Raw genomic sequence first — 57671 nt, 5'->3', positions numbered from 1 at the left:
TCTGGTGCCGATGGCCATTTTCGGCAGCCGCACCACCGGCTCATGGAAGGGGGAACGGAGAAAAAACAGATCCGTGGGTTCGGCCCGACTGCCGGTCATCACGCCGACGTCAATGTCATGCAGACGCCGGGTAAAGCCGGCGGCCAGGTCCCAGCGCAGACCGGGGGACTGCAGCAGCATGCGCAGCATGGCGGGCCGGAGAAAAACCTCCTGCAGCAGCACCAGATCCTTGCCCAGGGTGAGCCGTGGGAAATCAGTGGCCCAGCCGGTCTTCTTGGCCTTGTGGATATTCCACACCAGCACGCTGAAGGCGCGGTTGATGGCCGGTTCCGCGGGCGCCCCGAAGGATGTCAGGACATCGGCGTGGTCCGGTATGAGATGGGTGAGTCCTTTCATGCGATTAGAATACCGGAGTCAGGGGCCGGGAGCCAGAATAAAAAGATGTGCGTTGTCTCCATTTCGTATCTTTTCAACGATTTAAAAAGATGGGATTGACAATGTTGTCTAAAATGATAACCTTTAATTATGAAATGGAAAGTATCATTTTGCGACCGAAAGGTCGAAGCCGCAACATTGGCATTTCCCAAGGGGATTTTGGCTGATTTTTTACATATTGCTGAAATAATACAAGAATTTGGCCCTGCTTTAGGTGCGCCATATACAAAGTCCCTTGGTGAAGGACTCTTTGAAATCAGGGCCAAGGGGCAGGAGGGACTTTTGTACTGTGAAGGGGAAAGAGGTTGTTATTCTCCACTCCTTTATTAAGAAATCGCAGAAAATCCCGAAGAAAGAAATGGGTATGGCTCGCAAAAGGCTGAAAGAGGTGAAGCAATGAGACCATCACTGAAAGAATTCAAAAAGAAAGCACTTTCCGATCCCGAAGTCAAGAAAGAGTATGTAAGGCTTTCCGCTGCCTATGAACTCAGAAAACAACTCATTAAAATCCGCAAGGAAGCCGGGTTGACTCAGGAAGAACTTGCCGCGATTTTACACACGAATAAAAGCAATATTTCAAGGCTTGAAAATGTAAATTCAAAAATTTCTCCAAAACTATCTACCATTGAGGAGTATGCCAAGGCAGCAGGGTACAGGCTTGAAATTAATTTTGTCCCGCAATCCCATTAAAAATCCACCTTGCAATAGCGTACGCCATGCTGTACGCTCTCCTGACAGGAGGAACCGACCATGACCATTCTTAATGCCACTGAGGCGCGATCCCGGCTGTACAGTCTGATCGATGAAGCCGCAAATACCCATCAACCAATTGTCATTACCGGAAAAAGAGGAAATGCTGTCCTGGTGTCCGAAGAAGATTGGAACGCCATCTCGGAAACACTCTCTTTGCTGTCAGTACCGGGAATGCGTGAATCAATCAAGGCAGGCATGAATCAGCCGGTCGCTGAATGCTCGCGGGAGCTTGATTGGTGAGCTGGCTGCTCGTTTACACCGGACAAGCGCAAAAGGACGCAAGGAAACTCGCCGCATCAGGGTTGAAGAAGAAGGCGCGGGCGTTGCTGGCTGTTCTGCGGGAAAATCCGTTTCAAAACCCTCTGCCCTGCGAAAAACTGATTGGCGACCTGGGAGGGGCGTACTCACGAAGAATAAACATCCAGCATCGCCTTGTTTATCAAGTCCTGGAAGAAGAGAATGTGGTGAAGGTGTTGCGGCTGTGGACGCATTATGAGTAAGCCGGAGGTGGAAACAGGCTCATATGGCAGTGCAAAATATTTTTGATGAAATAAAAGCATCGGCCCAGAGAAAAATTCTCTATCTTCCTCATGCGATCCGGCAAATGTCACGGCCTGATCGCATGATTTCACCGATGGATGTGCGAGAAGTAATTGAGAATGGTGAGATCATCGAAGATTACCCGGCAGATCCGAGAGGGCATAGCTGCCTGATGTTTCTCCACAAAAATAAAGAATATCCGATACATGTTGTTTGCTCACCCAAGGAGGATTATTTGGCCATAATAACAGCGTATATCCCCAGCCGGGATGAATGGGATGCGAATTTTACGAAGAGGGAAAAAACATGAAATGTATTCATTGCCGGGGAGTCTTGAAAAAAGGATCAGCACCGCTGCATATTGACAGAAAAGGGTGCCATCTGACTTTGGATAATGTTCCCGCATGGATTTGCAGCCAATGCGGTGAGGCGTACTTTGAGGAAGCGGAAGTGGCGGCAGTGCAGGAACTTATTGTCGTTATTGATCAGAAATCACAGCCTTTGGTTGTTAACGCTTGATCGGAAAAAATGAGATCATCGCCAAACGGTAATGTTATGACTCTCATCAGGGAGAAACTCCCGTCCCTCTCCCTCGGCAAGGGTCTCCAATTGAGAGTCTCCCTCTCCCCTCGGGCACGGGCCCTCCCTCGAAATTCTCCCTCTCCCTCGGGCACGGGCCTTCCCTCGAAATTCTCCCTCTCCCTCGGGCACGGGCCCTCCCTCAAAATCTCCCTCTCCCTCGGGCACGGGCCCTCCCTCAAAATCTCCCTCTCCCTCAGGGAGAGGGCCGGGGTGAGGGGAATTTTCCCCACCCCAAAAAAAATTCTTGACAAAAAATCCAAAAAAAAAGCCTAATAAAATAGGCGTATCTGCCGATAGTATGCAATTTTTTCTTGCCAAGAGGTATTTCTTCGGGGTAAAAGAGAAATTGTTATTGTCAGCGGAGGACTGATTCGGCGGCGGGAGCGGGGGAAAATGCTTCCGCCCGAAAAGGATCACCGGCCGCGCGGACAATAAAAACAAGGGTTCCATGGGGGAATCCGCTTCATTCATCTTAACTTGAGAAAAGGAGATTCAAGATGAAAAAAATTATTTCCACCGTTGCCGCCCTCGGCCTTGTTGCCGGTTTCGCGGCCACCGCATCCGCCATGGATTTTTCCATGACCGGCAAGTACGTACTCGAAGGCTACATGCTGAACAATGCCGACGGCTTAGGCTTCAACCCCTACAGTGACGAAGCCGGCACGGACTCCGCCTGGGTGCAGACCTTCCTGGTCAAACCGACCCTGAAGGTCAACGACAAGATCACCATGTTCTCCGAGATCCGTTTCGCCAAGGACTCCGACTGGGGTGATGATGCAGCGGACGGTGGCCCCGGTATGGGGGATCATCGCGGCGTGGATATCTACCACATCTACATGGAATACATGTCGCCGGTCGGTAAACTGCGCATGGGCCGCACCCCGGCCGGTTCCTGGGGCAGCGACTTCATGAGCACCTCCACCACCGCCAACCGTTTCATGTGGTGGCCGAGCTTTGTGGCCGAGCCCTTCAGCCTCTGCCTCTTCACCCAGAAGACCGTTGAGAACGACTGGGATAACAACAACGATGACAATGATTCCGATATGTATGAAATCGACCTGACCTACAAGGTCGACAACATGAACCTGCGCGCCGCCTATGACTTCATCAACGACAAAACGCAGAGCGATGTCGAAACTGCATTAGGATCTCTTTACGACAGACAGCACAATCGTTTGAAACTCAATGCCGACATGCAGTTCGGCCCGGTTTCCGTGCTCAGTGAGTATGGCTGGCAGTTCGGTGACTTCCGGGATTATGATACTGAAGTCGCTGGTTTAGAAGAAGACCGCGACGTGGACGCCATGGCCTTCATGCTCGACGTTTCCACCAAGATGGATAAGCTTGACATCGGCCTGCTGTACTTCTGGGCCGAGGGCCAGGATGAACTTGACGATGCCGACGACGACATGACCGCCGCCATGAACGGCGCCCTGGATAACGGTATCGGCGACGACTTCAACCCCTACTACATCCTCACCGGCGACCACACCGGCATGCTGAACAGCGACGAGTACGACGCTGATCCTTTCATGGTACAGGGTGGTGTGCATGCCATCGGCATTCATACCGACTTTGCCGTTTCCGATCAGTTGTCCCTGCATGGCGCTGTTGCCTACGCCTTGGTTGACGAGGAAAGTGGTGTTGAGCAGATGTTGTTGCAGCAGGGGCTTGGCGCCGTTAGCGTTGACGATGAGTACGGCTGGGAGATCGACCTCGGCGCCAAGTACAAACTGCTTGACAACCTGACCTACGAACTGCGCGGTGCATACTTCAACACCGGCGACTTCTTCGAGGATATCGCTGAAGCAGCCGGCCAGGATGCTGATGATCTGTATCTTGTCAGCCATCACCTGACCATGACCTTCTGATTTTTTCTCATTAGTTGGTTGTTTGTAGAAAGCCCTGCCTCGCGCAGGGCTTTTTTTTTGCCTGGTGTCGATGTCGGCAAGGGATTGCCGACCTAATCTCTGTCTTCCCGCGGGTGTGGGGTAGGGCGGGAATCCTTTCCCGCCGAAATGGATGTCGGCATAGGAATGCCGACCTACTCTCCGTCTTCCCGGCGGTTGTAGATGGTAGGGCGGGAATCCTTTCCCTCCGAAATTGATGTCGGCATAGGAATGCCGACCTACTCTCCGTCTTCCCGGCGGTTGTGGGGTAGGGCGGGAATCCTTTCCCGCCGAAATGGCTGTCGGCAAGGGATTGCCGACCTACGTCATTCACGATTTTAACGCCAGCACGCGAAGCCGCAAAGGAAACTTGCCGTTTTACAATGAAAATATCTTTGTGTCTTTCGGCCTTCCTGTTACTTTTTTCTCCTGACTCCTGACTCCTGACTCCTGACTCCTGACTCCCGACTCCTGACTCCTGACTCCCGACTCCCGACTCCCGACTCCCGACTCCTGACTCCTGACTCCCGACTCCTGCCCCCCTTCTTTCCCCTCTTGCCTCTCTCATCACTTAATGGTACTTTGCAGCGATTCAAGCAACCATCACCTAACCACAGAATGTAATTGCGAGACGCCCATGAACCGAAAATTCCTTTTGCTCCTTTCCCTGACCGTGCCCCTCGCCCTTTCCGCCTGCGGCAAAAGACTCACCATGAACGACGCCCTGGAGCAGGGGGCCCAGCCGCTCTCCGGCGCGGACGTCGCCTCCATGGTGACCGACAAGGTGCTGCATATCTCGAGCTGGGATAAGTCCATCGAGGCGGATGTGATTCTGCACGACAGCGGCAAACTCTCCGGCAAGAACAGCGTCGGCGACAAAACCGGCGGCCGCTGGAAGGTAACACCCGACAATACCCTCTGCCTCGCATACGACGACTGGGGCCTGAAGGAGATGCGCTGCTTTATCGTCTTTAAAAAGGATGACGGCTTCACCATGTTCCGCTCCGACGGCTCGCTGGATTCGACCTTTACCGTTGACGGTCTTGCCGCAAGCGACCTTTCCTTCAGCGGGGTGGGCATGGGCCGGTCCATGCCGGGCAGCGACAGCTCGGCTAAAACCGAAATCATCCCGGATCAGGCAAGCAGCCGCACCCTGGTCATCCCCGATGAAGAGAAAAAAAAGGACAGCTGGTGGAAGCTGGGGCTTTTCAGCGATAACCTGGACGAGGAAGCAGCCCCGGCCGACCTCGGCGCGCCCCCTCCGGCTCCGGCTTCCCGGGAGAAGCGCCATCTGCTGGATGACCGGGAATGCGCCCACTGCGACCTGACCGGCGAAAACCTGCGGAACGCCGAACTGAAAAAAGCTGATCTGGAAGGGGCAAAGCTCGCCAAGGCCGATCTGTCCGGCGCCGTGCTGCGGGGAGCCAATCTTAAAAAAGCGACGCTCGGCGGAGCCACGCTTGCTGGAGCGGATCTCACCGCCGCCGATCTGGCAGGGGCTGACCTGACCGGAGCCAATCTGGAAGGGGCAAAGCTTGAAAGCGCAAATCTCAGCGGGGCCGTTCTCGTCAATGCCCGCATGGTGGATGCCGTTCTGGAAGACGCGGTGCTGACCAACGCCGACATGGAAGAGGCCAATCTGCACTGGGCTGATCTGACCGAGGCTGACCTGAAGGGGGCCAACCTGAAAAAAAGCTACCTGATCAAAGCCAATTTCACCAAGGCCGACCTGACCGGCGCCGATCTCACCGAGGCCTTGACCCAGCGGGGAATTTTCGATTCCGCCATCGGCTATGAAGCGCCGGTCGTTGACAAGCCGGAAGGAGAAAACAAGCCGGCTGAAGCGGAAAAAGAGAAAAAATCCTTTTTTAATATTTTTTGACAAAATAAAGGAGTCAAGAGTCAGGAGTCAGGAGTCAGGAGTCGGGAGTCGGGAGTTGATTGTAAGGCCAAGGGGCAAAAACACAAGATTTTTCCAACCAAGACACTTAAAAACGTAGGTCGGCAATCCCTTGCCGACAACCATTTCGGCGGGAAAGGATTCCCGCCCTACCATCTGACAAAACAAGGACGCCGGAAGATAAGAAAACGATTGCCTTTATTCTGACTTCTGACTCCTGACTCCTGGCTCCTGCCCCTTCCACAGCACCGTGTTCTTCCGCCAGTTGACATCATCCCGCCGCGGGTAATCAAGCAGGTAATGAAGCCCCCTGGACTCCTTCCTCTTCATGGCGCAACAAACGATGAGTTCCGCCACCAGGGCCAGGTTGCGCAGTTCAATGAGGTCCGGGGTCAGCAGATAGTCGCGGAAATGCTGGGCCACTTCGTCAAGGATGGGCCGCATCCGCTTCTTCACCAGGCTCAGCCGTTTTTCCGAGCGGACAATACCGACGTAATTCCACATCAGCCGACGGAGCTGGTCCCAGTTGTGGCTGATCAGCACGCACTCCTCGATCCGTTCCGCCTTGCCGGCATACCAGCCGGACACTTGGGGGAAGGGGCGTTTGCTCACTTCCGGCCATTCCTTTTCACACTGCAGCCAGGCCTGATGCGCAAAAACCACCGCCTCGAGCAGTGAGTTGCTGGCCAGTCGATTGCCGCCGTGCAGCCCGGTGCAGGCGGTTTCGCCGAAGGCATAGAGGTTCTCGATGGAGGTACGGCCCATGATGTCGGTCAACACCCCGCCGCACATGTAATGGGCGGCCGGCACCACCGGGATCGGCTCGCGGGTGATGTCGATGCCGTAGGACAGGCAGGTCGCGTAAATGTTGGGGAACCGTTTCCTGACAAAATCCGCCGGTTTATGGGTGATGTCGAGAAAGACATTGTCGTCGCCGCTGGCCTTCATCTCGGAATCGATGGCCCGGGCCACCGCATCCCGGGTGGCCAGATCGCCGCGCGAATCGTATTTTTCCATAAAGGCTGTGCCGTGCCTGTCCACCAGGCGACCGCCTTCGCCGCGCACCGCCTCGGATATGAGAAAATTTTTGGCCTGGGGATGATACAGACAGGTGGGGTGAAACTGGACGAATTCCAGATTGGCCACCTTGGCTCCGGCCCGGTAGGCCATGGCAATGCCGTCGCCGGTGGCGATGTCGGGATTGGTGGTATAAAGATAGACCTTTCCCGCCCCGCCGGTGCAAAGCACCGTGGTCCGGGCCAGATAGGGCTTGATGGAGTTGTCTTGCCGGTCGAGGATATAGGCGCCCAGGCAGCGGTCCGGAAAAGGCCCGCTCACCGGGATCCCGGCCCTGGAGGCAATCAGCAGGTCAACCGACAGATGATCCTCCAGCACGGTGATATTGTCGTTGCGGGCAACCTGGTTCAGCAGCCCGCGCTCGATCTCCCGGCCGGTGAGATCCCGGGCATGGGCAATGCGCCGGGCCGAGTGGCCGCCTTCACGTCCCAGGTCAAGACGGGCATCATTCCGCTCATCCCTGGTAAAGGAAACGCCGAGATCAATCAGCTCCCGGACGCGCTCAGGCCCGCTTTCCACCACCAGTCGCACCACCTCTTCATCGCACAGGCCGTCGCCCGCCTTGAGGGTATCCTCGATATGCATGGCAAAGGAATCATGCTCCGAGAGCACCGCGGCGATGCCGCCCTGGGCAAGATTTGTCGCCGTGTCAACCCGGTTTTTCTTGGTCACCAGGATGACGTGGCCCAGCCGGGCCGCCTTCAGGGCAAAGGATAATCCGGAAATTCCGGAGCCGATAACGAGAAAATCTGTTGCCAAGGTCATATTTAACGAATACCTTTCTTCGGAGAAGTCAGAAGTCAGAAGTCAGAAGTCAGAAGTCAGAAGTCAGAAGCCAGAAGTCAGAAGCCAGAAGTCAGAAGCCAGAAGTCAGAAGCCAGAAGTCAGAAGCCAGAAGTCAGAAGCCAGGAGTCAGGAGCCGGGAGCCGGGAGCCGGGAGCCGGGAGCCGGGAGCCGGGAGCCGGGAGCCGGGAGCCGGAATAACTGACTTCTTCCTCAATTAAAATCCATTGTAACTATCCAGGTAGATAGGCTGTAGACTGAAGGAAAAGCGCCTAAAATATGTAATACGACAGTACCGGCAGCCCTATAGCCTTCAGTCTACAGTCTAAACAGCTGGATAGTTACAATCCATTCATAAAAAAAAATGTCCGAAATAAAACTTGTCATCTTTGATTGCGACGGCGTCATGTTCGACTCAAAAAACGCCAACCGAATGTATTACGACCATATCCTCGCAGTCCTCGGCCACCCGCCCATGGACGCAGAGGAGCTTGAATACGTTCATATCCATAACGTGATGGATTCGGTGCGCCATATCCTGCGTCATTATCCGGCGGACATAGAAAAAGCGGAACAATACCGGGCCGATCTCGACTACCAGCCGTTTTTGCAGTACATGCACATGGAGCCGGATCTGATTGAATTCCTGCAGTTCCTCACCCCCCGCTGCGATCGGGCGATCAGCACCAACCGGACCAACACCATGCGCAATATCCTGGACATCTTCGGCCTTTCCCCCTATTTCGGCAAGGTGGTAACCGCCTTTGACGTGGAGAGGCCCAAGCCGCATCCCGACGCCCTGCTGGCCATCCTCGACCATTTCGGCCGCCGGGTGGATGAATCCATCTACATCGGCGACTCCATCATCGACCGGCAGCACGCAAGCAGCGTCGGCATGCGGCTGATCGCCTTCAAGAACCGCGCGCTTGACGCGGAATACCATGTGGACAGCTTCATGGAGATTGCCGGGCTGCCGCTTTTTTGAGGCGCACGCATCAAAAAAGATAAACCCGTAAAAAGTCTTTTTTTTACCCCTGAGAGCACAGAGGGCGCAGAGAAAATATTTTAAATTACAGCATGTTACCTCTGCGTGCTCCGTGTGCTCCGTGTGCTCCGTGGCGAAAAACCGTCATTTACGGAATGTCTCTAATGATGGTGGTCGTGGTGGTGATGCCCCTCCGCCGCACCGCCCAGACTCTCCAGCGCCTTTTGCAGATATTTGTCCGTTTTGGCCATTTTTTCCATTGCCTTGCCGATGGCCTCGGCTGTTTCAGCGGCCCCTTCTTTTTTCGCCACGTCCAGCCATTTGGCAAATTCATGCTGATGGCTGCGGCTGTGTTCGATCCAGTGAGGAATCAGCACCCGCAGTTTTTCCAGTTCGGTCAGTTCCTTGTGCTCAGCCATTTTTTTCTTCTCCGACAGGGGCAAGGGTGACCACCCCGCCCATGAAATCTATTTTTTTGACATAAGAGGCGGCAATAACCCGCGGTTCGGCAAACAGGGTGCTGACCCGCACGCCGGCTGCATCAACCTCAAGAAAGGTGACGTTTTCCATGACAATTTCCCGTTCCCCGTTTTTTTCATAGACCACGCTCATCTGGCACATGATAGCCCCCTCCACCGCAAGAGTTGTCAATCCGAACAAAAAAGTTGTCGGCACTATTGCAAAATTCAGAAAAAACCGCCAGAAAATAATATGAGGGGCACGCCGGAAGTCACACGACAAAAGATAGACGAGGAGAGACAATCAATGCTGACCAACCTGAAGGAAATCGAATTCATTCTGAAAAACAGCCACACCATCGCCGTGGTCGGACTGTCGCCCAAGGAGAACCGGCCCAGCAATCAGGTGGCCCGCTACCTGCAGGACGTGGGCTATCGGATCATCCCGGTCAATCCCGGTCAATCCGAAATCCTCGGCGAAATCTGCTACCCGAGCCTGCTGGACATCCCGGGTCCGGTCGACGTGGTTGATATCTTCCGCCGTCCCGAAGAGGTGCCGGCCGTGGTGGAACAGGCCGTGCGGATCAAGGCAAAGGCCGTTTGGATGCAGGAAGGAATTGTCAACGACGAAGCGGCCCGGCTGGCCCGGGAACATGGCCTGCGGGTGGTGATGGATCGCTGCATGAAAATCGATCACGCCTCGATGGTGTAACAATGGTTTTTTCGCCGAACAACGCCGCACCGGCCGCAATAAGCCTCACATCGGTGCTCGATAATCTCGACTTATGAGCAGTACGGTTTCCGTGCCGTCATCCCCAAACCGTACACCGTTGCCAATTTTGCCGATGTCTGTAAAAAAGTCCTGAGAGGATCATAATTCCCTTGATTCCCATATAAAAATTACCCCATACTCTTCTATATTCAAAGGAATACCACCCTCTCCCCATCCAGGGGGGAAGGGTGTCTTTCGCTTTGCCTTCGCCACCACAACAACAAAGGAGTGCCTGAATGGGTCTATCCCTGAAAAACATGAAAATCCGCTGGCAGTTGATTGTTTCCAACAACCTGGTTCTTTTCCTGGCCATGCTTGTTGTCATCATGACCATCTATCTCACCATGTCCGGGAATCGCGATCAGGAAATGCAGGCATTCCGGCAGGCGGAGATGGCTGCCGTGCAGGATAACCTGAAAAGCTATGTCAACATTGCCCATGAAATCCTCCAGGCAAATTACGAAAACGCCACGGACCGGGCCTACCTGGAGAAACGCTATGGAAACGAGCTGAAAAACATCATCGATATCGCGGAAAATATCGTCCGCACGGCCAGGGAGGAAACGGCGGCAGGCGCCCTGACCGTCGAAGAGGCCAAGGAGCGGGCCCTGCGGCAGATTGAAAAGATTCGTTATGACGGGGGGAAAGGCTACGTCTGGGTCAATGATACGGGTTCGCCCTATCCGAAAATGATCATGCATCCCACCGCGCCCGCCTTAAACGGCCGGGTGCTGGATGATGCCAAATACAACTGCGCCCTGGGCAAAGGGGAAAACCTTTTCAAGGCCTTTGTCGATGTTGCGAAGGAAAAGGGGGAGGGCTTTGTCGACTACCTGTGGCCCAAACCGACCAAGGACGGCTTGACGGAGCAACAGCCGAAACTCTCCTATGTCCGCCTGGTGCCGGAATGGGGCTGGATCATGGGAACCGGCATTTACGTGGATGACGCCCTGGCCGATGCCAGGGAAAAAAGCATGACCGATATCGCCAAGATCCGCTTCAATGACGGCAAGGGCTACTTCTGGATCAACGACACCGGCGCGCCTTTCCCGAAAATGATCATGCACCCGATCTCCCCCGCCCTGGACGGCAAGATCCTGGACGATCCCAAATACAACTGCGCCCTGGGCAAAGGGGAAAACCTTTTCAAGGCCTTTGTCGATGTTGCGAAGGAAAAGGGGGAGGGCTTTGTCGACTACCTGTGGCCCAAACCGACCAAGGACGGCTTGACGGAGCAACAGCCGAAACTCTCCTATGTCCGTCTCTTTGCGCCCTTCGACTGGATCATCGGCACCGGCGAATATATTGATGACATCGAAGTCCAGGTGGCGGAGCATGCCCGGAAGACATCCGCCGCCATGACCGCTCTTTTCCTGAAAATCCTCCTTGCCGTGAGCGTCATCGCCGGACTGGTCTGCCTGGGATTCATGTGGCTGGCCAAAAAATTCGCCGACCCCATCGGCGAATGCGCCGGATTTGCCTCCCGGCTTGGGGACGGTGATTTTACCAGCGTCATTCCGGTTCGTTGCACAAACGAAATCGGCAACCTCTGTTCATCGCTGAACAACATGCGAAGCGGCATGAAGGAAACCCTGCTCGATGTGGCCAACGACAGCTCGCTGGTTTCCTTTACCTCGGATCGGCTCCGTGAATCCTCCGCCGTCATGTCCCGGACGGCGGAGTCCATGGCCCACCAGGCGGGAATTGTCGCCGGGGCCGCGGAAGAGATTTCCACCAACATCAAGATCGTTTCCGAGACAACCGGGAAAATCGCCGACGAGGCCGACTCCATCAATCAGAACAGTGTGGAAATGGCCCACAACATCCGCTCGGTGGCGGTGGCGGCGGAAGAGCTGACCAGTTCCTTCAAGGAGGTGGCGCAAAACTGCCAGACCGCCCAGGGTCTGGCCAACAAGGCCATTAGAAACAACACGACATCCCGGGAAAAAATGGATGCCCTCAACAGCTCTGCCGCAAGCATCAATAATGTCATCAACATGATCACGGAAATCACCGAGCAAACCAAGCTGCTGGCCCTCAATGCCACCATCGAGGCGGCCCGGGCCGGCGACGCGGGCAAGGGTTTTGCCGTGGTTGCCGGCGAAGTGAAGGAACTTGCCAAGCAAACGGCGCATGCCACTGACGAGATCGTCCAGCAAATCAAGCAGATCCAGGGCCACACCACCGAGGTGTCCGATTCCATCTCCGAAACCTACGAGATCAACCGGGAGGTTGATGAAATCAACACCACCATCGCCGCCGCGGTGGAGGAGCAGACCGCCACGGTGGGCGAAATAGCCCGCACCGTGGCCGCCACCTCGGACCATGCCGAAGAGGTGGTGCGAACCATCTCCTCCTTTACCCGGGTCATCAAGGAAGAAGTGGCAACCTCGGTCAAGGAGGCGTCAATCGGGGTGACCGAGATCGCCGAAAACGTCCGCAAACTGAACGACGGCGTCAACAGCACCTGGTCCGATTCCGCCGAAACCAAGATTTACGCGGACCGGCTGACCGATGTGGCGCGCGAGCTCAACAGCAACATCAGCAAATTCACCCTGGGCGACAAGAAATTCGACCTGGGAACCGTCAAGGGCGCCCATATCGGCTGGCGGGCAAAACTCGAGGGTGTCATGTACGGCCGGCAACTGACCATCGATGAGGTTTCGTCGCATGAACAGTGCGCTTTCGGCAAATGGCTGTATGGGCCGGAGGCGGCTTTTGTCCGGGCCCTGCCGGAATGCGATGATGTGGAAAAAATCCATAAGCAGGTCCACTCCCTGGCCAAACAGGTGGTCAAGGCCCAGTGCCTGGACAACAACCGGGAGCAGGCCAAACAGCTGCTGGTCGAGTTCGAAAAAACCAGCAACCGGCTGTTCGTCGCCCTGGACACCCTCTTCCATGCCAAGGCAGGCGGCAAAGGAGCGGCACAATGACCGTTGCCTAAAGCCGCAGCAGAAACCCCCGGCGGTCATGAAAGTCCGGTTTTTCCCCCGGATGAGCCAGGGCCCAGTAGCTCATGCTGTTGTCCCTTGCCAGCAGAACCGCGCTGATCCCCGCCCGCAGGGATTTGCCCGCAAATCCCGTTTTCCCCGGATCAAGGGTGGCCTCCAGGGTGAAGCGGCGCGATTCGCGGCTGATGCGGCAGTCCAGGGAAAGAACTTCCCCGGCCTGCCGCATGCCCCGGCGGTAACAATCAAAACAATAGACATTCCAGTGTCCGGAGGGCGCAATATTGACCTCCCGGTATGCCTCCTCGCCTTCCTCGGCGAAAAAAAACTCAAAACAGCTCTCCTGCCACAGATTGTCTCTCCGCTCCGGGGAGGCGGCGGGCGGGGGCAGGCAAAGAGCCTCCAGCGCCCCGGTCAGCGTATAGCGGACATGCAGGGCACTCCCTTGGCGGGAAAGTGAGCCGGTGAGGCAAAAAGACGTTCCCGGAACATGGTCAAACGGTTGCAGAACAAAGGAAGAAAGCGGCATGGGAAATCTGGTTCTCCTCGTATTTTATAAAAAAATTGTACCTGCTCAGGTGTTTAGGCTATAGACTGAAGACTATCGGACTGTTTGTACTCCATGCGTTTCTATTTGTGACGCCTTTCCTTCACCCTACAGCCTTCACCCTTCAGCCTTCACCCTACAGCCTTCAGCCTTTAACCTTCAGCCTTCACCCTTCACCCTTCACCCTTCACCCTTTAACCCATCCCCCCGGATGGCTGCAAAGAATTTTCCCAATAACGCAAAGCCCCGAAGCCGCAAAGGCAACCGGTTGTTTTAAAAAAATTCTTTGTTGCTTTGTGTCCTTGCGTTAAAATTTTACGTTTTTACGGGTTCATCAAGTTGTATGGATTCAAGAATATCGCTTTATTTTTCCCCCCACTCTGTTACATAATAAAAAGAGACTGAGGCAAATCGCCACACCCGGCACAAAAAATATGATTCTCAGGAGGCCGTCCATGTACCCTTACCCTGTCTGGAAACACTTGCTGCTTTTTTCCTTGTCATCGCTTGTCCTGACCGGAACCGCTTTTGCCGCGAAGGATCTGGTTGCCGTCAAAGTGGGGGAAGAGCCGGTCATCGACGGCCGGGCGGATGAGCCTTTCTGGGCCAAGGCCGGAGCGGTGACCACCCACGATCAGGTGGCCGGGATCGACATCACCCTGAAGGCCGCCCATGACGGGAAAACGATTTTTTTTCTTGCCTCATTCCCGGACCCGACGGAAAACCGGCAGCACCGCACCCTGATGTGGGACCGGAACATGGCGGCATACGTCAACGGTCCGGAGCGGGAAGATGTCTTTGTCGTCAAATGGAGCATGGTCAACTATCCCACGACTCTCACCCTGCATGAAAATATTCCCTACCAGGCTGATATCTGGTTCTGGAAGGCCATGCGCACCGATCCCGCCGGTTTTGCCGATGACAAAATGCACCTGTACAAAAGCGACAAAATGAAAAACGCGGCCATGCTCACCTCGGACCAGGGCAATGTCTTTTATCTCACTCGCCCCGGCGACGGAGGCGATGCGGCCTATACGACCATTCTCTACACCGGGCGCACGGAGGACAAGGTGCCGAAATACGCCCCCCAGCAGCCTTCCGGCAGCCGGGCGGATATCCGGGCCAAAGGCCTCTGGCAGGACAAGACCTGGACCATCGAATTTGCCCGGGCCCTTGATACCGGCCATAACGACGATGTGCGCTTCACGCCGGAGAAACGATATCCCTTTGCCGTTTCCCGATACGAAATAGCCGGTCGCAAACCGGAGCCGGAGGCGGAACAGCCCCTGCACGGCACGGGCGAGGTGGGGGAGCTGCTTTTTCTTTCCTTTGAACAATAAACGTGGATGCGGATTTTGGATTGCGAAATGCGGAATACGGATTATAAAGACATGCTGATGCAGCAACCCGCCTTTCCGGCCCCGGAATTCCGTCTCCTGACTCCTGACTCCTGACTGCTGACTCCTGACTACTGAAACATGCCCTACCATTATCTCCGCAACCTCGGTTTTTTTCTGCTGGTGACCCTGCTCGCCATCCTGGCGCAGCTTGCCGTCAACTTCACGGATGAATCCATTGAGCAGATGAAAACCATTACGGCAAGCCAGCAGGCCCGCCTGGAAGCAGCCAATCAAATGAACAACGCCCTGCTGCACGCCGCGCTGCTCTACCGGCAGGACAGCATGATTGAAAATATCCCGGCCGAGGAGATCATGGCCACGCTCGACAGCCTTGCCGTCAAAATAAAAAATCTGAAGAAAAATTTTGCCTTCGCAAAAGAGCAGGAGGAGGAGCAAGCCCTGGACACCAGCCTGTTCGCCATCCGTCAGGGGCTGGTCAGCCTGTTTGAAGCCGGGCAGGAACCGGTGGATTACACCGTCAGCCTGCTGCCCCAGATCAAGGATCATCTCCGGACAATCCATTTTTCCCTTTCCACCCTGGCATACGGCGGTATGCATTCCGTCGGCGCAAATGATCCGCTTGCCGCCTGTCTTTCCCTGGATGTCACCCACGATCTGGCCCATCTGGAAGCGATGGTTGAAAAATTCATGACAGGGGAGGGACTCAAGCTTGATGTGGTCATGAAGCTGCTCACCCTTGCCGGCGACCGGGTTTCCCTGCTGAAAGACCACACCCGGCCGGATGACGACCATCGTCATGAACTTGAATACCTTAACGACCTGCTGATCAAACTGCGCACCAACCTGCCCCGCATTTATGACGGCTGGCAGAACGACCCCACCATGTCCCTGCTTCCCGAGGAAATAGCCTTGACCGGCACGGTCTGGGACGAAATCGCCGTGACCGCGGATGAACTGATCGAGCAGGAAAAAATTGACATGCAGCGCCGGCAGGCCGCCCTGGAAAGCGAGGCCGGGCAGAAACGGCGGCAATTTGTTTTCCTTGCCGCGACCAGCATCCTCTTTGCCGTCCTCTTTGCCTTTTTCATCAATTCCCTGCTCAGCAAAAGAATCGGCCGGCTGATCCAGGGAACCGCCAAGCTCGCCAAAGGCGAGCTCGGCTTCAGGATCGACATGCCCACCCGGGATGCCATCGGCCAGCTCGCCGCCTCGTTCAACGGCATGGCCGAGTCCTTAAGCGACAAACAGCGGGAGCTGCGCGACAGTTTCGAGCTGCTGCAGACCAGCGAAAAGCTGCTGCAGATGTCCAACGAGCAGTTGGAAAAACGGGTGCGGGAGCGGACCGCGGCACTCAGCGCCGCCAATGCCGAACTGCAGCTCATGGGCACCGCCTTTTCCCATGCCCTGGAAGGCATTCTGGTGACCGATGAAAACGGCTCTATCCTCAAGGCCAACCCGGCCACCACCCAGATCGTCGGCTTTGAGATGAATGAGCTGATGGGGGCCTCCATCCGCGTTTTTGATACCGGCAGCCACGCAGAGGATTTTTACCTTACCATCCTCGCCGATCTGCGGGAAAAAAGGGAGTGGGACGGAGAAGTGCTGTGCCGCCGCCGCAACGGCGATGTCGTTCCTCTTTGGCTGTCGATTGCCGCGATGGAGACGCAAAAGGAACAGATTTCTTATTACATCGCCTCATTCCGCGACATCAGCGAGCACAAGAAACAGGAAATGCTCATTCGCCACCAGGCCATGCACGATTCCCTCACCGGACTGCCCAATCGGCTGCTGCTGAAAGACCAGATTCACATTGCCATCGCCCATGCCGAACGCCGCAGGAAAAAGCTGGTGGTACTGTTCATGGATCTGGACAATTTCAAAACCATCAACGATACCCAGGGACATATGGCCGGTGATTTGGTCCTGAGAGGGGTGGCGCAACGGCTGAAAACCATTTTCCGTCCGGAAGATACGGTCTGCCGCATCGGCGGCGATGAGTTTATCGCCATCATCGGCGACCTTGACAGCGAGGATTTCGCCCTGACCATTGCCGAGCGAATCCTGAAATCCCTGGCCGTTCCCTTTCCCTACAAAGGAGAATATCTCGCCGTGGGCGGCAGCATCGGTTTGACGGTTTACCCCGATGACGGCACGGACAGCGACATGCTGATCAAAAACGCCGATCAGGCCATGTATGCCGCCAAGTCCCAAGGGAAAAACAGGATTCATTTTTTCTCGGCAAACATGCATGCCTACGCCCAGGAAAGGCTCATCCGCGAGGAAGAGATCCGCAGAGGCCTGGACGCCAACGAGTTTACCGTTTTTTTCCAGCCCATCATCGATCTGGCCACCATGCGGGTTGCGGGGCTGGAGGCCCTGGCCCGCTGGCAGCATCCGGAGCGGGGCTCGCTGAAACCGGCCGACTTTCTTCAGGTCTGCGAGGATTCCGGCCTGATGGTTCCCGTCGGTCGCAGGCTGCTGGAGGAATTCTGCCGGCACAGTCGGGAAATTCTGACCGGCTGCGCCGACCGGCATCTCTATTTCTCTTTCAATCTTTCCGCCTCCCAGATGCAGGAGGAGGGGATTGCCGAATCCATCAACGATATGCTGCAACGCTATGACATCAACCCTTCCCGGGTGGTCATCGAAATCATCGAGCCCGCCGTCATCACCAATGCCCAGAAAGCGGCACTGGTGCTGTTGCTCCTGGCGGACACGGGAATCCGAATCGCCATCGACGATTTCGGCACCGGCTTCTGCTCGCTGGCCGTGCTGAAGCATCTGCCGATTGACGCCCTGAAAATCGACAAAACATTTGTCCGTAAAATAACCCAGGGCGACAACGACCGTCGGATTGTGGCGGGAGTCACCTCCCTGGCCCACCATCTCGACATGCGGGTTATCGCCAAAGGGGTTGAGACGGAGGAGCAGCTCTCCTTTCTCAAGCAGTGCAACTGTCACATGGCCCAGGGATATCTTTTCTCCAAGGCGCTGCCCGCCGCCGACCTCCCCGCCTTCCTGAAAACACATTCCTCATCCTGACCGTGCCCGCGGCAGTGTGCGTTTTCATTGGCGGTATTGGTCCGCCTTCTTTTCTCCTCCCAATATCTTGACTTTCCGATCTTCTTCAGATAGATTTAGCAGTTTTTTACTCCAACCCTTCCCCTGCGGGGATGAAAGAAAAGTGCCTAAAGTACTTCAAGTCCTTCAAGTGCCTAAAGTTAAAGGTTTTATCTGATCAGATACGTCCCACAACTTTAGGCACTTGAAGTACTTCAGGCACCTCAGGCACTTACGTAAGAGGTAACATTGTGAGCGTCAAAGCCCTGAAAGGTTTTAAAGATATCATTCCCGGCGAGGTGGAAACCTGGCAGTTGATCGAACAGACGGCCAGATCCATCTTCCACCGCTTTGATCTGGCGGAGATCAAGGTGCCGATCCTGGAAAAAACAGACCTCTTTGTCCGCTCCATCGGCGAAACAACCGATATCGTGGAAAAAGAGATGTACACCTTCATTGACCGCAACGGCTCATCCCTCACCATGCGGCCGGAAGGAACGGCCCCGGTGCTGCGGGCCTACATCGAAAACGGCCTGCACGCCGCCAAGGCGGTGCAGAAATTGTATACCATCGGCCCCATGTTCCGCCATGAACGACCCCAGAAGGGCAGGCTCAGGCAATTTCACCAGATGAGCGTCGAGGTGCTGGGTTCCGACCACCCGCGGATCGATACGGAAATCATGGCCATGGCCTGGCTCATCATCAAGGAACTGGGACTGACGGCAAGCCTGGAAATAAACTCCCTGGGCTGCCCCGGCTGCCGGCCGGATTTCAACAAGGCCCTGCTTGATTTTCTCCACCAGGCGGACAACCTCTGCGACGACTGCCTGCGCAGACGGGAAACCAATCCCCTGCGGGTGCTGGACTGCAAAAGCACCGGCTGCCGGGAGCAGTATAAGGAGGCGCCGTCGATTCTCGACTATCTCTGCTCCGGCTGCCGGGAACATTTCCAGCAGGTGGAAGAGGGCCTTGACCTGCTTGCCGTCCCCTACACGGTCAACTCCTTCATGGTGCGGGGGCTGGACTACTACACCAGAACCACCTTCGAGCTGGTGACCGATGCACTCGGCGCCCAGAGCGCGATCGGCGCCGGCGGCCGCTATGACGGCCTGGTGAAACAGCTCGGCGGCCCGGATGTGCCGGGCATCGGTTTTGCCATGGGCATGGAACGGCTGGCCCTGCTGCTGGAACAACAGCAGAAAGGCGCGCCGGCCGCCGGCCTGGACATTTTTATCGTGGCCCTCGGCAACGCCGCGCAACAGAAAGGATTCACCCTGACACACGCCTTGCGCAAAGCAGGGCTGACCGCCACCATGGATTATCAGGACCGCGCCCTGAAAAACCAGATGAAACAGGCCGGCAAGGCGCGGGCCCGTTATGTCCTTATCATGGGCGACGAGGAGCTGAACAAAAAAGAGGCAATGCTGCGCAATATGGAAAACAGCGAGCAGGCGCCGCTGGCCGTTAACGACGACATGCAGGGCTGGGCGGCGGAACTGGCCGGAAAGATTATTTGAGAAATCAGGAGTCAGGAGTCAGAAGCCAGGAGACAGGAGACAGAATAACTTCTTTCCCCCTCCTGACTCCTGGCTTCTGACTCCTGACTCCCCCCGTTTTACAAATCAACTTTAATAAGGAGATCCTATGGAATCCATGGGTGAGCTGAAGCGCAGCCATAGCTGTAATGATCTTGGCGCTGGTCATATTGATGAAGAGGTAACATTGATGGGCTGGGTGCTGCGGCGGCGGGATCACGGCGGGGTCATTTTCATTGACCTGCGCGACCGCTGGGGCATCACCCAGATTGTTTTCAACCCGGAATACAACAGCGAGGCCCATGCCAAGGCCCACGGCCTGCGCAGCGAATGGGTACTCGCGGTGCGCGGCAGGGTTTTCAAGCGACCGGAAGGCATGGCCAACGAAAATCTTCATACCGGCGCCGTTGAAATCATGGTCCATGAACTGCGCATCCTTAATGTCAGCAAAACCCCGCCCTTCCCCCTAGATGAGGAAAGCGAGGTGTCTGATTCCCTGCGCCTCCAGTACCGCTATCTCGATTTGCGGCGACCCGGCATGGCGGATAACCTCATCATGCGCCACAAGGCATGTCAGGCGCTGCGCTCCTTTCTCAACGATGAAAATTTTCTGGAAATCGAGACCCCGGTGCTCACCCGCTCCACTCCGGAGGGAGCCCGCGACTATCTGGTGCCGAGCCGGGTCAATCCCGGCAAATTCTATGCCCTGCCCCAGTCGCCCCAGCTCTTCAAGCAGCTGCTCATGGTGGCCGGCATGGACCGCTACTACCAGATCGTCAAATGTTTCCGGGACGAAGACCTGCGGGCCGACCGCCAGCCGGAATTCACCCAGGTGGATATGGAACTTTCCTTTATCACCGAGGAAGACATCTACCGCATTGCCGAAGGGGCAATGAAAAATCTCTTTGCCGCCACCCGGAACATTGCGCTCACCACTCCTTTTCCCCGCATGACCTATCAGGAGGCCATGGAACGCTTCGGCAACGACAAACCGGACACCCGTTTCGGCTTTGAGCTGATCAGCCTCACCGATGTGGTCAAGGACTGCGGCTTTCAGGTTTTCCGCACCGTGGTGGCCAAGGGCGGACTGGTGAAAAGCATCAACGCCAAGGGCTGTGCCGCCTTTTCCCGCAAGGACCTTGATGATCTGACCGCCCATGTCGGCAATTACGGGGCCAAGGGCCTGGCCTGGGTCAAGGTGAAAGAGGACGGGGAGTGGCAGTCGCCCATCGCCAAATTCTTCACCGAGGAAGAACGGGCCGACATGGCCGCCACCCTGGACGCCCAGCCCGGCGATCTGCTTTTTTTCGTGGCCGACACGCCCTCCATTGTCCACCAGGCCCTTTCCGAGCTGCGATTGGAACTTGCCCGCCGCCTTTCCCTGCTGGACAAGGATACCTTCAACTTTCTCTGGGTCACCGACTTTCCTCTGGTGGAATATGACCACCAGGAAAAACGCCATGTGGCGGTGCACCATCCCTTTACCGCCCCAAGAGAGGAAGATCTGCCCCTGCTCGACACCGATCCCGGCAAGATGCGCAGCCGGGCCTACGACCTTGTCTTAAACGGCACGGAAATAGGCGGCGGCAGTATCCGTATTCATCAGCAGGAAATGCAGAGCAGGATCTTTGCGTCGCTGGGCATCAGCGCCGAAGAAGCGGCGGACAAATTCGATTTTCTCTTGAAGGCCCTGGAGCTTGGCGCGCCGCCCCACGGCGGCATGGCCTTTGGCCTCGACCGCCTGATGATGCTGCTTGCCGGCCGCGATACCATCCGCGACGTCATCGCCTTTCCCAAAACCCAGAAGGCGACCTGCCCGCTTACCGACGCCCCGTCGGGTGTGGCGCGCAAACAATTAACCGAGCTGCATCTGCAGCCCGACTGGAAGTAGTGGTTTTATCGGGAGTTCCCCGGTTCGATTGATTGGTGAAAAGGTTGATGGATTGACTGGTTGCACGGCGCCGGTCACCCAGTCAACCTTTTGCCTTTTATCGTGCCTCTTTTGATTTTTTCACGCCCCGACCGGAAAAATCTGATAGAATATTGCAAATATTTTTTTCCCCGCAACAAGCTGATGGAGATCACGGACAATGACGAATGACATTATCGAATACGCCTTTACCTTTGATGATTTACTCCTGGTGCCGCAGGCCTCCGAGGTGCTGCCCAGTGAAGTCAATCTGACCACCAGTCTGACCCGTACCATCAGCCTGAACCTTCCCCTGGTCAGCGCCGCCATGGACACGGTAACCGAGCACCGGGCGGCCATTGCCATGGCCCGGGAAGGGGGCATCGGCATCGTCCACAAGAACATGTCCATCGAGGAGCAGGTGCTCCAGGTGAAAAAGGTGAAAAAATCGGAATCCGGCATGATTGTCGACCCCATCACCGTTGGCGAGGAACAGACGGTGGGTGAAGTCAAGGAGATCATGAACAATTATCGGATTTCCGGCGTGCCGGTGCTCAAAGGCAAAAAACTGGTGGGCATCGTCACCAACCGCGATCTGCGCTTCGTTTCTCATCTTGATCTGCGGGTCAAGGAGGTCATGACCAGTAAAAATCTGGTCACCGCCAAGGCGGGCATCACCCTGGAACAATCCAAGGCCCTGCTGCACGAGCATCGCATTGAAAAACTGCTGGTGGTCAACGACAGCGGCGACCTGCAGGGGCTTATTACCATCAAGGACCTGGAAAAGATCAGGAAATATCCCCTGGCCGCCAAGGACAGCCTGGGACGTCTGCGGGTCGGGGCCGCCATCGGCGTCGGCACGAGCCTTGCCGATGTGGAGAAACTGTGCAAGGCGGAAGTCGACATCCTGGTGCTTGATTCCGCTCACGGCCACTCGAAAAACATCATCAACGCCCTGCGCGCCATCAAGACCGCCTATCCGGACATGCAGGTCATTGCCGGCAACATCGCCACCGCCGAGGCGGCCGAGGATCTGATCAAGGCCGGGGCCGACTGCATCAAGGTGGGGGTGGGACCGGGCTCCATCTGCACCACCCGCATCGTCGCCGGTGTCGGCGTGCCGCAGCTGACCGCCATCCTCAACTGCAAAAAGGTGGCGAGAAAATATGATATCCCCCTCATCGGCGACGGCGGCATCAAGCACTCCGGCGACATCACCAAGGCCATCGGCATCGGGGCGGACGTCATCATGATCGGCGGTCTTTTTGCCGGCTGCGACGAAACGCCGGGGGAAACCTTCCTCTATCAGGGCCGCACCTATAAGGGATATCGCGGCATGGGGTCCCTGGGCGCCATGAAAAAGGGGAGCAGCGACCGCTATTTTCAGGACGATATCGAATCGCCCTCCAAACTGGTGCCCGAGGGCATCGAAGGGAAAGTCCCCTATCGCGGCCCGATCTGCGACACCATTTATCAGCTGATCGGCGGCCTGCGTTCCGGCATGGGCTATCTTGGCGCGAAAAACATCGAGGAGCTGCAGAAAAAGGCCAAATTCGTCCGCATCAGCCCGGCGGGCTTGAAGGAAAGCCATGTGCATGACGTTATCATCACCAAGGAGGCGCCGAACTACCGCATGGGCTGATCCTTGTCTCTTCAACCGTTCACTTAATGACAGCGATGACGAAAATGAATATCCACAGCGAAAAAATACTTATCCTTGATTTCGGTTCACAGACAACCCAGCTCATTGCCCGGCGCATCCGCGAGCAGAAGGTGTACTGCGAAATCCATCCCTACACCCTGGCCCTGGCGAAAATCAAGGAGATGCAACCCAAGGGCATAGTGCTGTCCGGTGGTCCGGCCAGTGTTTACGACGAGGACGCGCCCTTGAGCGACCCGGCCCTTTTTGAACTGGGTGTCCCGGTGCTCGGCATCTGCTATGGCGCCCAGCTCATGACCCAGCAGCTCGGCGGCAAGGTGGAGCGGGCGGTGAAACGGGAATTCGGCAAGTCGGAGCTGGAAGTCAAATACACCGGCGGACTCTTTGCCGGGCTGGAAACCGATTCCTCCCAGTACCAGGTATGGATGAGCCATGGCGACCGGATCGAGGTGCTGCCGCCAGGGTTCGTCGCCTCGGCGGTGAGCGAACACTCACCCCATGCCGCCATCCGCCACAACGACAAAAAACTGGTGGGGGTGCAGTTCCATCCGGAGGTGGCCCACACCCTGATCGGCACCGACGTGCTGCGCAACTTTATTTTCGGCCTGTGCGGCTGCGAACCAAACTGGACCATGCACAATTTTGTCGAAACCACGGTGCGGGACATCCGGGAAAAAGTGGGCTCGGCAAAGGTGATCTGCGCTCTGTCCGGCGGGGTCGATTCCTCGGTGACCGCAGCCCTGGTCCATCGCGCCGTGGGCCCCCAGCTCACCTGTATTTACGTCAACAACGGGCTGATGCGCACCGGCGAAACCGCAAGCCTCATGCGCTATTTCCGCGAAAAAACCCGCTTGACCGTCATTGATGTGGATGCGGAAGACTATTTTCTCGGCCGCCTTGAAGGCGTGGTTGATCCGGAGGAAAAAAGGAAGCGCATCGGCTACGGCTTTATTGAAATTTTCGAAAAAGAGGCGGCCAAGCTGGGGGATGTCAAATACCTGGCCCAGGGCACCCTCTACCCCGATGTCATAGAAAGCGTTTCCTTCCGCGGGGCGGCGGTGATCAAATCCCATCATAACGTCGGCGGCCTGCCGGATGTGATGAAACTCGCCCTGATCGAGCCCCTGCGCGAACTGTTCAAGGATGAGGTGCGGGAGCTCGGCCTGGAACTCGGCCTGCCGGAAGAGGCCATTTACCGCCAGCCCTTTCCCGGACCGGGACTTGGTATCCGCATCATGGGCGAAGTCACCAGGGATCGGCTGCATATCTTGCGTCAGGCGGATGTCATCGTCCTGGAAGAGATGAAAAAATCAGGTCAGTACCGCAAGGTCTGGCAGTCATTCGCGGTGCTGCTGCCCATCCAGACCGTGGGTGTCATGGGGGATGAACGCACCTATGAAAACGTCGTCGCCCTGCGGGCGGTGGACAGCGTCGATGCCATGACCGCGGACTGGTCGCGCCTGCCCTATGATCTTCTCGGCCGGATTTCCAACCGCATCATCAACGAGGTGCGCGGTGTCAACCGGGTGGTCTTTGACATTTCCTCCAAGCCGCCCAGCACCATTGAGTGGGAATGAGAGGATTACCGATTTGGGATTTGGGATTGCGGATTGTCGGTTGAGAAAATGCTGAAGACGGGCATCTACGTTGACGCGGAAAATATCCGCCTCTGCGGCGGCTACGGCATGCGTTATGACGTGCTGGTGGATCTCGCCAACAGCGGCGATTCCATCATGCTGCGGGCCAACTCCTATCTGGCCGAGGATCTGGAACGGACCAAAACCGACCAGGAATACCGGCAGAAACTCTATAATTACCATGATATTCTCCGCAAATGCGGCTTCAAGATCATTAAAAAATATGTGCAGCGCTATGTGGACGAGGACGGCACCATCACGACCAAGGCCAACGCCGACATGGATCTTGCCATTGACGCGATCCTCCAGTCCCGCAACCTGGACCGGATCCTGCTGGTCACCGGCGACGGAGATTTCCTCCGTTTGGTCAGCGCCCTGCAGAACAAAGGATGTCGGGTGGAGGTGATCGGTTTTCACAATGTCAGCACGGCACTGAAGGAAGAGGCCGACTTTTATTTGTCCGGGTTCCTGCTGCCCGGACTGCTGCCCATCCAGATCGACCGGGAAAGCGAGGATTGGCAAAGAGGCACCGTGGCCAACTACAAGGCGGATCGGGGTTTCGGCTTCATGCGGTATTACCGGCTCGTCCCCGACAAAGGGCTGGAATCCCATACCGTGTTCTTTCATTGCTCCAAGTCCCTGTATGAAAATGAGCCGCAGGTGTTCTCCAACCCGAACACCATCTTTGAGTTTCAAATCAGCCCGACAACAAAGGATTCAAACAAGCTTGAAGCCGTTCACATCCGCCGGCTCGATGAAGAAATAAGATAAAGAATCCAGGAGTCAGGAGAAGAATGGAAACGAAACCGCTATCCACCCCCTTGCCCGAACCAAGTCAGGCCGCCCGACTGCTGCAAAGCCTCTTTGCCGTCGCCGGCGTCATGAATGCAAAAAAATTGACGTTTCACAGCAAAATGGATCGGCTTCTCAAGGTTGTGCTCGATTTTCTCGGTGTCGAGCAGGGGTCCCTCATGGTGCTGGAAGGGAAAAAACTGGTGGTCCACGCCGCCACCAGAAAGGAAATCATCGGCTACAAACAGAACCTGACCGATGAATCCGTCGCCTGCTGGGTGGTCAAAACAGGAAAACCGCTTTTCATCACCGACATCTCCAAAGACGGCCGTTTTTCCCAAAGAAAGGGAATTTACAAAAAGGATTCCCTGCTGTCCGCGCCGGTGATCCACAAGGACCAGGTCATCGGCGTCATCAACGCCACCGACAAAACCGGCACCAGGGATCTGTTGAAAGAGGATATTTCCCATCTGCTTCACCTCAGCAGCTTCATCCTCTGGACCTTTATCCAGCAGGATCTGCACCGCAAAATCACCCAGCAGCGCAACACCCTGAGAAAACGCAATCAGGAGCTGCGCCGCCAGGAAGAACTCCGGGCCCATCTCTCCCGCATGCTGATTCATGACCTGAAGACACCGTTGTCCGAAGTGGTGGCCAATCTTGATATTCTTTCCTACTCCATTACCGGCGCGGAAAAGGAGTTTCTCGAATCAGCGCAGATGGGATGCGACCGGGCGGTCCGCATGGTCGCCAATCTGGTGACCACCGATAAAATCGCCGAGGGCAAACTGCAGCTTCTTTACGAGGAAACAGACTGCCTGGAACTGCTCAAGGAAGCCCTGTCAAGCATCAAGGGCCTGGCCCGCATCAAAGGCATCACCCTTGTCCAGGAACCTGAAGCCGATTCTCCCCTGCTGACGGTTGACCGTACCCTTATCCTGCGGGTGCTGCAGAATCTCCTCACCAACAGCCTCAGCTACAGCGCGCCGGACAGTTCAATCACCACCGGATACAAAATGTCAGGAAGCAAATCCATCGAATTTTATGTCCGGGACCAGGGTCCCGGAATCCCGCCGGAACAGCAGGAAACCATCTTTGACAAATACGCCAGGGTTTCCCGCAAGCAGGATGCCCTGGTGGGAACCGGACTGGGACTGCATTTCTGTAAACTGGCTGTCGAGCTGCACAACGGGAAAATCGGCGTGGAAAGCAAAGAAGGCCGGGGCAGCCGCTTTTTCTTTACACTTCCAATCGCCTAAGGTCCATGCATCATGTCCGCTGAAAACGCACAGCTGTCGCCCCACACCATGAGCATCCTGATTGTCGATGACCAGGATAATATGCGCCGTTCCATCAGGGCCATGCTGAAACTGATCAATTACGGCAAGGAATTTTTTGAGGCGCCGAACGGCAAGGAGGCCTGGAGATTCCTCACCACCTCCAATACCGGAATCGACTTTATCATCTCCGATTATGCCATGCCGTTTGTCAAGGGCACGGAGCTGCTGAGCCGTATCCGCGGCCACAAAAAACTGCGCGACATCCCCTTTCTGATGATCACCGCCGAAGCCAACAAGGAAGTGGTCGCCGAGGCGGCGGAACATGAGGTGGACGCCTATCTGACCAAGCCCTTTGTCACCGCCTCGCTTGAACACAAAATAAATGAGCTGCTGGCAAAATCAATGAATCCTGATCCCCTGACCCTGCATCTCCGCAACGCCCGGGATCTGGAGGAAAAGGAAGATATCGAAGGAGCGATAAACGAAGCCAAACTGGCATCCGCCGCCAACCCCCGTTCCTCGCGCCCTTTCCGGGAGCTCGGCAGGCTGATGCTGAAGGCGGGCGACATGGCAAAGGCATTGAAATGCTTTCAAAAGGCCATTGAAATAAACCGCCTTGACGTGACATCCTATCACTATCTGGGACAAATTTTCTACCGCCAGGGCGAGATCGACAAGGCCACCGGCTTTTTTGCCCAGGCCATGGAAATCAGCCCGCGCCACTCCGATCGGGCCATCAAATTTGCCAGACTGCTGACCAAGGCCGGGAAAACCGCGGAAGCCGAAAAAGTGCTGCGGCTTATCCTGAAAAACAGCCCGAATGACTTTGAAATCCAGGAAGATGTGGCCGCCATTGCCATGGAGCAGGAGATATACCCTTTGGCGATCAAGTGTTACCGCGCTATTCTCAAGGAAAATTCCGACCGTCTGCAGATCAACAAAAAACTTGGTATCGCCCTGCAGAAAAGCGGCATAAACAACGAAGCGGTTCTTCATCTGGAAAAGGCGGCAACCAAGTATGTCGAGGACCTTGACCTGCTGCTCGCGCTGGCCGAGGCCTTTCTTGCCATGGGCATGCTGGTGCGGGCCGATAAATGGGCAAGCATCGCCCACCGCCTTTACCCGGAAAGCCGCGAAGCCAAAAAAATTCTTGATCATTGCCTGTAAGCCGGTCCATGAAAAAAACAAATTCCATACTGCTGGCGCTCCGCATGCTCGGTTATCAGGGGGGGAAAATTCTGAGCAACAGATGGCTTCCCCTGGTGGATGGGGTGCGCCAGTCTCTCGCCAAATCCGGATTTGAGCAGCCGGAAAGCAGCGATGAGCTGTTGCTTTTTACGTTCCCCCATCCCTTTTCAGCCCTCACCGCCCTGCTGGAAAGCCTGCGCACCAGCAAGGAGGAACACGGCTGGAAGGAGAGTCACGGTTCCTTGCCGGTGCAGATCGTCTTTCATCTTATCGAAGAAGACGATGCTTTCCCCCAGATCAGCCAACCCTCTGCCGCTGAATGGGAAATGCTTCAGCTTGAAACCCTCTACGTCACCAGGACGCTGATGCGTCAATGGCCGGAACTCATGGCAGGCAGGGATCTCCCGGAACACTCCTTCGAGGATGAAGGCAGCGGTTTTTTTCATATGATTTTTGCCGCCGGTGCCACGATCCGGCAGGTGGAACTCTTTCCCTACCGGAGCCTGCCCGTGCGCGGTAAGGAAAAAGAGTGCTTCTACTGCGGCATGACCAGCCATCTGCCGGCCGGTTGCCCAAGCAAATTCTTGACCATGCAGACCAGGGGCCTGGACAAAATAGGCTATCTTCCCTTTGCTGAGTTAAGCGCCACCTATAAAAATGTGTTCCCCGATTATTCCGCCTGCATGAAAAAAATTGCCGCCGGATTAAAACCGGGCCAGATCAGAAAGGACAACGAACTGCTCGTTTTTATCGCGTATCTTGATCTTAACGCAATCTACCAGCTCCGTTTTTTGCAGCATATCGCTTTTTCGCCGTCTTCCAAATGGAATGGCCTGGATAAAGCCGACAAAATCACCATTGACAGCCGCAATCTCCACATGGGCCTCGACTGTCTGCGTGTCGGTCAATATGAAAAGGCGGAGGAGATTCTCCTCGCGGAAAGCAAACGCCGCGAAGGCAAGCCGTTCTTTGCCTTGGTGGGCCTGGCCTTCCGGGCACTGGAGCAAGGACGGGACAAGGATATGGCCCACTATCTCGAACGGGCCAAAACCATTGCCGCCCAGGAAAAAGAACGTTTCTACATCCAGCTGCTTCTTTCCCGTTTTTATGAATTGCAGCATGACTCCTGGAAGGCGAAGGAATCGATCGCCAACGCCGAAAAGATTCTTTTTGACGCCCCTGAATGTCAGTACCGCAAAATGCAGTACAATATCCGCTACGGCTTCGTTGAAGAAGATTTCAAGCGCCTCCGCTCTTTGATGATCGGCCAGAAGGAGATTTTCATGGCCGCCCTGATGGATCCGCTGCTCCTTTCCATCCAGGGTCTGATCAATGATCTCGCCATCCGGCAGGTCGAGCAGCAACAACAGGGGGCGGGGAAAAAACTGGAACTGGCCGAGGCCGAATTTGCCGAACTCGGCTACTGGCTCGACGACGATGACCCGATCATCCAGGAAAACAATCTCGCACTCGGCCGGCTGCGGGAAAAATTCGCCGGCCAAAGTTACTACGACCTGCTGGAAGTCATCGATAGAGGCGCCGGCATCATTTCCCGATGCCAGCGGATACGAAAAACAAAACTGGAAGAACAGGAAAAAAGAAAAGTCGACCTTGACGCCCAGCTGCAAAGGCATCTTCAGTTCTGGCAGGCATATCCCTACCAGAACTATTTCAACTCCTACCTGCAAACCCTGACCGAAATAAAAAAAACCCTGGCCGAGGCGCAGGTTCAGATTGCCCGGGAGAAAGGACAGGCCTTCAAGGCAGCTGCCAATCTGCTGGATCGGGCGGATATTTCCGTTACTTCGCTGCAGCAGATCCAGGAAAAAATGATGTGGACTCGAATCCTGCTGAACAGCTTGAAAATCTTTGTCAAAAATATTATGATCACCGAACTTGCCCTTTTTGTTGCAGGCTTCCTGATTTTTCTCATAGTGCCGATCCTTCTGCCCGGTGATCATACCAGCGGGTTAGGCAAAATTATCAGTGACCCTCTGCTGCGCAAGAAAAGCTTGCTTCTTTCCTCTTTTTTGCTTGCCCCCTTCGTGGCGATTGTCTGGACGGTCTGGAACATGAAGGATGAGCAATAAATTCTTTAAACATTTTTTGGGACAAAACAATGAGCCGTATTATCTGGGACGATTCATACAGTGTCGGGATCAAGGAAATCGATGAACAGCACAAACAGTGGATCGGCATCATCAACGAACTGCATGACAGTCTGATCGAGGGAAAGGAATTGACGGAAATCGGCCGAAAAAGCCTGCTGGCCATGGAAGAGTATGGGATTTTCCATTTTACCTTTGAAGAACGCTACATGGAAAAGATCGGCTATACGGATCTGCCCCATCACAAAAGGGAACATGAACATTTTCTTCAAGAGATTCGTCAAGTGATCCGTGACGAAGAGGCGGGACATCTTGTTTTGAATACCGAGATCATGGGCATGCTGATGAACTGGCTGACCCGGCATATCACGGGCAGCGACAAAAAATACAGCGCAACGGTGTAACCTGCCGTGCGAGCTTCACGGGCATTTTTTCCGGAGGCGCGTCGGAATTATTCCCCCACCACCCTGTTTCTCCCCTTTTGCTTGGCCTTATAAAGCCGGTTGTCCGCCAGGGTGACAAGACTGTTGGGGGTCATCTTCGCCACCTCGCCGGCCGCCGCCACGCCGACGGAAATGGTGATGGGGATCTTTTCCCCTTTAAATGAAAAGGCATGCGTCGCCACCGTTTTCCTGAGACGTTCGGCAAAATCCACCCCGCGCTTCGCATCCCCCTGACAGATGCCGTAGAACTCCTCGCCGCCATAACGCCCGACCTCATCCTCCTTGCGTTTCGTTGCCAGCATGACTTCGGCCATCTCCGCCAGAACGGCGTCCCCGGCCTGATGCCCATGAGTATCATTGACGGATTTAAAAAAATCAATATCCAGCATAAGAAAAGAAAAATCCTGGATATACCCCCGCTGCCACTCACCGGTCTTGACCTCAAGGATACGCTCCATGATCTTTCTCTTGGGCAACCCCGTCAGTTCATCAAAATATCCTATTTTCTCCAGAAGATCCTTTTGCTCCATCTCCTTGGTAACATCGGTAAGGCATCCCAGTGACAGGGAAATGCCATCCTCGTGATAGCGTTCAATCCTGCCCTGGTCTTTCAACCAGACCACCTTGCCGTTCGTCGGCAGAACCAGCTGATAGACCGCATCCACCTGACCTTTTTTCTGCACCTCCTGCCGCAGGTCAATCCGTCTGCCGGTCAGTTGCTGTCTGGTGAAAATTTCCTCCTGCACCGCGTCGTCGGAGGCGTAACGATACACCCGCTGATCAAGAATGGACTCGCGGAAAACCTTGGAAACATTGATGGAGTTGCAGCCCAGCAGATGCACAAATCCTGATCCGGCAAATTCATACCAGATGATCTTTTCGCCTTCATGCCAGGCGGCGAGATAGGGCATAAAGGGATAACCGCAACGATCAATGGCTTCCGAGGCGGCGATGATCTCCTGGACTCTTTCTTTCAGCATGACGCTGTAATCACCGAACAGAATGCGGCCGACATAGGCGGCGGGGGGTGACTGCTGGGGAGCGTGAGTCTTCATGATTTTCTTGTTTCGAGCCGTTTATACTTTTATTCGGAGTTTCCGGGCCAAGACAAAATTCCCCGTCACAAGAGAGGAGGCGCATTGCCGAAAACTCTCCAGGCAAGATAATAGTTTCTTCGATATGGTCTTTTTTATATAATGAACGGAATCATAAATAAAGAAATTTACCGTCATCGTGAACAAAAAAGGAAGTTGCAATGAAAACGCTTTTCCCCATCCCGGCACTTTTTTCCCTCTTCGCCCTGCCCGCCACGGCAAGCGGCGCCACAGACCGGGCCATAGACATCAATGAACTTGCCGCCACAGGCATGGGCTGGTTTTCCATCTTTCTTTTTGTCGGCGCCTATATCCTGGTCATTTTCGAAGAGCAGCTTCATCTGCGCAAAAGCAAACCAGTGCTTTTTGCCGCCGGTATCATCTGGATTCTGGTGGCCGTTACCTATGCACGCCTCGGCAATACCAGTCATGCGGAAGAGGCAATCCGGCATAATCTGCTCGAATACGCCGAGCTTTTTCTATTTCTGCTGGCCGCTATGACCTATATCAACTCCATGGATGAACGTCATATCTTTCAGACCCTGCGCAGCTGGCTGGTGAATCGGGGCTTTTCCCTGCGCAGCATTTTCTGGCTGACCGGCCTGCTCGCCTTTTTCATCTCCCCGGTGGCCGACAACCTGACCACCGCCCTGCTCATGGGCGCGGTGGCCATGGCCGTGGGCGGCACCAATCAGAAATTTGTCGTCCTTTCCTGTATCAACATCGTGGTGGCGGCCAACGCCGGCGGCGCATTCTCGCCATTCGGCGATATCACCACCCTGATGGTGTGGCAGAAGGGCAAGGTGCAATTCGCCGAATTTTTTGCCATCTTCCTGCCCTCGGTGGTGAACTGGCTGGTGCCGGCGCTGATAATGAATTTCTCCCTCGGCAAGGAGTCCCCCCAAACGGTGACCGTCAATTACACCATGAAACTCGGTGCCAAAAGAATCATCATGCTTTTTTTGCTGACCATCGCCACCGCGGTCTGCTTCCACAATTTTCTGCATCTTCCACCTGCGGCGGGAATGATGCTGGGTCTGGGCTACCTGGGCTTCTTTTCCTATTACCTGAAAAAAAAGGAGCAACGCCGTTACGATGTTGATGACAATCCCCTCGGCCACCAGGCGGATCGCACCAAACCCGTTGGTTTTGACCTGTTCGCGAAAGTGGCCCGGGCGGAATGGGACACCCTTATCTTTTTTTACGGGGTTATTCTCTGCGTGGGCGGCCTGTCCCAGTTCGGCTATATGGCCCTGCTCTCCGACTATCTCTACAATGATCTTGGGGCGACAACGGCCAATATCTCGGTGGGAGTGCTGTCCGCCATCCTTGACAATATTCCGGTGATGTTTGCCGTGCTCACCATGGATCCCACCATGTCCCACGGCCAGTGGCTGCTGGTCACCCTCACCGCGGGCGTCGGCGGCAGCCTCCTGTCAATCGGCTCGGCCGCGGGCGTTGCCCTGATGGGGGCGGCACGGGGAATTTACACCTTCAGCGCCCACCTGAAATGGACCCCCTTTATCGCCCTGGGCTATGCGGCCAGCATCTGGGTACATCTGCTCATCAACAGCAAGCTCATGTAATTTCCGCGGATTTTTTGGGCTTCTGCATTGAGGCCCACGAGGAAACAAAAACGCCTCATTTCCACGATGGGAAATGAGGCGTTTTTCGGCAGCGAACGTCCTGGCGGATTATCTTTTCACTGCCCGTTCAAGAATTTTGTAGGTACGCTCCACCATGTTGCGGGGTTCGATCATCAATCCGGCCTGGATCATGGCGTTATCAAAGATCTGCTCGACAATGCTGCGGGCAAAGGCCTCATCCGCCACCCGCAGGTCGGCAAGCCCTTTGATCAGGGGATGAGCGCCGTTGATCTCCAGATTCTTGCCGCCGATCTTGTGCTCCTGGTTGGTGGCCCGCATGACCCGCTCCATGCTGCTGGTGAAAAAACCGTCCGGATTCACGATCATCGCCGGGCTTTCCACCAGCCGTTTTGACACCGCCACCTCCTTGACCCGCTCACCCAGCACATCCTTCATCCATTTCGTCAGGGTTTGCAGGATCGGCTCATCAAGTGTCGCCGCCGTTTCGGCCTTTTCCTCTTTTTCCTCACCGCCGGTGGTCTCCGGCAGTTTCAGGTCGGCCCGGTCGGCGGAAACCAGCTTTTTGCCCTCGAACTCATTGAGATGGGTAAAAACAAAGTCGTCGATCGGCTCCATGGTATAGATGATTTCCACATCGCGTTGCTTGAAAACCTCGAAGTAGGGGCCGCTTTCGATGGCATGGCGGGTCGGTCCGTTGATGTAGTAAATTGCATCCTGCCCCTCCTTCATGCGCCCAACATAATCAGCCAGGGAAACAAGCTCGGCGTCGGCGGATTTGGAGGATTCAAACCGCAGCAGTTTGGCCAGGTCGTCCCGATGGGTATAATCGGTGGTTGCCCCTTCTTTCAAAAAAACACCGAAGGTGTTCCAGAATTTTTCATATTCCTCCGGCTCATTCTTGGCCTGGTCCTTGAGAAACTTCAGAAACCGGGTGGTGATGACCTTTTTCAGCTTGGCCACCAGGGCATTGTCCTGCAGGGCCTGGCGGGAAATGTTCAGGGGCAGGTCTTCACTGTCCACCACCCCTTTCAGGAAACGAAGCCACTCCGGCAGAATATTCTTGCTGTGCTGCTCAATGAGCACCTTCTGACAGTAGAGGCTGACCCCCGGCTCCATGCGACCGAAGCCCATCAGCTCGATATTGTCGCCCGGCACAAAAAGCAGCGACTTGATGGCCAGCGGCGCGTCGGCGCTGAAGTGGAAAGAGGAAAGCGGCTCATCAAAGGCATTGGCGATGAACTTATAAAACTCCGTGTATTCTTCCGCCTTGATGTCGTCCTTGCTTTTGGTCCACAGCGCCTGTACCGTGTTGACCTTTTCGCCTCCCACCTTGATGGGAAAGGAAACAAAATTGGAATACTGCTTGATGATGTGCTTGATTTTCGCCTCATCGGCGTAATCAAAGGCCTCATCCTGCAGCTCGACGATGATTTTCGTGCCGCGGTGCAGCCCCGGCGCCGGCGACAGGGTATAGCTGCCGGTGCCGTCCGACGCCCACTCGTATCCTTCCGCATCGACCCGATAGGAACGGGACTGAACCCGCACCCTTTTGGCAACCATGAAGGCCGAGTAAAAGCCGACGCCGAACTGACCGATCAGATTGACCTCTTTCTGCTTGGCCTGGTCAAGCTCGGTGAGAAACGTCTTGGAGCCCGAATGGGCGATGGTGCCCAGATTACGCTCAAGCTCCTCATGGGTCATGCCGATACCCGAATCGGTGATGGTCAGGGTGTGCTCTTTGTCGTTGACGCTGATCGTGATCTCAAGGCTTGCGTCAGGATCGAAAACCTCCTCTTCCAGCAGTTGCTGGTGACGGAATTTCTCCAAGGCATCCGCCGAGTTGGAGATAAGCTCCCGCAGGAAAATGTCCTTTTCGGTATACAGCGAGTGGATGACGATATCGAGCAGCTTTTTTACTTCAGCTTGAAATTCCTTCGTCTCTGTCTTGCCGGTCATAGAGATACTCCATTTTTCGAATTATTATTGCTGCGCAAATCGGTACGCATTCCAGTTGATCCTGTGAGCCGGGTGATGAAAGATTGCCCCGAGCCCGATGAAAATTGGTAACTGTTCAGGTGTTTGGCTATAGACTGAAGACGAGAGGGCTGCCTGTACTGCCTTATCGCATATTTTGTGACGGCTTTCCTTCAGCCTTCAACCTTCAGCCTTCAGCCTATCTCCCCGGATAGTTACGAAAATTGTTTTGAAAATAAGCACAATTCAGCCGCTGTCAACCCTGGACGCTCTGGCGGGGTTGTCATTTTTTTAAGTTGCATCACAGGTTGCCTGCTGGTATTATTTTCTATTTTTGGTCAGTCTGTCTTTCTAGATGCTGACTTTCTTACCAGAATACCAATCCGCCGGCTTTGCCGGTCCGACATGAAAGTTCCGCTGCTTTTTCTTTTCCGTTGCGGCTCTTTTTTTGTTTCTCGGGACGCTTTCCGATCCCGCGGCTATAAGGAGAACATACATGAGCATACGTGAAGACGCCCTGCAGAAAAAAATGACCCCCATTTTTGAGCAATGCGCCAAAAATGAAGGGATCTCCCCGGAGACCCTGATGCAAGGAGTGGCGCAGGGAGTCATTGCCATTCCGAAAAACAAACACCATGATTTCGAACGAATCATGGCAGTGGGCAAGGGCCTTTCCACCAAGGTCAACGCCAATATCGGCGCATCCCGCGACATGCCCGGCCTTGACCAGGAACTGGAAAAACTCTGCGTTTCCCTGAAAGCCGGGGCTGACACGGTCATGGATCTCAGCCTGGGGGAAAACCTCAATGAAGTGCGACGCGGCATCCTGGCGCGCTGTCCGGTGCCCCTGGGCACGGTTCCCGTCTACCAGACCGTTGCCGACGTGGTGGAGCGCCGGAAAAAGGAAATAGGCGAGGTCACCGTTGACCAGCTGCTTGACACTATCAGGCAGCAGGCGGAAGACGGCGTTGATTTCATGACCATCCACTGCGGCCTCACCCGGGACTCCCTGGTCAGGGTGAAAAATCATGAGCGCCTGATGGGAGTTGTCAGCCGGGGCGGCTCATTCACCATTGAATGGATGAGCTACAACAACAAGGAAAATCCCTTTTATGAGCATTTTGATAAAATTCTCGCCATTCTGAAAGAGCATGAAGTGACCATCAGCCTGGGCGACGGCTTGCGCCCCGGTTGCCTGGCCGACGCCACCGACCGGGGGCAGATCCAGGAACTCATCCATCTCGGCGAATTGACCCTGCGGGCCTGGGATGCCGGGGTGCAGGTCATTATCGAGGGACCAGGACACATGCCCATGGACCAGATCCAGGCCAACATGCTGCTGCAGAAACGTCTCTGCCACGGTGCTCCCTTTTACGTCCTCGGCCCCCTGGTCACCGATATCGCCCCGGGATACGACCATATCACCGGCGCCATCGGCGGTGCCATTGCCGCCGCGGCCGGTGCCGATTATCTTTGTTATGTGACGCCGGCCGAGCACCTCAAACTGCCCTCCGCCGACGACGTGCGGGAAGGGGTTATCGCCTCCCGCATCGCCGCTCATGCCGCCGATATCGCCAAGGGGATTCCCGGCGCGCTGGACAAGGATATTGCCATGGCCAAATGCCGCAACCGCCTCGACTGGAAAGGCCAGATTGAATTGTCCCTTGATCCGGAGAAGGCGTTGCGCTATCGTGAGGAAGGAAACTCTTACAAGGGAGATGCCTGCAGCATGTGCGGTTCCTACTGCGCCATCAAGGTATACAAAAAGGCCATATCTCCCGCCCGCTGCTCAAACGGATCAAAATAATTTCCTTGCGGAGGTCGTGTCATGGCTGATTTTCTATCGCCGGTGATGGATTTTATTAACTCTACCGAGCTGCTGGATCAAATACGTCAGGTTGATGTCAAGGGTTTGTTCACCAACCCCTGGTTCCTTGTTCCCTTTCTTGCCCAGATCGGCTGGTGGCTTTACAAGCAAGCGGTCAACAGCCTGGTCTGCACCGGCCTGGTCATCTGCGTCTGGTGGTTTTCCGGCAGCGAATATGCCCGCGGCATGGTGGTTGACGGCAATCTCCAGCTCGCCAAGGTTCTGCCGGTGGCAGGCATCGGGATCGGCGTGATTATGGTGTTGGTTTATCTCTTTTTTATCCGCTCCGATTGAACGTGTCCGCCCTTCTTGATATTTACTCCACCCTTTTTGATCATTTCGGTCCCCAGGGCTGGTGGCCAGCCCAAACCCCCTTTGAGGTGATGGTTGGGGCGGTGCTCACCCAGAATACCAACTGGAGCAACGTCAGCCGGGCCATCGACAACCTCAGGGCAGACGATCTTCTGTCGCCGGAGCGCCTGGCCGATCTTCCCCCGGAAACCCTGGCGGAAAAGATCCGTCCGTCCGGCTACTACAACCTCAAGGCCAGGCGGCTGAAAAACCTGCTTACCATGATCCGCCGTGAGGAACCGGCCGGCGATCTGGATCGTTTTTTTTCGCAGGACACCGGCCTGCTGCGGGAAAAACTGCTGTCGGTCAAGGGAATCGGCCAGGAAACAGCGGATTCCATCCTGCTGTATGCGGCGGGAAAGCCCCTCTTTGTCATTGACGCTTACACCTACCGTATCCTCACCCGCCATGGCCTGATCAGCGAAGAAACCGATTACGAAGCAATGCAAAGTCTGTTCATGGACAGCCTGCCCTTGGATGCCGATCTTTTTAACGAATACCACGCGCTTCTTGTCCGGCTCGGCAAGGAATTCTGCAAAAAAAGCAATCCGCGCTGCTCTGCCTGCCCACTTCGCCGCTTCCAGCCGTTGCTGATCGATACTCCTTAAAAATCTTGCCGAACCGCATCAACACCCCTTGCAGCCGGGAAACAGCGGATCAAAACAAATCATTTTCCAGAATCAGCGAGGAAAGGGCGATCATGCCGATTAGTTCCCCTTTGTCTTCAACCGGAGCCCGGCGAATCCCGGAATTAAATATCAACCGCGCCACATAGCGAATATCCATATCAGCCGGCACGGTGATAACCGGTTTTGTCATGATTTCATAGACATTGACCTCGTGCGAAGCACGGCCGGGAACAATCACCCCCCTGACAAGATCCTGCACAACAACAATTCCCCAGGCATCATCCGAATGTCTTTTTTTCACGATCAGCGCACTGAATTTACCGGCCCGCATCATGGCGGCTGCCTCCTTGGCGGTGGCCATGCCGTCAATATACCCCACCTCTTTGCGCATCACATCCCGCGCCCGAACAATTGCTCCTGAAAACATCTCTCCTCTCCCTTTGTCGTGTTCTTCATCCGGCTTGCCGCCGTGTTGTCCGACTCGCTTCTTCACTAATCCCTTCGCTGTTCTCCCCGGCTTTCAACCGATTTTCCGGCAGCCGGAACACCCGACGACGACACGTTAGAAATATTGATCCCGCACCTCTTTTTTGAACCGTTCCATCTGACTTTCCAGGCCGATAACGTGCTCCACCGGCAAAACAAAGGCGATGCCTGTTCCCGGTTCCCGAAACCGGCCCGCTTCGCCGATGGCCGCGAGAATATTCAGAACGATATGCTCTTCCACCAGAAACATGATGATGTCGGTCTGGGCCTCCAGGGTAAGGCCGAAAAATGTTTTTGCTTCGTGAATGCCGGTGCCCCGGGCCGGAATAACCGTGGCGCCGGTGGCGCCCGCCTTTTTGCCGGCGTCAACGATAGTGTCTGATATCTCCTGTTTGACGCTGGCCAGAATAACCTTAAAACGCATGAGAACCTCCTTAAGATAACGACTTTTTGCGTCGCCCGGCCAGCCACTGCCCGTACTGGGCATAGCCCAATACCGTTATAATGGGAAACAGACTGGCAAAGGCGATGAGACCAAAACCGTCCAGGGCCGGATTACGGCCGGGAACGGAGGAGGACAGACCCAGCCCGAGAGCGGCAACCAACGGCACCGTTACCGTCGACGTGGTCACCCCGCCGGAATCATAGGCCAGGGGAATGATGCTTTTCGGGGCAAAGAAGGTCTGCACGATGACAATCACATAGCCCACCAGAATATAGACATAAAGCGGCGTGCCGGTGACGATGCGAAAGGCGCCGAGACTGATGCCGACGGCCACGCCCACGGCCACGGTGATGCGCAAGCCCCATTGGCTGATGGTGCCGGCGGAGACCTCGTTGGCCTTGAAGGCCACGGCGATGAGCGACGGTTCGGCGACAGTGGTGGCAAAGCCGATCATGGCGGCAAAAAGATACACCCAGCCATAAGCCTTCCAGTCCGCCTGGAGAACCGGTTTATCGGCACCATAAAGAAAGGTGGGATCAGATAACTGCACGGCCATGATCTTGCCGAGGGGAAACAGGGCCTTTTCCAGCCCGGCAAGAAACAGGGCAAGGCCGACCACGACATACACCCCGCCGACAACCAGGCGGCGCAGATGGGGAATGGGCTGGCGCAGCACCAGCAGCTGAAAGCCGATAATCAGCAGAATTATGGGCAGAACATCCCGGAAAGTGGCAAGCAGTATCCGGACAAAATCCATGAAATAAACCATGCACATTTCCTGTCAGCGAAAAATAAGCAGCCCATACCCCATGACAAATATCATGGGCAGCAGGGAGGCAAAGGCGATAAGCCCGAAACCGTCCAGCAGCGGGCTTCTTCCCCTGATGGTGGAGGCAAGCCCCACCCCCAGGGCCGCCACCAGCGGCACAGTGACGGTGGAGGTGGTGACCCCCCCGGCATCATAGGCGATACCCACGATCGCCTCCGGGGCAACGATGGTCATCAGCATGACCACCACATAGCCGCCGATGATGAGATAGTGCACCGGCCAGCCTTTGAGGATGCGCAACACGCCGATCAGAATGGCCAGGCCCACGGAAAAAGCAACGGAAAGCCGCAACCCCAGGGCATAGCTCCGCAAAGGCCCTTCACCCGGGGCGATCAAGCCGGCATTACTTGCAATTTCAGCAGCTTCCCGGGAAACGGCGATCAACGCCGGCTCCGCAACCGTGGTGGCAAAGCCCAAGGCAAAGGCAAAAAACAGCAGCCAGAAAAGGCTCCCCTTGCGGGCCAGGGCATGAGCCATGGCCTCGCCAAGGGGAAAGAGCCCCATCTCCAGGCCCTGGATAAAGAGACTGAGGCCGGCCGCCACCAGCAAGGTTCCCCACAGCACCTCGGCCAGTTGCGGCAAAGGCTGGCGGATCACCGCCAGTTGAAAAAATGCGATTACCGCAATGATGGGCAACAGATCGGCAAAGGCATCCCGTAATTTTTTCAGGATAACCGTCGCAATTTTTCCAGCCGGCATCACCCGCATTTCATCCTATCCCCCCATAAACACCCATGCGGCATCACCTGACCCCATTGCACATTGCGGCTTTTTACTTCCCACGGCAAAAAAACTATAGCTGTTCTTTGCCGAAAAACACAATGATTATCAGCTGTTCGGCAAAAAAACTGTGCGGGAGCCCCCAGTGAACATGCTTGACCAGCCCGGCAAACCATTGTTAAATAGCCATTTTGCCGGATCCATTCAGGAAACGAGGGAGGACCATGTGCCGCGTTTCGGGTTATGTTGTCTCTTTGCGCAAGAACCGATAAAATTTCGTAGCTTTACCATGAAATCCCTGGTGCAGCTGGGAACGACTGAACGCTTGTCGAAAATTTCCGATGTCTGCCTGCATAACAGCCGCAGCCTGCTGCAGGCCCTTCATTTCTGCCGGGCCAACGGCATCGGCGCCTTCCGGGTGATGAGCCCTTTTCTGCCCAGGTACACCCATCCGGATGCGGGGTATACCATTGATACCTTGCCGGATGGCGAGGAAATTTCCCGCAACCTGGCCCTGGTCCGAAAATTCCGCGACACCCATGATATCCGGCTGAGTTTTCACCCGGATCAGTTTATTGTCCTTTCCTCTCCCCGGCGAGATGTCGTCGACAATGCCGTCCGAGAGCTTGACTACCAGGCCATGCTTGCGGAACTGATCGGCGCCGACGTGATCAACGTCCATGGCGGCGGCCATTATGGGGATCCCACCCTGGCCCTGAGCCGTTTCGCTGATAATTTCCGACGCCTGCCGGAGCGGGTGCAAAGCCGTCTTGCCCTGGAAAATGACGACAAAATTTACAGCGTCGTCGATCTGCTGCCTCTCTGCCGGCAACTCGGCATCCCCCTGATCTACGATGTTCACCATCACCGTTGCAACAACGACGGGCTCAGCGAAGAAGAGGCGACCAGGCGGACAATCCAGACCTGGGAACACGTCGGCAGGGAGCCCTATTTTCATCTCTCCTCGCCCAGAAACGGCTGGCGGCACGCCAATCCCCTGCCCCATGCCGATTATATCGATCTCGCTGATTTCCCCCCCTGCTGGCACGGCTTGACCGGCACAATCGATGTGGAGGCCAAGGCCAAGGAACTGGCCGTCATTGCCCTGCAACAAGCGCTGGCCGGGTGAGGCCCCGGCCCGGTCGTCACGAGCTGCCGGCGCCGCACAAAAGCTGCTCTGTCATGTCCCGTTCGTCCTGTCCAGCACCTCACGCACCTTGGTGCCCAAGGCCTGGATTGAAAACGGTTTCTGGATGAAATGCGCCCCTTCGTCCGCCACGCCGTGATGCAGGATGACGTCTCCCGTATAGCCGGACATGAACAGGCATCTGACTCCCGGCCGGAGAGCCATAAGATTCTGCGCCAGTTCCCGGCCGTTCATCTCGGGCATGACCACGTCGGTCATGAGCAGGTGGATTTCCCCCTGGTGTTCCCCGGCGATACGGAGAGCTTCACCCGGGGTTGCCGCAACCAGCACCTGATAGCCGAGGCTTTCAAGCACCTTTTGCACCATCTCGAGAATTTCCGCCTCATCCTCGGCCAGCAGGATGGTTTCATGCCCCTTCGCCACCGGCAGTGGAACGATTTCTTCCCGTATCTCTCCCGCCCCGGCGTGACGGGGCAGATAAATCTTGAAGGTTGAACCCTGCCCGGGCCGGCTCACGACGGAGATGAAGCCGTTATTCTGTTTGACGATGCCATAGACCGTGGCCAGTCCAAGGCCCGTGCCCTTACCCAGCTCCTTGGTGGTAAAAAACGGTTCAAAAATTTTGTCGATGGTTTGCCGGTCCATGCCGCAACCGTTGTCACTCACCGCCAGCAGCACATACTGGCCGGGTTGCGCGTCCGGATGGTCGGAGCACGACGCCTCGTCAATGATCGCATTGTTCGTTTCGATGGTTATTTTCCCGACGCCGCCAATGGCATCACGGGCATTGACGCAGAGGTTTGCCAGAATCTGGTCGATCTGGGAGGGATCAATCCGCACCGGCCAGAGCGCCTTGCCCGGCAGCCAGGCGAGATTGACATCCTCGCCGATGAGGCGGCGCAGGATTTTGAGCATCCCCTCCATGGTCGCGTTCAGGTCAAGAATCCGAGGGGCCACGGTCTGCTTGCGGGCAAAGGCCAGCAATTGCCGAGTCAGGCCGGCGGAACGACCGGCGGCCTTGAGGATCATCCGTAGATTGGCGTGCAGCGGGTGCGCCGGATCGATCTGCAACAGGGACAGTTCCGCATGTCCCATGATCACCCCCACCATGTTATTGAAATCGTGGGCTACCCCGCCGGCCAGACGGCCCACCGCCTCCATTTTCTGGGCCTGGCGAAACTGTTCTTCCAGCTTTCGTTTTTCCGTCACGTCGTTGAAGGTTTCAATGACCGACACCACTTGCCCGGCCTCGTCAAAGACCGGGAAGGATTTCAAGTCGACAAACTGCTTTGTTCCGTCAGCATTGGCATGCTCATGCGTGGCAAAATGCGGCGTACCGGCGGCAAAGGCCCTCTTCACCGGGCACTCCTCCCCCGTCTCAAAACAGGGCTGATCGACCCAGGGGACAACCGTATGGCACTGCCGACCGATCACCTCGTCCTCGGATGCCCGCACCATCGCGCAGAATGCCTTATTGGCGGAAAGAATCCGGTAATCCCGACTGACCACGATAAACCCCTCATCCACCGTGTCGAGCACAATGCGGGTGAACTCTTCACTTTGCCGAAGCAAGGCCTCCGCCTGCTTTCGTTCGGTGATGTCCTGCGCTGTGCCGACGGAACGCAGGGGTTTGCCTTCTCCGTCGCAATAGGTTTCACATCGCTCATGGACATATTTCACCCGGCCGTCGGCAAGCAGCAGGCGATGTTCGATGGAATAGGGGGTGCGGTGCGCCACCGATGTTCTGTAGGCCTGGTTCACCGCATCACGATCATCGGGGTGGACGACTTGCAGGAAGGCCTCGTAGGAGGCGGCAAAGCGGTTCCGGTCGATCTCGAAGATACGGAACAGCTCATCCGACCAGACAAGGCGGTTTGCGGGCAAATCGAGTTCCCAGCTGCCGATATGGGCGATACGCTGGGCCTCGGCCAGTTTGTTCTCGCTGTCTTGCAGATTGCGGTAAGCGAGCAGGCTGGTCAGGCTGTCGGTCAGTCTGTTGCCGATCTCATGGAAGAGCTGCCTCTCTCCCGCGGTCCAGATGCGCGGGCGGGAGCACTGGTGAAGCCCGAACATCCAAGGCGCACCGAATTTCGGTTGCACTGCCAGGTGGATGGCGGCTTGGATGCCGAAACGTTCGGTGCCGCGGCCCGGCATCGGATACTCCGCCCCCGCACCGAAACAGATCGGCCCGGGGGCGGCCAGGGCCATCCGCAACGCATCCGCCATGTCCGGTTCCATGGGGATATCGGCGGCAAGGCCCAGGGCGCCCGGGTACCTGGGCCGGGTCTGTTCCATGACGACGCGCAGGGAAGGCGCTTCCGGGTCACACGGATGCAGCAGCCAGGCCCGGTCACAGTCAAAGAGATCCAGCGCCGTATCGAGCACGTCGCCCAGCATCCGTTCAAGATCGTTTGTCCCCTGCAGAATGCGGGTGATCCGGTCCATGCTTTCAAAAAAACGAAGATGGTCCAGCCGTTCCTGCTCCGCCTGTTTGCGCGCGCTGATTTCCCGCACCAGGGCCAGGTTGTAGGCCCGGCCGTCATATTCAAAATAATTGGCATTGACCTCAACGGGAAAAATCCGCCCATCCCGCGCCTGATGGCGGCCTTCAAAGGTAAACGAGCCCCGGGTTTTCAGCTCCTGCCAGTGGTTCTGCCAGCGCGCCGCCGGAAAATCCGGGTCAACCTCGGAAACGCCCAGGCGAAGCAGCTCGTCACGGCGATATTCCAGGATACGACACGACTCTTCATTGACATAGTGGAAGCGTGCCTGTGCATCGATGAGAAAGGCCGCCTCATGCACGCTGTCCAGGGCAAAGCCCAGGAGGGCAATCCGCTGTTCCGCCTCTTTCCGGGCGATACGGGCGCGCAGCACGCCGATGCCGAAGGCCAGATCGCCGGCCAGTTCTTCCAGCAACCGTATCTCTTGCGACCGGAAGGCGCCGGACGTCGCGGCATATATATTCAAAACCCCGAAAACCTTTTCCTCCTCATTTCTAAGCGGCACGGCGATACTGGAGTGATAACCGCGCCGTAAGGCACTCGCCCGCCACACAGCCATGCGGGGGTCGGTTGCCATCTCCTGCACATGGATGATTGTCCCCTCGCGTATTGCTGTTCCGCTGGGGCCGCGCCCCTGCTCCGTGTCGGCCCAGGAGAAGATCGTCTCGTCGAGATAGCCTGCTTCAGCGCCGGCCCGGGCAACGGGGCGGATGGTTTTCGCTTCATCGTCCTCGGCATAGCCGACCCAGGCCATGGTGTAGCCGGCTTCCTCGCAGATAATACGGCAGATATCGTTAAGCAGCTGCTGTTCATCCTCGGCCCGCATGAGGATCTGGTTGCAGTTGCTGATGGCCTGCAGTTCGCGGTTCAGATTGCGCAGCTCCTCCTCGGCCCGCCGGCGGGCGGTGATGTCCCGCGCCACCGCATAAATGCGCCGGCCCGACGGAAATGCCCGCCATTCCATCCAGCGGTACGCACCGTTCCTGTGGCGGTAGCGGTTGATGAAGTTCAATACCTCCTTTTGCCCGGCAAGCTCGGCAAGCGCCTGTAGGGTCGGCTCCAGGTCATCGGCATGGACAAAATCAAGCAAAAGCCGCCCTTCGAGTTCGGCCACGGGAATACCGAGAGTTTCCTCCCACGCGGGGTTCAAACGGAGAAAACGGCCGTCAATGTCGGCAATGCACAAGAGATCCAGGGCATCGGTGAAGTAATGATCGAGTTCCTCCGTTTTTTCCCGTAATGCGGCTTCCTTTTCCGCGATCACATCCAGCATGTGATTGAATTCACGCGCCATGACCGCCGCCTCGTCGCTGCCGGCAAGGGTGGTGCGGGCCAGGCGGTTTCCCCCGCGCACCGCGGCGATTGTCTCCTGCACGGCATAAAGCCTGCGGGTGAGGCGCAGCCCCATGAACCAGGCAATGAGCGATCCGATACAAATTGCCGTCAGGGCATAAAAAATTCCGCTGCGGACGATTGCCGCAAGTTTGCGGCCCGCCGCCTTCTGACCGATGCCGACCCGAACCCAACCGACATGGCGGTCCGCCACCAGGGCAGGAGTGGCGACATCAACCAGGGCCGGGACCCCGGCAATCACCGTCTGGCGGATTTCCCGGGGCAGATCCTGCAGATAAAGTCCCTGTCGGGACCTGTCATTGCAGGCCAGCACACGACCTTCTTCATCCGCCAGAATAACGAAGAGAATTTCCGGATACCGGAGCTGGGCCTCGACAATCTCCTGCAGACCGGCGATGTCGGCGGAGGCAAGCCAGCCGGCGGCGGAAACGGCCAGGGTATGGGACAAGACGGTGGCCTCCTTGATCTGCTGCTCCAGGAGCATGCTGCGCTGACGCGCCGTGAGGTCGACGATGAAAAGGGCCATCATGACGGCATGCACTGCCGCCACCCCGACAATGAGCCGTCCGCGGAGCGTGTTGAACAGAAAGGCAAACAATCTCCGCATCATCGTTTCTCCACCGGCCGGACTTCTCTTTCAAAAAGGGAAACGAAACGGGCCACCACGTCGTAATCCCGGTCCGCGGCGGCCAGAAATCGAGTCGTTTCCATGCCGGCCAGGATCGCCTTTCCCTCTTCGGTTTCGTCAAGTTCAAGAAGAAGGACGCGGAGGTCTTCCCCAACCTGGAACGGGATGTCGTTGCGCACCATGACCGAATTGTTGACCAGTGATTCCGTTTCCCAGACAGGCTGCAATTCCGCGGCCTCGTGCGGATGTTCCTTTTGGAATGCCCGCCAGGGCGGCGGCCAGGTCGCGCCGGCGGCGCTCAGCCCGAGATAGACATTCATGATGGACGACTCCTGGGAGCCGACGTACCGATTGTCAATGTCGACCGTGACGTGAAGGCCATGGCGGTGGAGAAAGTACTGGGGCATGATGCAGGCAGCCAGGGCGGTGGGCGAGGGATAGCTCACCGCCTTGCCCTTCAGATCGGCTGGTCTGGTCAGACCGCTGTCCCGGCGGACCACGAAGATTCCCTTGAAATCATGGGGCTCTCCGGCCATGGCGATGACGCGGTAGCCGGCTTTCATGGCCTGCAGGGTCTGCCAGGGATTGGGAAGGAGAAATTCGGGTTTGCGGGTTCGGTATTTTTCTTCGAATTCGGCGTAATCCCGCGAGGTTTCAAGATCAAGGCGCATGCCATGCAGACGACCGTTCAGATGGTCCATCAGCGGCTGATACGCCTGGATGAGTTTGGCCGGATTATGGAGGGGATGCACCGTGAAATGATAAACCGGCAGTTTCGTGGATTGCGGCTTTGTACCGAATTGCGGCCCCCGGGGTTCCGCTTCCTGACGGCAGGCGATGGAGGTCCCGAAAAAAAACGCCAGCAAAAAAAACAGCAGCAGTTTCCGGAACATACTCATTCTCCATGGAGGCTGGGCAAGAGGTCGGGACGTCACCTTGTCGACGTTTTCCGCCGCCGCTCCGCACCCTGCTTTGACGCGCGCCGGGAGCGAAGCGTCCTTTATATTTCCCGCATGGTCCACCCTACCGCATTGTTTTACTTTTCGTCAATGGCGGAAAGAAAGTTCAACCCTCACAAATCGAGCATGGTGGTATCGCGGTTGAGGACCCGGCAGCCGTCATCCTCCACCACCCCCATGTTTTCCAGACGGATGCCGCCCCAGCCGGGCAGATAGACCCCCGGTTCAATGGTGATGATCATGCCGGTGTGCAGTTTTCTGCCGTTTCGCCGGTTCAGCGACGGCGCCTCGTGCACGGCAAGACCGACTCCGTGGCCCAGTCCGTGGCCGAAATTCTCCCCCAGGCCTGCCCGGCGGATGACATCCCGCGCCGCCCGATCCGCCTCCTTGCCGGTTATCCCGGCCCGTATGGCACTGGTCGCGGCAAGCTGGGCCTGCCGCACGATGCGAAACAGCGCCACCGTCTTTTCGTCCGGGGTTCCCAGCACCACGGTGCGAGTCATATCGGAACAGTAGCCATCCAGGATCAGTCCCATGTCAATGACGATCGGCTCTCCTTGCCGCAGGGGGCGGGGACCGGGCACGGCATGGGGCAGGGCGCCGTTGGGACCGCCGGCCACTATCGTCTCGAAACTCGGTCGTTCCGCCCCGTTGGCGCGCATGGCGTTTTCCAACCGCATGGCGACCTCCCGCTCCGTTTGTCCTGCGCGCAGCGTGGCAAAAACTTCCTGGAAAACCGCTTCATTCAGCTGCACCGATTTTTCTATTTTATCGATTTCTTCCCTTGTTTTGCGCACCCGCATTTTTTCCACCAGGCCGACGACGGGCAGTGCCTCGATCCCCATCCTGCCTGTCATATCAAGCAATTTGCTTGCGCTGGAATAGAGCACGGCATGGCTCTCAAAACCAAGCCGCTTGATGCCGAGATCCGGCAGCATTTTTTTGAGCAGGCCAAGCAATCCTTTTGAATAGAGAACAACCTCAAATCCAATTGCCTCTCCCCGGGCATGCAGTTCAAAACGCGAATCCGTAAACAGAAACGGCGTGCCCCGTCGCGGCACCAGGAGCACGCCGCTTGACTCGGCAATGGAGCTGTCGGTTGTACTGTAGCCGCTGAGATATCGCCTGTTCTCCGGCTGGCTGACCAGCAGTGCATCGATTTTTCGTCTCGTGAGCAAATTCCGCAATCTGCTTAATTTTTCCATATGGTTTCCACCTTGTTTGCTGAGAAACATCATTCTGATCGTCGTCACGTTCCGCCCAGACATTCATTCCTCATTAGCAATTTTTTCAGAAAATAACCACTGGACATTTGTCATGTGGTATGAACATACTTTTTTTATGGTGTTTTCCAATTTTTTGCGCGTGGGGGAAAAAGCATGATTTTCAGGGTTTTTGCCAAAAATGAGCTGGAAAATCTGTACGATATCCTTGCCGTCAACCATGTGGTGGGACCACGGGAAAAGGGTACCGACAAAAACGGCAACACCCTCTTTGATTTTGATTTCATCTATGATTTCAAGGAATTACGCCTCGATTTTCCCGCCACCATCCATTCACTCAAGCGGTTCGTGCTTCCTCCCACGGAAAACCTCTGCACCTTCACCCTGCAGCATGACCGCTGGCGGAAAAACATCGACCTCAACGCCTACAAACCGATTGTCTATTTCGGTCTGCACGCCTGCGACATCAACGCCTTGAACAAGCTGGACAAGGTCTTGTCCGGCAATCTCTATCCGGACCCTTTTTATACGGCAAAACGAAAAAACATGTTCATTATCGGTATCCACTGCACCACCCCCCAGCCCTTCTGCTTCTGCCGTTCCATGGGTACGGACAGCGCCCTGCACGGCTTTGACATGTTCCTCACCGACCTGGGTGACGACTATTTTGCCGAGATCCTCTCCGCCCGGGCCTTTGAGTGCATGAAGGCCCTGTCGGGCCGGGAGCCGAAAAAAAACGACCACCAGCGCTTCCTTGAGGTGCATCAGGAAAAGATCCGCCGTTTCACCTGCCGGGTGGACACCACCGACCTGACCAAGATCCTGGATCTGGAATTCCAGGCCGACGTCTGGAAAGAATGGGGCGACAAATGTCTTTCCTGCGGAACCTGCGCCGGCGTCTGCCCCACCTGCTATTGTTACGGCATTGAAGAAAACGTCGATCTTGATCTGGTGGGTGCCGTCAAGACCAGGCATCTCCACTCCTGCAACCTGATTGATTTCGCCGAAGTGGCGGGCGGCCACAATTTCCGGCCGGAAAGCTATGTCCGGCTGAAGTACCGTTACTACCACAAACACCGGGGATTCGTGGAGGCCTTTGAGGAATCCCTCTGCGTCGGCTGCGGCCGCTGCGGCGAGTCGTGCCTGGCCGGCATCACGGTGCCCGAGGTAATCGCCAGCGTGCGCGGCAATGGAGAACATCATGGATAGACTGCCCTTTGTCGACGTGCTTGCCGGCAAGAAAAATTATTTCCGCCGGGAAGACCTGACCAGCTTCGAGTACAGCTACCAGGCGGAAATCACCAATGTTTATCCGTTGACCAAAAGCGAAAAACTGTATCAGATCCAGATCGTTGATCCGGAAGAGCGGAGCAGGTTTTCCTTCAAGCCGGGACAGTTTGTCATGCTCGAACTGCCCGGTATCGGCGAAGCCCCCTTTTCCATCTCTTCCTCGCCCATCCGCCACGGCGATATCGAGCTGTGCATCAGAAACGTCGGCAACCTCACCGATTTTCTCACCCTGGTTCCCCGCGGCACCAGGGTGGGGATCAGCGGCCCTTTCGGTACCTGCTTTCCCCTGGAACAGATGCACGGCCATGATATCCTGCTGATCGCCGGCGGTCTCGGCCTTGTGCCCCTGCGGGCACCGCTTTTTGCCGTCCTGGAAAACCGCAGTCATTACGGCAGGATCGATGTTATTTACGGCGCCCGCAATCCCTCGGAGCTGCTTTTTACCTATCAATACGACATGTGGCGCCAGTTTGACATCAACCTGAGCATCATCGTTGACGAGCCGGATGCTTCCTGGCAAGGGCCGGTGGGCCGCATTACCTCGATCCTCGAAAAACGGATCGCCACAACCCCCAACTTGAGCAAAAACAGCTACGCCATAGTCTGCGGCCCGCCGGTCATGTTCAAATTCGTCTGCGACATGCTGATCGGCGCCCAGCTTCCCATGCAGAAAATTTTTGTTTCCCTGGAGAGACGAATGCACTGCGGCAGGGGAAAATGCTGCCGGTGCAACATCGGTTCCACTTACACCTGCATTGAAGGACCGGTGTTTGATTACTGGTCGGTAATGAATCTGAAAGAGGCTATCTGATGCAAGGCGACCGTACCTATTTAGGTGTTCCGATCAGAAAGCCCAGGGCCGCATTTTTCGAATTCACCTCCTGCGAGGGCTGCCAGCTGCAGATGCTCAACAACGAGGCGAGTCTTCTTGATTTTCTCGGCCTGCTGGAGATCGTCAATTTCCGCGAGGCCATGAGCGAGCAAAGCGATGTCTACGAAATCGCCTTTGTCGAGGGCAGCATCAGCCGGGCGGACGAGGAGGAGATGCTGAAAAAGATTCGCGCCCAGGCGAAAACCCTGGTGGCGGTGGGCTCATGCGCCTGTTTCGGCGGCGTCAATCAGCTCAAAAACCGCTTTGACGACCTGGACTGGGTGAAAAAAGAGGTGTACGGCGACAACCCCGTCGACACCCGGCCGGTGCAGCCCCTGTCCGCCATTGTCCCGGTTGATCTGCATATTTACGGCTGCCCGATAAAAAAAGAAGAAGTGGAAAAGATCGTCACCAATTTTGTCCTGGGCAAGGCCGTTCACCAGCCGAAATACCCGGTCTGCATGGAGTGCAAGGCCAACCACAATATCTGCCTCTTTGACCTGGGCGAGCCCTGCCTGGGGCCGGTCACCAGGGCGGGATGCGACGCCTGGTGCCCCGGCAACCGGCTCGGCTGCTGGGGCTGCAGGGGACCGGCGGAAGAGGCCAATGTCGGCCGGCTCGCGCAAATCATGAAAGAGCACGGTTTTTCCCGGCAACAGATGATTGACCGGCTGGAGTGTTTCGGCGGCTTTTCCGCCCATGTCCGCGAGTTGAAACAAGGCACCTGATTTTTCGAGGAAACAATGAAACTGACCTGCAACATCAAAGTCAATCACCTGACCAGGGTTGAAGGACACGGCAATATCCGCATCAGGATCAAGGACGGCCGGGTGGAAGAGGCCGGCTGGGACGTGGTCGAGACGCCCCGCTTCTTTGAGGCCATGCTGGTCGGCAAGGCATGGGAAAACGCCCCCTATATCTGCGGCAGGATCTGCGGCATCTGCTCCATCGGTCACACCCTGGCAAGCATCCGGGCGGTTGAAAACGCCTTCGGGATTGTCCCGGACCGGCAGACAGACGCGTTGCGGCTCCTGCTCAAACACATGGAAACCCTGCAAAGCCATCTGCTGCATCTTTATTTTCTCGTTGCCCCCGACTTTCTCGGCCTGGGCAGCGTTCTGCCTTTGATTGAGAGCCACCCGGAGGTGGTGCAGCGGGCCACCCGCCTGAAACTTCTGGCCAACGACGCCTGCGATCTTATCGGCGGACGCCGGCTGCATCCCACCCGCACCGTGGTGGGCGGCTTTACCATGCTGCCGGAAAAATCACAGCTTGCCGGTCTCAAATCACGCCTTGAGGCCGCTGTTGCCGATCTCGCCGCAACAGCGCGCCTTTTTCAGACCTTCAGCCTGCCCGCGTTCAGCCGGGAAACGGAATTTGTCTCGCTGCAGGGGGAAAACCGCTATCCCTTTCTCGGCGGCAACCTGCTGTCAAGCGACGGAGTAGTCGCCAAGGAAGCGGATTACCGGCTGATGACCAATGAATATGTGGTCGACCATTCAACCTCGAAATGGAGCAGGCTGTCCCGGGGGTCATTTGCGGTGGGGGCACTGGCCAGGGTCAACAACAATTTTTCCCTGCTACACCCGAAGGCCAGGGAAACAGCGGACGCCTTCCGGCTCACGCCGATCAATCACAATCCCTTCATGAACAATATCGCCCAGCTGGTGGAGTGCGTGCACGTGGTGTACGACTCGATCGCTTTGCTCGAAGAGCTGCTGGACGCAAGCCGACAGGAACCTCGGCAGCCCGTCCTGCCGAGGGAGGGACGGGGAGTGGGGGCGGTGGAGGTGCCGCGGGGCATCCTGTACCACTTTTATGAATTTGATGAAGAGGGGAAAATTATCAAGGCGGACTGCGTTATTCCCACCAGCCAGAACAACGCCAATATCCATTATGATTTGATCGAACTGGCCCGGCAGGCCGCCTCCCAAGGCAAAAAAGACAACGAGATCAAGCTGCTCGCCGAAATGCTGGTGCGGGCCTATGATCCGTGCATTTCCTGCTCAGTCCATTGACAGGCTGAAATTTACTTTTCTGTCATAAAGGCCGTGATACAGCGCCTGCACCGCGGCAAGAATATCAGGCGCGGACAGGACGAGCTTCACCGTCATGCGGTCCTTTGCCGGGGGCAAAGGGGTCAGACGGCCTGCTCCAAACCCCTCGCCCCATTGCCGCACCAGCTCTTCCAGCTCGCTCCAGTTGACCGCCACTGCGTCGGCATCTTTTTCCAGCACAAGTTGCGCCTGCCGTGCGGCAAGGGCATCAGGCGGAAAGCAATTTGCCGATGTATTCCTTATACTGGCTGACGGCCCGTCCGTACTGTTCATTCAATTCCACCTTAATCCGCTGCCATTCCTCGGCGAATTTGGGATGCTGGGAAGGCTGGAGCTTCATCTTCATGCCGGTCTGCTGCGCCAGTGTCTTTTCCATCATGGCCATCTGCTGGGCGAACTGTTCCTCAAGTTGCGCCTTGAGTTGGTCCTTATGGGACTGATAGCGATCCAAAATGGATTTCATTTCCGGAAAAACCGGCGCCAGCTCTGCAACTCCGCTTGCCAGGGCCATAAGCCCCTGCATGGCTTTGTTCGCATTGGCCTGTTCCGCGGCATCACGCGGCAAAAAGATATTACGCAACAGGGCGGCAACCATGCCCTTCCTTATGTGAGTCAAGGCCTCGTTCTCCGCATCGGCCAAGGCCGCAACAAGATCAACCTCCTCGCCGCGCATGTAGGAAGCGGCAAGACGCATTCCCTCTTTTTCTTTTTCTTCACCGCTGAATTTCGCGGATGAGGCCTCCGCCTCCAGGCGGGCGGCCCGTTCAAGCACCATTTCCAAAGTACTGCGTATTTCAGCCATATTTTTTGTCCGTCAAAAAATTTGATGTGTTTCATTCATGATTCAGAGTCCCTTCCATTCTCCCCCTTTTCTGCTGCCTAGTGTAATCATTGCAGGGGCACTTTGCGATAAAATTTATCGGTCCGTGCAAAAGACACCACTTTTGCGTTGCTTATTTTTTTAAGGGAGGTAGAGTTTTCCTGCACTGTATTTTTACGCTTCACCAAAAGAAACGTCCCGCCTCTCCCATTCATCACCAACCCGTGATAAGGCTTTCCATGATCGCAACCCGAATAAAATTTCATCTGGCCCTTGCTCTTTTTACCTGCCTTTTCCTGCTGTCCGGCATGATCCCGGCGCAGGCGGAAAAAGGGGACATCACGGTCGCCATGTCCGCGGAAACGCTGCTGCAGACCATCCGCGGCGCCCTGCCGATACCCATTGACGCCCAAAGCCGACATATGTCGGGAAATCTTTTCGTCGATTCCCTGGACAATCTTCAGGTCAGGGATCAATCAATCTTCCTGCAGGGGGTGGTGGCGGGCCGTGATCTGGTCATGAACACGAATTTGGGGGGCCAGGATTTCTCCATGAAGCTCGGCAGCATGCGGCTGCCGGTGACCTGCGAACTTTTTCTCCGCTTCGACAAACAGCAAAAAAATCTGTTTATCACCCCGAAATTTCCCGAACCAAACAAAAAAGAAGAGGAAAATCCCGCCGCGATCCTTTTCCCCCTGCTGACCTCCTTCGGCGGCAAGGAATATATGGTTGAATTTGACTCCATTCAACCATATCTTATGAAGTCCGCAACAAATGATCCTTCCGTCACCATGGAACCGATCGATATCCACACCGCTGACGGAGTGCTGGTGGTGACGATGCGCCCCAAGGTCTTATAAAGTCGGGCTTCGTTGATTGACAAACCCGGACGCCTATTTTAAAATCGAAAGAACATCAATGGAGGCAAACAATTGGATGTTCACACTGAAACAAAAAAAAACAAACAGGTTCCTCATAAAAAATGTGTGCGAATTGCCTGCCCGAACTGCGGCAATGACCATGATTTCGTCGAAGTAGCCGATGGCGTGATCCTGACGACCCACTATGTGCAGAACAGCGACTGCAGCTTCAGTCAGGACGGAGATGAATCACAGATTCTCGGTGAAATCCGTTTTTTCTGCGGTGAATGCAATAGTGATCTGACCCGCTTTCATCAGCGGTTTCTGGAAATGCTCTTTTAATGCGGCCAGGCGATACCCCGCGTATTTACACCACCAACCTGGATATTCGTCGGGAATTTGCCGATCTGCGGGCCGGAGACGTTTTCATCGGCCGCCTGCGCCTGAAAGCGACCGAGGAATCGCTGCTTGTCGACCTGCTTGACCGCGGCATCCTCCTTTTTCCCTCGGCCCTGAGCCAACTCCTGTGTCGCTCAAAAACCATGCAGGCCCGGGTTTATGCCCCGGAGATGCTGCCCCATACCGTTGCGGTTCACGATCAGCATGACATGCTGGAAACGGTGAACCTCTACCAGCGGCACAATATCACCCGACTGGTAACCAAACATGACCGGAAAAACGCCGGAATGGGCATCCACCTGTGGCGGGATGTTGAGGAAGTTTTCAGCCACAGCTCGCTCGGTTCCCTGCCCTTTCCCTTTGTCGTCCAGCCGTTTGTCGAAAACAGCCGGGACATCCGCGTCATTATGCTGGGGGACTACAGGGAATCATATATCCGCAGCAACCCGCACAATTTCAGAAACAACCTGCACTGCGGCGGAAAAAGCACTCCCTGCCGATTGACCGAGCAACAGCTCACCCTCTGCCGGCGTGTCATGGAGCGGGGCAAATTTCCTTATGCCCACCTTGATCTCATGGTGCCGGCAACAGGCGAAACCTATCTGGCCGAGATTAATTTACGGGGGGGAATCAGGGGGGCGCGGATCAGCCCGGCAGAGTACCTGCGGCAAGTGGACATAATCCACCGGAGATATCTGTCGGAAAAAAGCGGCAAATCAACCGCGTTCCCCGAAGAAAAGAACAGCGAAACCTAAAAAGACTCGCACGGACAGGGGCATATTTTTCGATGCAGGGTGGGCAGCCCCCAGGCAATGCCGAACTCTTTCCAAAAAAAAAGAGGAAAGCGGATTTTACATCCGCTTTCCTCTTTAAATCCTGCAACAGTGCGAGACTGTTTAAAACAGTATCATACACATCCGGTCGGTTTCGGCAAACCAGCCATTTTACAGGCTCCTTTACCAGGTCCTGACGGGAACAGCTCGTAGATTCTTTTCAGCGGGTAACCGGTGGTTTTGGACAGAATACGAACCATCGGGGCAATACCGTTTTTCTTGTAGTAGTCCTGAAGAGCGTTGATAACTTTCCAATGCTCGTCGGTCAGATCGCTGATACCCTCAAGGCTCTTTACGTACTCAACCCAGCCCTCGTTCCACTCTTCCATACCTTTGGTCAGGAAGCCGTCCTCATCAACATCGTAGCTATGACCTGCATGCTCAATAGTCGCCATTTTATTCCTCCTTTTGAAGATTGTACTTATTTGCTTAACACAACTTTTTAAGCAAGATTAACTTTCCTCCACTGATAAATGAGACTTCTTAATCGAAGAAAACCCATTTGTCAAGAACGCAAACAACGATTTTTTCTTTTTATGTATGAGTGCTCATTCATTTTAATTGCATCCTTTGCCGTCGCCGGTTTTCAGCCATGTCGAAAACCGGCGACCCAGCCCGCCTGCCCATGCCGGGCACGGAAAATCAGCGTATTTTGTTATAGTATTCCTGCAGATCCCGGTGAATAAACTTCCGTATTTTGTTCAGGTTTCTCCGGTGCCCGGCGCCAAGTTCGCCAAGACCCGCCCTGGAAAGCAACGAGGCCGCCTTTTTTCCCACCTTGAGCCAGAGACTTTTTTTGTAACTGGTGTCAAGCACAACCAGATCATTCATATTCGCCAGAGAACTTTTCACCAGTCGCGGGAAGCTCCACCTGCTGAACCAGAGCCAGGTAAGGAAACAAATTACGGCAACTCCGGTCAGCGGGAAAAGGAAGTGCTGCGCAGCGACGGTGCCGTTCATGACGGCAATCAGCAACGGTTCATCCGGGACGCCGGTCACGGCCTTTGAAATCGAGTCGGTGAGAAAGAAAGCGGCACCGGCGGCAAGGGCGGCAAGCTTGATCTGCCCATAAAGTATTGTCCGGCCGCGTCTGCCGAAGGAATCCATGGCCTCGCTGATCAGCAGCAGCTCATTGGCCTGGCGGTCAATATCCTGCAGGATATGGTTGAGCCTGAAACCCGGAGCGGAAAGGATCTTTTTTTTCAGCACCTCCCGTTCCTCCTTCCAAACGGCAAGAATCTCCGAAGGCTCGGCTTCCCCGGCGGCATAGGTCACGAAAATTCGCGGAATGTCCTTGCGCCCCGTCATCTGGGAAAGGTTCCAGCACAGGGTGCCGTAGGACCGCACCAGATCGCTCAGGTTATCACATTCATCGATCCTGCTCATGACAAAAACGATGCGATCTTCTCCGGATGTCTCCGGCAAGGTGCTTCTGATGGCGGTATAGGTTTCGCTGATGGTGCCGGCCTTATGGGGATCAAACATGAGCACCACGAGATCGGCCAGCTTGGCAAACTCACCCAGCACCGCGAGATAATCGTAGCCGCGGTCCTTTTCCGTCACCGCATCGAGCATCCCCGGACTGTCGATAATGGCCATGTTTTCCAAAAAAGGCAGGGTTACCTTTTTCAGCCGGAAATGGGAAATAAACTGTTCGCCGAAGGATTTGAACCTGGCGAAGGGCAGCGTGTCATCATTGACCAGGGTGGAACCGGGAATAACCGGCTCACCATCCTCCCGGCCGTGGGAGGTGATGATGGTGAATGAATCGTCAGTGGGGGCCTGGCCGGTCCGTTGCAGCTCCCGGCCGAGAATCTCGTTAATCAGGGTGGATTTGCCGGAGGAATAGTTGCCGATCACCAGCACCATCGGTTTCCATTTGAGGATGGAATCAAGATCGCCGTAATCGAGCCCGTAACGGTCAAAAAAGGGCATCAGCTTGTTGCGAACCTGTTGCTGCAACTCCGCCTGTAATTTTTTCTCGTCCATATTCTTTATCCGCAATACCAGTGAACCGATTGCGCACGGGTCATACGCTAATGGTTTCTTCGATAAAAATGCGTCCCTCGGCAAGGTTGTCGGCAAT

Annotated in this window: 53 protein-coding genes and 1 pseudogene (1 of these 54 only partly in view); 34 read left to right on the top strand and 20 right to left on the bottom strand. The window is 55.8% G+C overall.

The window, feature by feature from the left end:
- Nucleotides 1-396 carry the 5' portion of a hypothetical protein gene (locus BM485_17860; protein ID OKY73677.1) on the bottom strand. 417 nt of this gene lie to the left of the window's left edge, so only the first 396 of its 813 coding nucleotides appear in the window; the start codon lies at nt 394-396; its stop codon lies beyond the left edge, outside the window.
- A 129-nt stretch (nt 397-525) separates the two neighbouring features.
- On the opposite strand from BM485_17860, the pseudogene BM485_17855 reads away from it, so the two are divergent.
- The 6 genes and pseudogenes from BM485_17855 (at nt 526) to BM485_17830 (ending at nt 2247) form a co-directional block, all read left to right on the top strand.
- Nucleotides 526-835: pseudogene (locus BM485_17855) on the top strand (hypothetical protein).
- Nucleotides 832-1125 (top strand): transcriptional regulator, encoded by a 294-nt coding sequence (locus BM485_17850; GenBank protein OKY73676.1) that lies wholly within the window; start codon nt 832-834, stop codon nt 1123-1125. The pseudogene BM485_17855 and the gene BM485_17850 overlap by 4 nt, the downstream one beginning before the upstream one ends.
- 60 nt (nt 1126-1185) lie before the next feature.
- Complete coding sequence (locus BM485_17845; GenBank protein ID OKY73675.1) at nt 1186-1428, top strand: antitoxin; 243 nt, start codon at nt 1186-1188, stop codon at nt 1426-1428.
- Nucleotides 1425-1688 carry a toxin of toxin-antitoxin system gene (locus tag BM485_17840; protein OKY73674.1) on the top strand — a complete coding sequence of 88 codons (264 nt, stop codon included), beginning with the start codon at nt 1425-1427 and terminating at the stop codon, nt 1686-1688. The genes BM485_17845 and BM485_17840 overlap by 4 nt, the downstream gene beginning before the upstream one ends.
- Nucleotides 1689-1717: 29 nt before the next feature.
- Complete coding sequence (locus BM485_17835) at nt 1718-2038, top strand: hypothetical protein (GenBank protein OKY73733.1); 321 nt, start codon at nt 1718-1720, stop codon at nt 2036-2038.
- The gene (locus tag BM485_17830; GenBank protein ID OKY73673.1) at nt 2035-2247 is read left to right on the top strand and encodes a hypothetical protein; all 213 of its coding nucleotides are present in this window, start codon (nt 2035-2037) and stop codon (nt 2245-2247) included. The genes BM485_17835 and BM485_17830 overlap by 4 nt, the downstream gene beginning before the upstream one ends.
- Before the next feature lie 15 nt (nt 2248-2262).
- Here the strand turns inward: BM485_17830 and BM485_17825 are convergent, their stop codons facing one another.
- Nucleotides 2263-2760, bottom strand: a complete 498-nt coding sequence (locus BM485_17825) for a hypothetical protein (GenBank protein ID OKY73672.1) — start codon at nt 2758-2760, stop codon at nt 2263-2265.
- Between the two features lie 47 nt (nt 2761-2807).
- Here BM485_17825 and BM485_17820 point away from each other — a divergent pair, with 47 nt between their 5' ends.
- The gene (locus BM485_17820; protein ID OKY73671.1) at nt 2808-4181 is read left to right on the top strand and encodes a hypothetical protein; all 1374 of its coding nucleotides are present in this window, start codon (nt 2808-2810) and stop codon (nt 4179-4181) included.
- Between the two features lie 10 nt (nt 4182-4191).
- Here the strand turns inward: BM485_17820 and BM485_17815 are convergent, their stop codons facing one another.
- Nucleotides 4192-4767, bottom strand: a complete 576-nt coding sequence (locus tag BM485_17815) for a hypothetical protein (GenBank protein ID OKY73670.1) — start codon at nt 4765-4767, stop codon at nt 4192-4194.
- A gap of 69 nt (nt 4768-4836) precedes the next feature.
- Here BM485_17815 and BM485_17810 point away from each other — a divergent pair, with 69 nt between their 5' ends.
- Entirely contained in the window at nt 4837-6081 is a 1245-nt protein-coding gene (locus BM485_17810) for a hypothetical protein (GenBank protein ID OKY73669.1), read from the top strand.
- Between the two features lie 216 nt (nt 6082-6297).
- Here the strand turns inward: BM485_17810 and BM485_17805 are convergent, their stop codons facing one another.
- Entirely contained in the window at nt 6298-7941 is a 1644-nt protein-coding gene (locus BM485_17805) for an L-aspartate oxidase (GenBank protein ID OKY73668.1), read from the bottom strand.
- A gap of 382 nt (nt 7942-8323) precedes the next feature.
- Between BM485_17805 and BM485_17800 the strand changes: the two genes are divergently transcribed.
- Nucleotides 8324-8944: a beta-phosphoglucomutase gene (locus tag BM485_17800; GenBank protein ID OKY73667.1), complete on the top strand. Its 621-nt coding sequence runs from the start codon at nt 8324-8326 to the stop codon at nt 8942-8944.
- A 161-nt stretch (nt 8945-9105) separates the two neighbouring features.
- Here the strand turns inward: BM485_17800 and BM485_17795 are convergent, their stop codons facing one another.
- Together BM485_17795 and BM485_17790 are read right to left on the bottom strand one after the other, a co-directional pair.
- Nucleotides 9106-9318 (bottom strand): hypothetical protein, encoded by a 213-nt coding sequence (locus tag BM485_17795; protein ID OKY73732.1) that lies wholly within the window; start codon nt 9316-9318, stop codon nt 9106-9108.
- A gap of 37 nt (nt 9319-9355) precedes the next feature.
- On the bottom strand, nt 9356-9565 hold the full coding sequence (locus tag BM485_17790) for a hypothetical protein (GenBank protein ID OKY73666.1): 210 nt from the start codon (nt 9563-9565) through the stop codon (nt 9356-9358).
- 144 nt (nt 9566-9709) lie between these two features.
- Between BM485_17790 and BM485_17785 the strand changes: the two genes are divergently transcribed.
- Nucleotides 9710-10114, top strand: a complete 405-nt coding sequence (locus tag BM485_17785; protein OKY73665.1) for a CoA-binding protein — start codon at nt 9710-9712, stop codon at nt 10112-10114.
- Nucleotides 10115-10410: 296 nt separating this feature from the next.
- Nucleotides 10411-13107, top strand: a complete 2697-nt coding sequence (locus tag BM485_17780; protein OKY73664.1) for a hypothetical protein — start codon at nt 10411-10413, stop codon at nt 13105-13107.
- Between the two features lie 7 nt (nt 13108-13114).
- On the opposite strand, the gene BM485_17775 is transcribed toward BM485_17780, so the two are convergent.
- Entirely contained in the window at nt 13115-13651 is a 537-nt protein-coding gene (locus BM485_17775) for a hypothetical protein (protein ID OKY73663.1), read from the bottom strand.
- 473 nt (nt 13652-14124) lie between these two features.
- On the opposite strand from BM485_17775, the gene BM485_17770 reads away from it, so the two are divergent.
- The 11 genes from BM485_17770 (at nt 14125) to BM485_17720 (ending at nt 30603) form a co-directional block, all read left to right on the top strand.
- Nucleotides 14125-15009, top strand: coding sequence for a hypothetical protein (locus BM485_17770; GenBank protein OKY73662.1), 885 nt, complete (start codon nt 14125-14127; stop codon nt 15007-15009).
- A 138-nt stretch (nt 15010-15147) separates the two neighbouring features.
- Complete coding sequence (locus BM485_17765; protein OKY73661.1) at nt 15148-18072, top strand: hypothetical protein; 2925 nt, start codon at nt 15148-15150, stop codon at nt 18070-18072.
- Nucleotides 18073-18341: 269 nt separating this feature from the next.
- Nucleotides 18342-19607 (top strand): histidine--tRNA ligase, encoded by a 1266-nt coding sequence (locus BM485_17760; protein ID OKY73660.1) that lies wholly within the window; start codon nt 18342-18344, stop codon nt 19605-19607.
- Nucleotides 19608-19734: 127 nt separating this feature from the next.
- On the top strand, nt 19735-21516 hold the full coding sequence (locus tag BM485_17755) for an aspartate--tRNA ligase (protein ID OKY73659.1): 1782 nt from the start codon (nt 19735-19737) through the stop codon (nt 21514-21516).
- Nucleotides 21517-21715: 199 nt separating this feature from the next.
- Nucleotides 21716-23176: an IMP dehydrogenase gene (locus BM485_17750; protein OKY73658.1), complete on the top strand. Its 1461-nt coding sequence runs from the start codon at nt 21716-21718 to the stop codon at nt 23174-23176.
- A 35-nt stretch (nt 23177-23211) separates the two neighbouring features.
- Nucleotides 23212-24771, top strand: coding sequence for a glutamine-hydrolyzing GMP synthase (locus BM485_17745; protein ID OKY73657.1), 1560 nt, complete (start codon nt 23212-23214; stop codon nt 24769-24771).
- Nucleotides 24772-24819: 48 nt separating this feature from the next.
- Nucleotides 24820-25602, top strand: a complete 783-nt coding sequence (locus BM485_17740) for an NYN domain-containing protein (protein ID OKY73731.1) — start codon at nt 24820-24822, stop codon at nt 25600-25602.
- A 23-nt stretch (nt 25603-25625) separates the two neighbouring features.
- Nucleotides 25626-26882 (top strand): histidine kinase, encoded by a 1257-nt coding sequence (locus BM485_17735; GenBank protein ID OKY73656.1) that lies wholly within the window; start codon nt 25626-25628, stop codon nt 26880-26882.
- A gap of 12 nt (nt 26883-26894) precedes the next feature.
- Nucleotides 26895-28070: a response regulator gene (locus tag BM485_17730; GenBank protein OKY73655.1), complete on the top strand. Its 1176-nt coding sequence runs from the start codon at nt 26895-26897 to the stop codon at nt 28068-28070.
- An 8-nt stretch (nt 28071-28078) separates the two neighbouring features.
- Nucleotides 28079-30181 (top strand): hypothetical protein, encoded by a 2103-nt coding sequence (locus BM485_17725; GenBank protein OKY73654.1) that lies wholly within the window; start codon nt 28079-28081, stop codon nt 30179-30181.
- Nucleotides 30182-30210: 29 nt separating this feature from the next.
- On the top strand, nt 30211-30603 hold the full coding sequence (locus tag BM485_17720) for a hypothetical protein (GenBank protein ID OKY73653.1): 393 nt from the start codon (nt 30211-30213) through the stop codon (nt 30601-30603).
- A 47-nt stretch (nt 30604-30650) separates the two neighbouring features.
- On the opposite strand, the gene BM485_17715 is transcribed toward BM485_17720, so the two are convergent.
- A complete protein-coding gene (locus BM485_17715; protein ID OKY73652.1) occupies nt 30651-31697 on the bottom strand; it encodes a hypothetical protein in 1047 nt (348 codons plus the stop codon).
- A gap of 200 nt (nt 31698-31897) precedes the next feature.
- On the opposite strand from BM485_17715, the gene BM485_17710 reads away from it, so the two are divergent.
- Nucleotides 31898-33322 (top strand): sodium:proton antiporter, encoded by a 1425-nt coding sequence (locus BM485_17710; GenBank protein ID OKY73651.1) that lies wholly within the window; start codon nt 31898-31900, stop codon nt 33320-33322.
- Nucleotides 33323-33430: 108 nt separating this feature from the next.
- Here the strand turns inward: BM485_17710 and BM485_17705 are convergent, their stop codons facing one another.
- Complete coding sequence (locus BM485_17705; protein ID OKY73650.1) at nt 33431-35299, bottom strand: molecular chaperone HtpG; 1869 nt, start codon at nt 35297-35299, stop codon at nt 33431-33433.
- A gap of 514 nt (nt 35300-35813) precedes the next feature.
- On the opposite strand from BM485_17705, the gene BM485_17700 reads away from it, so the two are divergent.
- From BM485_17700 to BM485_17690, 3 genes are read left to right on the top strand one after another with little or no spacing between them, the layout of a single operon-like run.
- Nucleotides 35814-37124 carry a phosphomethylpyrimidine synthase gene (locus tag BM485_17700; GenBank protein ID OKY73649.1) on the top strand — a complete coding sequence of 437 codons (1311 nt, stop codon included), beginning with the start codon at nt 35814-35816 and terminating at the stop codon, nt 37122-37124.
- Nucleotides 37125-37145: 21 nt separating this feature from the next.
- Complete coding sequence (locus tag BM485_17695) at nt 37146-37478, top strand: hypothetical protein (protein OKY73648.1); 333 nt, start codon at nt 37146-37148, stop codon at nt 37476-37478.
- The gene (locus tag BM485_17690) at nt 37475-38143 is read left to right on the top strand and encodes an endonuclease (protein ID OKY73647.1); all 669 of its coding nucleotides are present in this window, start codon (nt 37475-37477) and stop codon (nt 38141-38143) included. Before BM485_17695 ends, BM485_17690 begins: the two co-directional genes overlap by 4 nt.
- A gap of 49 nt (nt 38144-38192) precedes the next feature.
- Here BM485_17690 and BM485_17685 read toward each other — a convergent pair whose 3' ends face one another.
- From BM485_17685 to BM485_17670, 4 genes are all read right to left on the bottom strand, one after another.
- Nucleotides 38193-38591, bottom strand: coding sequence for a histidine kinase (locus BM485_17685; protein ID OKY73646.1), 399 nt, complete (start codon nt 38589-38591; stop codon nt 38193-38195).
- 135 nt (nt 38592-38726) lie between these two features.
- Complete coding sequence (locus BM485_17680) at nt 38727-39074, bottom strand: transcriptional regulator (GenBank protein OKY73645.1); 348 nt, start codon at nt 39072-39074, stop codon at nt 38727-38729.
- A 10-nt stretch (nt 39075-39084) separates the two neighbouring features.
- Nucleotides 39085-39864 carry a hypothetical protein gene (locus BM485_17675; protein OKY73644.1) on the bottom strand — a complete coding sequence of 260 codons (780 nt, stop codon included), beginning with the start codon at nt 39862-39864 and terminating at the stop codon, nt 39085-39087.
- A 12-nt stretch (nt 39865-39876) separates the two neighbouring features.
- On the bottom strand, nt 39877-40623 hold the full coding sequence (locus tag BM485_17670) for a hypothetical protein (protein ID OKY73730.1): 747 nt from the start codon (nt 40621-40623) through the stop codon (nt 39877-39879).
- Between the two features lie 223 nt (nt 40624-40846).
- Here BM485_17670 and BM485_17665 point away from each other — a divergent pair, with 223 nt between their 5' ends.
- Nucleotides 40847-41773 carry a UV damage repair endonuclease UvsE gene (locus tag BM485_17665; GenBank protein ID OKY73729.1) on the top strand — a complete coding sequence of 309 codons (927 nt, stop codon included), beginning with the start codon at nt 40847-40849 and terminating at the stop codon, nt 41771-41773.
- A 51-nt stretch (nt 41774-41824) separates the two neighbouring features.
- Here BM485_17665 and BM485_17660 read toward each other — a convergent pair whose 3' ends face one another.
- From BM485_17660 to BM485_17650, 3 genes are all read right to left on the bottom strand, one after another.
- Nucleotides 41825-46255 carry a hypothetical protein gene (locus BM485_17660; GenBank protein ID OKY73643.1) on the bottom strand — a complete coding sequence of 1477 codons (4431 nt, stop codon included), beginning with the start codon at nt 46253-46255 and terminating at the stop codon, nt 41825-41827.
- A complete protein-coding gene (locus tag BM485_17655; GenBank protein OKY73642.1) occupies nt 46252-47166 on the bottom strand; it encodes a phosphonate ABC transporter substrate-binding protein in 915 nt (304 codons plus the stop codon). Before BM485_17655 ends, BM485_17660 begins: the two co-directional genes overlap by 4 nt.
- 179 nt (nt 47167-47345) lie before the next feature.
- Nucleotides 47346-48470 carry a peptidase M24 gene (locus tag BM485_17650; protein ID OKY73641.1) on the bottom strand — a complete coding sequence of 375 codons (1125 nt, stop codon included), beginning with the start codon at nt 48468-48470 and terminating at the stop codon, nt 47346-47348.
- A gap of 141 nt (nt 48471-48611) precedes the next feature.
- Between BM485_17650 and BM485_17645 the strand changes: the two genes are divergently transcribed.
- From BM485_17645 to BM485_17630, 4 genes are read left to right on the top strand one after another with little or no spacing between them, the layout of a single operon-like run.
- Nucleotides 48612-49664 (top strand): hypothetical protein, encoded by a 1053-nt coding sequence (locus tag BM485_17645; GenBank protein OKY73640.1) that lies wholly within the window; start codon nt 48612-48614, stop codon nt 49662-49664.
- 55 nt (nt 49665-49719) lie between these two features.
- Nucleotides 49720-50556: an oxidoreductase gene (locus BM485_17640; protein OKY73728.1), complete on the top strand. Its 837-nt coding sequence runs from the start codon at nt 49720-49722 to the stop codon at nt 50554-50556.
- Complete coding sequence (locus BM485_17635) at nt 50556-51344, top strand: NADH:ubiquinone oxidoreductase (GenBank protein ID OKY73639.1); 789 nt, start codon at nt 50556-50558, stop codon at nt 51342-51344. The genes BM485_17640 and BM485_17635 overlap by 1 nt, the downstream gene beginning before the upstream one ends.
- A gap of 15 nt (nt 51345-51359) precedes the next feature.
- Complete coding sequence (locus BM485_17630; protein OKY73638.1) at nt 51360-52634, top strand: hydrogenase; 1275 nt, start codon at nt 51360-51362, stop codon at nt 52632-52634.
- Here BM485_17630 and BM485_17625 read toward each other — a convergent pair.
- On the bottom strand, nt 52623-52853 hold the full coding sequence (locus BM485_17625) for a hypothetical protein (protein ID OKY73637.1): 231 nt from the start codon (nt 52851-52853) through the stop codon (nt 52623-52625). The genes BM485_17630 and BM485_17625 overlap by 12 nt on opposite strands.
- Before the next feature lie 28 nt (nt 52854-52881).
- Nucleotides 52882-53475, bottom strand: coding sequence for a hypothetical protein (locus BM485_17620; GenBank protein OKY73636.1), 594 nt, complete (start codon nt 53473-53475; stop codon nt 52882-52884).
- 257 nt (nt 53476-53732) lie between these two features.
- On the opposite strand from BM485_17620, the gene BM485_17615 reads away from it, so the two are divergent.
- The 3 genes from BM485_17615 to BM485_17605 all read left to right on the top strand — a co-directional run bounded on the left by BM485_17615 (nt 53733) and on the right by BM485_17605 (nt 55507).
- Nucleotides 53733-54353, top strand: a complete 621-nt coding sequence (locus BM485_17615; GenBank protein ID OKY73635.1) for a hypothetical protein — start codon at nt 53733-53735, stop codon at nt 54351-54353.
- Between the two features lie 126 nt (nt 54354-54479).
- On the top strand, nt 54480-54695 hold the full coding sequence (locus BM485_17610) for a hypothetical protein (protein OKY73727.1): 216 nt from the start codon (nt 54480-54482) through the stop codon (nt 54693-54695).
- Nucleotides 54695-55507: a hypothetical protein gene (locus BM485_17605; GenBank protein ID OKY73634.1), complete on the top strand. Its 813-nt coding sequence runs from the start codon at nt 54695-54697 to the stop codon at nt 55505-55507. The genes BM485_17610 and BM485_17605 overlap by 1 nt, the downstream gene beginning before the upstream one ends.
- Nucleotides 55508-55659: 152 nt before the next feature.
- Here BM485_17605 and BM485_17600 read toward each other — a convergent pair whose 3' ends face one another.
- Together BM485_17600 and BM485_17595 are read right to left on the bottom strand one after the other, a co-directional pair.
- Nucleotides 55660-55980 (bottom strand): sulfite reductase, encoded by a 321-nt coding sequence (locus tag BM485_17600; protein OKY73633.1) that lies wholly within the window; start codon nt 55978-55980, stop codon nt 55660-55662.
- A gap of 247 nt (nt 55981-56227) precedes the next feature.
- On the bottom strand, nt 56228-57574 hold the full coding sequence (locus tag BM485_17595; protein ID OKY73632.1) for a dynamin family protein: 1347 nt from the start codon (nt 57572-57574) through the stop codon (nt 56228-56230).
- Nucleotides 57575-57671 lie beyond the last annotated feature (97 nt).

Source organism: Desulfobulbaceae bacterium DB1 (assembly GCA_001914235.1).
Taxonomy (GTDB): Bacteria; Desulfobacterota; Desulfobulbia; order Desulfobulbales; family SURF-16; genus DB1.
Note: the sequence above shows the minus strand (reverse complement) of the source record. Positions and strands in the feature narration are given on the sequence as shown.

What these genes read in the sequence shown, in the direction of transcription:
- BM485_17850 (OKY73676.1), top strand. Translation starts at nt 832, where the DNA reads ATGAGACCATCACTGAAAGAATTCAAAAAGAAAGCACTTTCCGATCCC.
- BM485_17845 (OKY73675.1), top strand. Translation starts at nt 1,186, where the DNA reads ATGACCATTCTTAATGCCACTGAGGCGCGATCCCGGCTGTACAGTCTG.
- BM485_17830 (OKY73673.1), top strand. Translation starts at nt 2,035, where the DNA reads ATGAAATGTATTCATTGCCGGGGAGTCTTGAAAAAAGGATCAGCACCG.
- BM485_17825 (OKY73672.1), bottom strand. Translation starts at nt 2,760, where the DNA reads ATGGAACCCTTGTTTTTATTGTCCGCGCGGCCGGTGATCCTTTTCGGG.
- BM485_17820 (OKY73671.1), top strand. Translation starts at nt 2,808, where the DNA reads ATGAAAAAAATTATTTCCACCGTTGCCGCCCTCGGCCTTGTTGCCGGT.
- BM485_17815 (OKY73670.1), bottom strand. Translation starts at nt 4,767, where the DNA reads ATGAGAGAGGCAAGAGGGGAAAGAAGGGGGGCAGGAGTCGGGAGTCAG.
- BM485_17810 (OKY73669.1), top strand. Translation starts at nt 4,837, where the DNA reads ATGAACCGAAAATTCCTTTTGCTCCTTTCCCTGACCGTGCCCCTCGCC.
- BM485_17805 (OKY73668.1), bottom strand. Translation starts at nt 7,941, where the DNA reads ATGACCTTGGCAACAGATTTTCTCGTTATCGGCTCCGGAATTTCCGGA.
- BM485_17800 (OKY73667.1), top strand. Translation starts at nt 8,324, where the DNA reads ATGTCCGAAATAAAACTTGTCATCTTTGATTGCGACGGCGTCATGTTC.
- BM485_17790 (OKY73666.1), bottom strand. Translation starts at nt 9,565, where the DNA reads ATGTGCCAGATGAGCGTGGTCTATGAAAAAAACGGGGAACGGGAAATT.
- BM485_17785 (OKY73665.1), top strand. Translation starts at nt 9,710, where the DNA reads ATGCTGACCAACCTGAAGGAAATCGAATTCATTCTGAAAAACAGCCAC.
- BM485_17780 (OKY73664.1), top strand. Translation starts at nt 10,411, where the DNA reads ATGGGTCTATCCCTGAAAAACATGAAAATCCGCTGGCAGTTGATTGTT.
- BM485_17775 (OKY73663.1), bottom strand. Translation starts at nt 13,651, where the DNA reads ATGCCGCTTTCTTCCTTTGTTCTGCAACCGTTTGACCATGTTCCGGGA.
- BM485_17770 (OKY73662.1), top strand. Translation starts at nt 14,125, where the DNA reads ATGTACCCTTACCCTGTCTGGAAACACTTGCTGCTTTTTTCCTTGTCA.
- BM485_17765 (OKY73661.1), top strand. Translation starts at nt 15,148, where the DNA reads ATGCCCTACCATTATCTCCGCAACCTCGGTTTTTTTCTGCTGGTGACC.
- BM485_17755 (OKY73659.1), top strand. Translation starts at nt 19,735, where the DNA reads ATGGAATCCATGGGTGAGCTGAAGCGCAGCCATAGCTGTAATGATCTT.
- BM485_17750 (OKY73658.1), top strand. Translation starts at nt 21,716, where the DNA reads ATGACGAATGACATTATCGAATACGCCTTTACCTTTGATGATTTACTC.
- BM485_17745 (OKY73657.1), top strand. Translation starts at nt 23,212, where the DNA reads ATGACGAAAATGAATATCCACAGCGAAAAAATACTTATCCTTGATTTC.
- BM485_17740 (OKY73731.1), top strand. Translation starts at nt 24,820, where the DNA reads ATGCTGAAGACGGGCATCTACGTTGACGCGGAAAATATCCGCCTCTGC.
- BM485_17735 (OKY73656.1), top strand. Translation starts at nt 25,626, where the DNA reads ATGGAAACGAAACCGCTATCCACCCCCTTGCCCGAACCAAGTCAGGCC.
- BM485_17730 (OKY73655.1), top strand. Translation starts at nt 26,895, where the DNA reads ATGTCCGCTGAAAACGCACAGCTGTCGCCCCACACCATGAGCATCCTG.
- BM485_17725 (OKY73654.1), top strand. Translation starts at nt 28,079, where the DNA reads ATGAAAAAAACAAATTCCATACTGCTGGCGCTCCGCATGCTCGGTTAT.
- BM485_17720 (OKY73653.1), top strand. Translation starts at nt 30,211, where the DNA reads ATGAGCCGTATTATCTGGGACGATTCATACAGTGTCGGGATCAAGGAA.
- BM485_17715 (OKY73652.1), bottom strand. Translation starts at nt 31,697, where the DNA reads ATGAAGACTCACGCTCCCCAGCAGTCACCCCCCGCCGCCTATGTCGGC.
- BM485_17710 (OKY73651.1), top strand. Translation starts at nt 31,898, where the DNA reads ATGAAAACGCTTTTCCCCATCCCGGCACTTTTTTCCCTCTTCGCCCTG.
- BM485_17705 (OKY73650.1), bottom strand. Translation starts at nt 35,299, where the DNA reads ATGACCGGCAAGACAGAGACGAAGGAATTTCAAGCTGAAGTAAAAAAG.
- BM485_17700 (OKY73649.1), top strand. Translation starts at nt 35,814, where the DNA reads ATGAGCATACGTGAAGACGCCCTGCAGAAAAAAATGACCCCCATTTTT.
- BM485_17695 (OKY73648.1), top strand. Translation starts at nt 37,146, where the DNA reads ATGGCTGATTTTCTATCGCCGGTGATGGATTTTATTAACTCTACCGAG.
- BM485_17685 (OKY73646.1), bottom strand. Translation starts at nt 38,591, where the DNA reads ATGTTTTCAGGAGCAATTGTTCGGGCGCGGGATGTGATGCGCAAAGAG.
- BM485_17680 (OKY73645.1), bottom strand. Translation starts at nt 39,074, where the DNA reads ATGCGTTTTAAGGTTATTCTGGCCAGCGTCAAACAGGAGATATCAGAC.
- BM485_17675 (OKY73644.1), bottom strand. Translation starts at nt 39,864, where the DNA reads ATGGTTTATTTCATGGATTTTGTCCGGATACTGCTTGCCACTTTCCGG.
- BM485_17670 (OKY73730.1), bottom strand. Translation starts at nt 40,623, where the DNA reads ATGCCGGCTGGAAAAATTGCGACGGTTATCCTGAAAAAATTACGGGAT.
- BM485_17660 (OKY73643.1), bottom strand. Translation starts at nt 46,255, where the DNA reads ATGATGCGGAGATTGTTTGCCTTTCTGTTCAACACGCTCCGCGGACGG.
- BM485_17655 (OKY73642.1), bottom strand. Translation starts at nt 47,166, where the DNA reads ATGTTCCGGAAACTGCTGCTGTTTTTTTTGCTGGCGTTTTTTTTCGGG.
- BM485_17650 (OKY73641.1), bottom strand. Translation starts at nt 48,470, where the DNA reads ATGATGTTTCTCAGCAAACAAGGTGGAAACCATATGGAAAAATTAAGC.
- BM485_17645 (OKY73640.1), top strand. Translation starts at nt 48,612, where the DNA reads ATGATTTTCAGGGTTTTTGCCAAAAATGAGCTGGAAAATCTGTACGAT.
- BM485_17635 (OKY73639.1), top strand. Translation starts at nt 50,556, where the DNA reads ATGCAAGGCGACCGTACCTATTTAGGTGTTCCGATCAGAAAGCCCAGG.
- BM485_17630 (OKY73638.1), top strand. Translation starts at nt 51,360, where the DNA reads ATGAAACTGACCTGCAACATCAAAGTCAATCACCTGACCAGGGTTGAA.
- BM485_17620 (OKY73636.1), bottom strand. Translation starts at nt 53,475, where the DNA reads ATGGCTGAAATACGCAGTACTTTGGAAATGGTGCTTGAACGGGCCGCC.
- BM485_17615 (OKY73635.1), top strand. Translation starts at nt 53,733, where the DNA reads ATGATCGCAACCCGAATAAAATTTCATCTGGCCCTTGCTCTTTTTACC.
- BM485_17605 (OKY73634.1), top strand. Translation starts at nt 54,695, where the DNA reads ATGCGGCCAGGCGATACCCCGCGTATTTACACCACCAACCTGGATATT.
- BM485_17600 (OKY73633.1), bottom strand. Translation starts at nt 55,980, where the DNA reads ATGGCGACTATTGAGCATGCAGGTCATAGCTACGATGTTGATGAGGAC.
- BM485_17595 (OKY73632.1), bottom strand. Translation starts at nt 57,574, where the DNA reads ATGGACGAGAAAAAATTACAGGCGGAGTTGCAGCAACAGGTTCGCAAC.